Annotated in this window: 45 protein-coding genes (2 of these 45 cut by a window edge); 33 read left to right on the top strand and 12 right to left on the bottom strand. The window is 51.3% G+C overall.

All coding sequences use genetic code 11. From position 1 onward, the window contains the following. A protein-coding gene (locus AC4G46_RS27400) for a methyl-accepting chemotaxis protein (protein ID WP_491125486.1) crosses the window boundary here: on the bottom strand, positions 1 to 1617 show its 5' portion. Its footprint begins 120 nt before the window's first position; 1617 of the gene's 1737 nt are visible here — the first part of the coding sequence; it begins with the start codon at positions 1615 to 1617; the stop codon falls past the left edge of the window. A gap of 188 nt (positions 1618 to 1805) precedes the next feature. Here AC4G46_RS27400 and AC4G46_RS27395 point away from each other — a divergent pair, with 188 nt between their 5' ends. The 6 genes from AC4G46_RS27395 (at position 1806) to AC4G46_RS27370 (ending at position 10369) form a co-directional block, all read left to right on the top strand. Next, positions 1806 to 3623 carry a cache domain-containing sensor histidine kinase gene (locus tag AC4G46_RS27395; RefSeq protein WP_491125485.1) on the top strand — a complete coding sequence of 606 codons (1818 nt, stop codon included), beginning with the start codon at positions 1806 to 1808 and terminating at the stop codon, positions 3621 to 3623. Next, positions 3620 to 5119: a response regulator transcription factor gene (locus AC4G46_RS27390; RefSeq protein WP_491125484.1), complete on the top strand. Its 1500-nt coding sequence runs from the start codon at positions 3620 to 3622 to the stop codon at positions 5117 to 5119. The genes AC4G46_RS27395 and AC4G46_RS27390 overlap by 4 nt, the downstream gene beginning before the upstream one ends. Before the next feature lie 175 nt (positions 5120 to 5294). Then, entirely contained in the window at positions 5295 to 6260 is a 966-nt protein-coding gene (locus AC4G46_RS27385) for an ABC transporter permease (RefSeq protein ID WP_491125483.1), read from the top strand. Positions 6261 to 6272: 12 nt separating this feature from the next. Next, entirely contained in the window at positions 6273 to 7142 is an 870-nt protein-coding gene (locus AC4G46_RS27380; RefSeq protein ID WP_491125482.1) for a carbohydrate ABC transporter permease, read from the top strand. A gap of 48 nt (positions 7143 to 7190) precedes the next feature. After that, positions 7191 to 8864 (top strand): extracellular solute-binding protein, encoded by a 1674-nt coding sequence (locus AC4G46_RS27375; RefSeq protein WP_491125481.1) that lies wholly within the window; start codon positions 7191 to 7193, stop codon positions 8862 to 8864. Between the two features lie 167 nt (positions 8865 to 9031). Then, positions 9032 to 10369 carry a glycoside hydrolase family 28 protein gene (locus AC4G46_RS27370; RefSeq protein ID WP_491125480.1) on the top strand — a complete coding sequence of 446 codons (1338 nt, stop codon included), beginning with the start codon at positions 9032 to 9034 and terminating at the stop codon, positions 10367 to 10369. 112 nt (positions 10370 to 10481) lie between these two features. Here the strand turns inward: AC4G46_RS27370 and AC4G46_RS27365 are convergent, their stop codons facing one another. Further along, positions 10482 to 12074 carry a bifunctional metallophosphatase/5'-nucleotidase gene (locus AC4G46_RS27365; protein WP_491125479.1) on the bottom strand — a complete coding sequence of 531 codons (1593 nt, stop codon included), beginning with the start codon at positions 12072 to 12074 and terminating at the stop codon, positions 10482 to 10484. A 194-nt stretch (positions 12075 to 12268) separates the two neighbouring features. Here AC4G46_RS27365 and AC4G46_RS27360 point away from each other — a divergent pair, with 194 nt between their 5' ends. The 7 genes from AC4G46_RS27360 to AC4G46_RS27330 all read left to right on the top strand — a co-directional run bounded on the left by AC4G46_RS27360 (position 12269) and on the right by AC4G46_RS27330 (position 18513). Next, positions 12269 to 13363 (top strand): phosphate/phosphite/phosphonate ABC transporter substrate-binding protein, encoded by a 1095-nt coding sequence (locus tag AC4G46_RS27360; protein WP_491125478.1) that lies wholly within the window; start codon positions 12269 to 12271, stop codon positions 13361 to 13363. Between the two features lie 102 nt (positions 13364 to 13465). Next, positions 13466 to 14251, top strand: a complete 786-nt coding sequence (gene phnC, locus AC4G46_RS27355) for a phosphonate ABC transporter ATP-binding protein (RefSeq protein WP_068726794.1) — start codon at positions 13466 to 13468, stop codon at positions 14249 to 14251. Continuing rightward, positions 14241 to 15056, top strand: coding sequence for a phosphonate ABC transporter, permease protein PhnE (phnE, locus tag AC4G46_RS27350; RefSeq protein ID WP_491125477.1), 816 nt, complete (start codon positions 14241 to 14243; stop codon positions 15054 to 15056). Before phnC ends, phnE (AC4G46_RS27350) begins: the two co-directional genes overlap by 11 nt. 15 nt (positions 15057 to 15071) lie before the next feature. After that, on the top strand, positions 15072 to 15878 hold the full coding sequence (phnE, locus tag AC4G46_RS27345; RefSeq protein WP_491125476.1) for a phosphonate ABC transporter, permease protein PhnE: 807 nt from the start codon (positions 15072 to 15074) through the stop codon (positions 15876 to 15878). Between the two features lie 299 nt (positions 15879 to 16177). After that, positions 16178 to 17209: a sensor histidine kinase gene (locus AC4G46_RS27340; protein WP_491125475.1), complete on the top strand. Its 1032-nt coding sequence runs from the start codon at positions 16178 to 16180 to the stop codon at positions 17207 to 17209. Positions 17210 to 17211: 2 nt separating this feature from the next. Continuing rightward, the gene (locus AC4G46_RS27335) at positions 17212 to 17880 is read left to right on the top strand and encodes a response regulator (RefSeq protein ID WP_491125474.1); all 669 of its coding nucleotides are present in this window, start codon (positions 17212 to 17214) and stop codon (positions 17878 to 17880) included. A 129-nt stretch (positions 17881 to 18009) separates the two neighbouring features. Then, a complete protein-coding gene (locus AC4G46_RS27330; RefSeq protein WP_491125473.1) occupies positions 18010 to 18513 on the top strand; it encodes a hypothetical protein in 504 nt (167 codons plus the stop codon). A 13-nt stretch (positions 18514 to 18526) separates the two neighbouring features. Here AC4G46_RS27330 and AC4G46_RS27325 read toward each other — a convergent pair whose 3' ends face one another. Together AC4G46_RS27325 and AC4G46_RS27320 are read right to left on the bottom strand one after the other, a co-directional pair. After that, positions 18527 to 20479, bottom strand: coding sequence for an ATP-dependent DNA helicase (locus AC4G46_RS27325; protein ID WP_491125472.1), 1953 nt, complete (start codon positions 20477 to 20479; stop codon positions 18527 to 18529). Positions 20480 to 20735: 256 nt separating this feature from the next. Then, positions 20736 to 21896 carry an epoxide hydrolase family protein gene (locus tag AC4G46_RS27320; RefSeq protein ID WP_491125471.1) on the bottom strand — a complete coding sequence of 387 codons (1161 nt, stop codon included), beginning with the start codon at positions 21894 to 21896 and terminating at the stop codon, positions 20736 to 20738. 126 nt (positions 21897 to 22022) lie between these two features. Here AC4G46_RS27320 and AC4G46_RS27315 point away from each other — a divergent pair, with 126 nt between their 5' ends. From AC4G46_RS27315 to AC4G46_RS27300, 4 genes are all read left to right on the top strand, one after another. Beyond that, positions 22023 to 22997: a phosphotransferase enzyme family protein gene (locus AC4G46_RS27315; RefSeq protein ID WP_491125470.1), complete on the top strand. Its 975-nt coding sequence runs from the start codon at positions 22023 to 22025 to the stop codon at positions 22995 to 22997. 82 nt (positions 22998 to 23079) lie between these two features. Next, positions 23080 to 23688: a DUF421 domain-containing protein gene (locus AC4G46_RS27310; RefSeq protein ID WP_491125469.1), complete on the top strand. Its 609-nt coding sequence runs from the start codon at positions 23080 to 23082 to the stop codon at positions 23686 to 23688. A gap of 143 nt (positions 23689 to 23831) precedes the next feature. Then, on the top strand, positions 23832 to 24023 hold the full coding sequence (locus AC4G46_RS27305; RefSeq protein ID WP_491125468.1) for a hypothetical protein: 192 nt from the start codon (positions 23832 to 23834) through the stop codon (positions 24021 to 24023). 124 nt (positions 24024 to 24147) lie between these two features. Then, complete coding sequence (locus AC4G46_RS27300) at positions 24148 to 24855, top strand: SDR family oxidoreductase (RefSeq protein ID WP_491125467.1); 708 nt, start codon at positions 24148 to 24150, stop codon at positions 24853 to 24855. Positions 24856 to 24870: 15 nt separating this feature from the next. Here the strand turns inward: AC4G46_RS27300 and AC4G46_RS27295 are convergent, their stop codons facing one another. After that, a complete protein-coding gene (locus AC4G46_RS27295; protein WP_491125466.1) occupies positions 24871 to 25665 on the bottom strand; it encodes a sulfite exporter TauE/SafE family protein in 795 nt (264 codons plus the stop codon). Between the two features lie 211 nt (positions 25666 to 25876). On the opposite strand from AC4G46_RS27295, the gene AC4G46_RS27290 reads away from it, so the two are divergent. From AC4G46_RS27290 to AC4G46_RS27270, 5 genes are all read left to right on the top strand, one after another. Beyond that, entirely contained in the window at positions 25877 to 26653 is a 777-nt protein-coding gene (locus AC4G46_RS27290) for an NAD-dependent epimerase/dehydratase family protein (RefSeq protein ID WP_491125465.1), read from the top strand. 313 nt (positions 26654 to 26966) lie between these two features. Then, positions 26967 to 27677, top strand: coding sequence for a glycosyltransferase family 2 protein (locus tag AC4G46_RS27285; RefSeq protein ID WP_491125464.1), 711 nt, complete (start codon positions 26967 to 26969; stop codon positions 27675 to 27677). A gap of 66 nt (positions 27678 to 27743) precedes the next feature. After that, positions 27744 to 28265, top strand: a complete 522-nt coding sequence (locus AC4G46_RS27280) for a GNAT family N-acetyltransferase (RefSeq protein WP_491125463.1) — start codon at positions 27744 to 27746, stop codon at positions 28263 to 28265. A gap of 169 nt (positions 28266 to 28434) precedes the next feature. After that, positions 28435 to 29385, top strand: a complete 951-nt coding sequence (locus AC4G46_RS27275; protein ID WP_491125462.1) for a ring-cleaving dioxygenase — start codon at positions 28435 to 28437, stop codon at positions 29383 to 29385. A gap of 26 nt (positions 29386 to 29411) precedes the next feature. Beyond that, entirely contained in the window at positions 29412 to 30005 is a 594-nt protein-coding gene (locus AC4G46_RS27270) for a flavin reductase family protein (protein ID WP_491128988.1), read from the top strand. Positions 30006 to 30083: 78 nt separating this feature from the next. Here AC4G46_RS27270 and AC4G46_RS27265 read toward each other — a convergent pair whose 3' ends face one another. From AC4G46_RS27265 to AC4G46_RS27255, 3 genes are read right to left on the bottom strand one after another with little or no spacing between them, the layout of a single operon-like run. Further along, positions 30084 to 31481, bottom strand: a complete 1398-nt coding sequence (locus tag AC4G46_RS27265; protein WP_491125461.1) for a sensor histidine kinase — start codon at positions 31479 to 31481, stop codon at positions 30084 to 30086. Beyond that, positions 31475 to 32170: a response regulator transcription factor gene (locus AC4G46_RS27260; RefSeq protein ID WP_491125460.1), complete on the bottom strand. Its 696-nt coding sequence runs from the start codon at positions 32168 to 32170 to the stop codon at positions 31475 to 31477. The genes AC4G46_RS27265 and AC4G46_RS27260 overlap by 7 nt, the downstream gene beginning before the upstream one ends. Before the next feature lie 14 nt (positions 32171 to 32184). Continuing rightward, complete coding sequence (locus tag AC4G46_RS27255; RefSeq protein WP_491125459.1) at positions 32185 to 33660, bottom strand: FG-GAP repeat domain-containing protein; 1476 nt, start codon at positions 33658 to 33660, stop codon at positions 32185 to 32187. Positions 33661 to 33824: 164 nt separating this feature from the next. On the opposite strand from AC4G46_RS27255, the gene AC4G46_RS27250 reads away from it, so the two are divergent. Next, a complete protein-coding gene (locus AC4G46_RS27250; protein ID WP_491125458.1) occupies positions 33825 to 34526 on the top strand; it encodes a metallophosphoesterase family protein in 702 nt (233 codons plus the stop codon). Positions 34527 to 34539: 13 nt separating this feature from the next. Here AC4G46_RS27250 and AC4G46_RS27245 read toward each other — a convergent pair whose 3' ends face one another. After that, a complete protein-coding gene (locus AC4G46_RS27245; protein ID WP_491125457.1) occupies positions 34540 to 35580 on the bottom strand; it encodes a LacI family DNA-binding transcriptional regulator in 1041 nt (346 codons plus the stop codon). 513 nt (positions 35581 to 36093) lie between these two features. Between AC4G46_RS27245 and AC4G46_RS27240 the strand changes: the two genes are divergently transcribed. The 6 genes from AC4G46_RS27240 (at position 36094) to AC4G46_RS27215 (ending at position 46242) form a co-directional block, all read left to right on the top strand. Continuing rightward, a complete protein-coding gene (locus tag AC4G46_RS27240; RefSeq protein WP_342566523.1) occupies positions 36094 to 36951 on the top strand; it encodes an ABC transporter permease in 858 nt (285 codons plus the stop codon). A 17-nt stretch (positions 36952 to 36968) separates the two neighbouring features. Beyond that, positions 36969 to 37850: a carbohydrate ABC transporter permease gene (locus AC4G46_RS27235; protein WP_342562926.1), complete on the top strand. Its 882-nt coding sequence runs from the start codon at positions 36969 to 36971 to the stop codon at positions 37848 to 37850. Positions 37851 to 37910: 60 nt separating this feature from the next. Continuing rightward, positions 37911 to 39527 carry an ABC transporter substrate-binding protein gene (locus tag AC4G46_RS27230; RefSeq protein ID WP_491125456.1) on the top strand — a complete coding sequence of 539 codons (1617 nt, stop codon included), beginning with the start codon at positions 37911 to 37913 and terminating at the stop codon, positions 39525 to 39527. Positions 39528 to 39942: 415 nt separating this feature from the next. Continuing rightward, entirely contained in the window at positions 39943 to 41427 is a 1485-nt protein-coding gene (locus AC4G46_RS27225) for a glycoside hydrolase family 32 protein (RefSeq protein WP_491125455.1), read from the top strand. 17 nt (positions 41428 to 41444) lie between these two features. Next, on the top strand, positions 41445 to 42329 hold the full coding sequence (locus AC4G46_RS27220) for an ROK family protein (RefSeq protein ID WP_491125454.1): 885 nt from the start codon (positions 41445 to 41447) through the stop codon (positions 42327 to 42329). 109 nt (positions 42330 to 42438) lie between these two features. Then, positions 42439 to 46242, top strand: coding sequence for a GH32 C-terminal domain-containing protein (locus tag AC4G46_RS27215; RefSeq protein ID WP_491125453.1), 3804 nt, complete (start codon positions 42439 to 42441; stop codon positions 46240 to 46242). 124 nt (positions 46243 to 46366) lie between these two features. Here the strand turns inward: AC4G46_RS27215 and AC4G46_RS27210 are convergent, their stop codons facing one another. Further along, positions 46367 to 46735, bottom strand: coding sequence for a hypothetical protein (locus AC4G46_RS27210; RefSeq protein ID WP_491125452.1), 369 nt, complete (start codon positions 46733 to 46735; stop codon positions 46367 to 46369). Positions 46736 to 46803: 68 nt separating this feature from the next. After that, positions 46804 to 47277 (bottom strand): DUF2798 domain-containing protein, encoded by a 474-nt coding sequence (locus AC4G46_RS27205; protein ID WP_491125451.1) that lies wholly within the window; start codon positions 47275 to 47277, stop codon positions 46804 to 46806. 138 nt (positions 47278 to 47415) lie between these two features. Here AC4G46_RS27205 and AC4G46_RS27200 point away from each other — a divergent pair, with 138 nt between their 5' ends. The 3 genes from AC4G46_RS27200 (at position 47416) to AC4G46_RS27190 (ending at position 49184) form a co-directional block, all read left to right on the top strand. Further along, a complete protein-coding gene (locus AC4G46_RS27200; protein ID WP_491125450.1) occupies positions 47416 to 47832 on the top strand; it encodes a MarR family winged helix-turn-helix transcriptional regulator in 417 nt (138 codons plus the stop codon). 367 nt (positions 47833 to 48199) lie between these two features. After that, positions 48200 to 48442: a DUF7336 domain-containing protein gene (locus AC4G46_RS27195; protein WP_491125449.1), complete on the top strand. Its 243-nt coding sequence runs from the start codon at positions 48200 to 48202 to the stop codon at positions 48440 to 48442. Between the two features lie 436 nt (positions 48443 to 48878). Beyond that, entirely contained in the window at positions 48879 to 49184 is a 306-nt protein-coding gene (locus AC4G46_RS27190) for a hypothetical protein (protein ID WP_491125448.1), read from the top strand. Positions 49185 to 49419: 235 nt separating this feature from the next. Here the strand turns inward: AC4G46_RS27190 and AC4G46_RS27185 are convergent, their stop codons facing one another. Then, positions 49420 to 50271 (bottom strand): aldo/keto reductase, encoded by an 852-nt coding sequence (locus AC4G46_RS27185; protein WP_491125447.1) that lies wholly within the window; start codon positions 50269 to 50271, stop codon positions 49420 to 49422. A gap of 164 nt (positions 50272 to 50435) precedes the next feature. On the opposite strand from AC4G46_RS27185, the gene AC4G46_RS27180 reads away from it, so the two are divergent. Further along, a protein-coding gene (locus tag AC4G46_RS27180) for a MerR family transcriptional regulator (protein ID WP_491125446.1) crosses the window boundary here: on the top strand, positions 50436 to 50799 show its 5' portion. The gene runs 98 nt beyond the window's last position; 364 of the gene's 462 nt are visible here — the first part of the coding sequence; its start codon is at positions 50436 to 50438; its stop codon lies beyond the right edge, outside the window.

The raw sequence follows: 50799 nt of genomic DNA, 5'->3' as shown, positions 1-50799 counted from the left end.
GTGTACTCCGCTTGATGATTCCTCAGCAATCATGGAGATCTCACTCATGTACCGGACCGATTCATCCGTAGAAGCTGACATTTCTTCCGAGCCGGCGGATACCTCTTGAATTTCACCAGCGACTTTGTTTACGACTTCTGAGATTTGCTCGAAGGCTTGACCTGCTGCAGTTACAATCTCAATTCCCGCTTCCGTTTCACTGCTGTTCACTTTTACAGCCTCTACAGCCTGGTCCGTGTCACTTTGAATGAGTTGCACCAGATCAGTGATTTTCTGTGCAGACAATGAGGACTCCTCGGCCAGCTTACGTACTTCTCCGGCCACAACCGCGAATCCCCGGCCATGCTCACCCGCTCGTGCAGCTTCAATGGCCGCATTCAAGGCAAGCAGATTGGTCTGACGGGCAATATTATTAATGACCCCGGTGATACTGCCAATCTCTGCAGACCGTTCTCCAAGCCCCGTTACCAGCTCTGTCAGTGATGCTATGGATGTACGGATAGATCCCATTTGTTCTACAGCCTGGCGGACAATCCGGTTGCCCTCCGCCGATTGGTTCGCTGCATCTACAGCAGAGACAGATACGCTTTGGGCCAGCTGGGCAATTTGTTCAGAACCAAGGGACATCTCGTTCATCGCCTGGGAGGAGCGTTTCACTATGTTCACCTGCTCCGTTGTACCGGCCGCCAGCAGCTCGACGGTTTCAGAGATTTGCTCGGATGCTTTGGTATTCTGCTCTGCACTCGCGAGCAGCTCTTCCGAGGAAGCGGCTACCTGTTCGGAAGTCGTGGAAACAGACTGTATCATCGCACGCAGGTTGCCGGTCATGGTATTGAAGGAGGCCGCGAGTGTGCCGAGCTCATCCTTATTTTTAAGTGTAATGGTTTCACCGGTCAAATCCCCGTTTGCAATCAGCATCGCCGATGCATTCAGCTTCTGGATAGGTTTGGAGATGATACCTGCTATGAAGAAGGCGATAAATACAGCAAGCAGCAAGGAAATAACCGTTACTGCCAATATAATATTAAAAGCTTGTTCTGCGGATTCCAATGAATCATTAGTCGCCTGCTTGGATAGCTCATCGACCAATGTGATCAGCTGGGCAATGGTATCGTTGGCGGTAAACCATAACGGGTAAGACTCCGAATGCAGCTTGCTGGCTCCCGTGAAATCATTAGCCATACCGCGTTCGATAAACACAGGCATCTTAGCCAGGTAGCCATCATAATTCGTGCTGAAGGTATCATATAAGGCCAACGCTTCAGTGTTGCCCTCAAGAAGCGAAATCAGCTCTTTGCGTTCCCCTTCAATTTTGACCTGAAGCTGCTGTAAGGCCTCATTCATCTTTGTAATCTCATTAGTATCTGTCTCGACAATAATGCCAAGTGCCAGACGTTCTATATCCGAAACATCACCGTTCATCATCCCCAGCAGGCTGACACTGGGCATCTTGCTTTGGTCAATTTCCTCTGCATTTTTGGACATACCCTGAATCTGGGATAAGGCAAATATGCTTACGAAGGCAAGCAGTGCTCCTACGATCAGAAACCCGGCCAATAATTTCATCCGGATGGTAAGCTTTAATCTTCCCCTTACATTTCCCCATCTGTCTCTCATTTCCCCACTCCTCAACTTTGTGCAAAATATAAATGTCTGTATAGTATATCGACACTTTTCTGTGTGAATTGTAGCTATCTAAAATTGATAAATTTAAATTTATTTAAGATAGAATGATTTGACATTCCATCAGGCTATCAGGCATTGTATAAAAGGACATCTATACAAGCTAAGCCGGAGGATGAGAAATGACGAATAACAGGCGGTGGCCGTTTGGCACAACCTCTAAATTCAGCACCAAGCTGATTATAGCCCTGTCGGCGGCCAATATTCTGATTTCCAGCATTACAGGCATCATCACTTACCGTATCCATCTGTCGCTGTTCAATGAGGAAATCAGCCGCCAGTATTCTATGACAACAGAACAAATACTGGCCCAACTGGATTCAAGAGTTAATGATATGTACAGGGTTACCGATTATATCACCCTGAATCCTTCGGTAAGTGAGGCAGTCATTGAGCAGACGGAAGGGGCAGGTTCCTTTGAACGGATGAAGCTGGAACAGCTGCTGGATAAAGAAGTCTATCAGATCCGTCTGGATGCGCCGGAAATTATGGGAATCCGCATATATGATTTAAAGGGCAATATTCTCAACCTGGGTTCCTTTTCAGGCCGGTTCAATAACTTTACCAGCCCCTTTCTGGAGGATATGCTGGCGAGACTGGAGCCGACCGGCGGGGAGTACGTATGGAACCGATCTGTTGAAAGCGATTTCGTTCAGGGAGCGGCCACCAATGTGCTGCTGGCCGGCCGGCTCATGCGTACCATTGATCTGGAGACCTACGGAATGATGCTGATTTTATTCAACAATTCGTTATTTGAATCTCACATTAAGGATCTGCGCATACATGAGGATACGGAAGCTTATTTATTCGATGAGGAGGGCCGGCTGGTTTACTCGCTCAATGGATCGGATAATCCGCAGGCACCCGCTCTGACGGACATGCCGGCGGCTGGCAGCATGGTGCGCAAAGAGCATGGAGTCTCCTATATGTATACCAGACAGGTGTCAGAGAAGGTTGGCTTCACACTGGTGAGCAAGGTGTCTCTGGCGCAGATACAGAGCGGCAGCAGTGTGATTCTGCAGGTGGCGGTTGCTTCGGCACTGGCCAGCTTTGTCAGTCTATGCATCATTATTTCAGTGATCAGCCGCATGCTGCTGCGTCCTCTGGGTAATCTGGTACGGGGAATGCGGCATGTGCGGGAAGGTAAGTTCGAGACCCGGATTCAAATCCGCAGCAGAGATGAGCTGGGCTTTCTCGGAGAAAGCTTTAACAATATGACGGCTCATATCGAAAATCTGATCTATGAAATATATGAACGCAAAATTAATGAAAAGGAGGCGGAGCTGAAGGCGATACAGGCGCAGCTTAACCCTCATTTTCTGTATAACACGCTGGGGATGTTCTTCTGGAAGTTTTATATGCTGGGGGATGAGCGCTCTGCCCGTCTGATTAACGGCTTGTCGGAAATGCTGCAGTATACGCTCGAGCCGGTCAGCCAGATGACCACGCTGCGGGATGAGCTCAGGCAGATTAACAACTATCTGGAGATTCAAAAGGAACGCTACCCGGGTTCACTCTCCGCTGAAATCAATATTCCGGAAGAGATGATGGACTGCCACGTATTCCGCCTGCTGATTCAGCCCATCGTTGAGAATGCATTCGTTCATGCCTTCAACAACAAAAAGTCGGACCGCCGTCTGCTGATTACCGGCCGTGTCCAGTCTGACGGGGGAGTAGAAGAGCCGGTGCTTGTTCTGGAAATCAGCGACAACGGAAGCGGAATGAGTGCGGACATGATTGAACGGATTCTGCATCCTTCGTCGGGGCATGTAAACGATAAGAACGATAAAAGAAAACGTATAGGTACGGGAAGTGTCATCCGGCGGATTGAACTGGCTTACGGGGCTCCATATGGAGTCGAATTCGAGTCGGTGCCCGGTGAAGGAACACTGGTGCGGATGAAGCTGCCATACCGGCTGGGGGAGAGTGAGGAAGCTTGATAGGTAAACTGCTTGTCGTAGATGACGAAATCTGGTTCCGTGAAGGTCTGGTGCAGCTGATCTCCAGCAACCAGCTCGGCTGGGAGGTTGTCGGAGAGGCGTCCGACGGGGAAGAGGCCATGCAGGCCGTTGCGCTCTGCAAGCCGGACCTGATTATAACGGATATTAATATGCCGGTAATGGACGGGCTGCAGTTCATGGAATGGCTATCGCGCGCTCATCCCGATATTAAGGTGATTATACTGACCGGCTACCGTGATTTCGAGTATGCCCAGCGCGCGCTGCGGTACGGGGCGGTGGAGTTCCTGCTTAAGCCCTTCTCGCTGGATGAGGCTTATACTGTTTTCCGCAAAGCTTATGAGGATCTGCGGCTGAAACAGCTGAAGGCAAGGGTCGCCAGACAGGAGCAGCAGACTGAGCTATTCCGGGCTGCGTTATTCGGCCTGCCCTTCGAGCGTATGCAGAGAGAGAGCTGGGAACGCCAATGGCAGGAGGCCGGCTTTTGCATTCTGCAGGTCCATGGCTATGAGCAGCCGGGTAAAACCTATTCCGCAGGTGATACCGATCTGCTCCATTATGCGGTAACAAATATTTTACAGGAGCTGCTTCAGCGGGAGCCTGTAGAAGGGCTATATTTTCCTTTGCGCAAGGACGCTTTCGCTTTCCTGTTGAAGCCCGGCTCTATGGGGGAGACGTATCGTATACGTGTGCAGGAGGCCTTGCAGAGCTTCATTGAGCTCAAGACAAGCTGGCTGGAGCTTGGTGCCGTGCAGCAGTTTGCAGATCTTGCACTGCTGTACAGGAGCTACTCAGGAGAAGCAAACAGCAGTGTAACGGATCTGGCTGTCGTGGACGGCTTTGCCCTGCTTAAGGAGGAGCTGCTGGCTCTGCTGGTCACCAGTAATTTGCCGGCGGCGGAACGCAGGCTGAAGGAATACGTAGACCAGGCGGCTTCTCTTGGACTGCAGGCATGCAAGACCAAAATGTACACGCTGATCACTGTATTTTCCAGCATCCTGCTGACCGAGTTCAAGCATGTCAAAGCAGCTATAGCCGGTGAGGAGCTCAATCCTGCCCGTATCCTCAGATTTCAGTCCGTACAGGAGCTGGAGAATTGGGCCAATGAGAAATGCGCTGAGTTTACAGGCATTTTCAGTGTTTGGCTGAACAGGCAACAGGACAATGTCGTGCTCCAGGCCAAGCAATACATTGAAAGCCGCTATCAGGAGGATTGTTCCTTGCAGACTGTTGCTGCGCATGTGCATGTAACGCCCAATTATCTCAGCAATCTGTTCAAAAAAGAGACCGGAACCGGTCTTACAAATTACGTTGCCCAGCTGCGGATTGAGGAAGCAAAGCTGCTGCTGCAGCGGAGCCGCCTGCGGATGACGGAGATTGCGGAGCGGGTCGGATTCGATAATTCCAGCTACTTTACGGTAGTTTTCAAGCAAATGACCGGGGAATCGCCGCGTGAGTTCCGGAAGCGGTTTGAGTAATATAAAGTTTCATACCGGGCTTTGCAGCCATCTGGCCTTTACATGCGGATGGCTCTTTTGTGTGTAGAATTTTAAAAAAACATCGTAGGATTTTAAATGTTCTTGCAGTGCCCGCCCGTTACAATCAATGTATAACCAATAAACAAAGAGCAACACGATAGGAGAGGAGTACTTGATGGAGATTACGAATACAGCCCCGGCTGCCAAACCGGCGGGTCCTGAAGCTAAGGGGCGATTGAGCGGGCCGAAATGGAAACGCTTCAAAACGAATCTGCCCTTGCTGCTGATGTTTACACCGGTCATCCTGTTTTATCTGATATTCCGGTATGCCCCGATTGGCGGGCTGGTCATTGCCTTTAAGGATTACAACTTTTATGACGGGATTCTTAACAGTCCCTGGGTCGGGTTTCACTATTTTGAGGTATTGTTTCAGGACCCCCGGACCCTGGAGATCATCCGTAATACACTGATGCTCAGCCTGCTGAGTCTGGCCGTGGGCTTTCCGATTCCGATCATCCTTGCGATCATGCTTAATGAAGTGCGCAGCATGACTTTTAAACGGACGGTCCAGACCATTGTGTATATGCCGCACTTCTTGTCATGGGTCATTATTGCCATGCTGGTATCGACAGCCTTTGCCATGGAGAACGGACTGGTCAACCGGGTCGTTGAGCAGCTCACCGGTGCAGCTTATCCGTTTATGTATGAGAAGCTTTCCTGGGTTTCCATTTTTATAGGGTCAGGCATCTGGAAGGACATGGGCTTTAACGCGATTATCTTTTTGGCGGCGCTGTCCGGTATTGATCCGAGCCTGTATGAAGCGTCGGCAATGGATGGCGGAGGGAAGATGCGGCAGATCTGGCATATTACACTTCCCGGCATCCGCCCCACGATTATCCTGCTGCTGATTTTATCGATGGGCCGGGTGATGGAGGTAGGCTTTGATCAGGTGTTCATGCTCCAGAATGCGAATGTGAACCAGATTGCCGATGTAATCAGCACCTACATCTACAGGATCGGTCTGCAGGGTGCGCAGTTCAGTCTGACTACGGCAATGGGATTATTCGAATCATTAGTGGCGTTTATTCTGGTATTCACAGCCAATACGATCGCCCGCAAATTTGATCAAGGGTTATGGTAAGGGGGAACTACTGTGCGGGACAGCAGAAGTGAGAAACTTTTTTATTCATTGAATTATGTATTTCTGACCATTATAGCCTTGAGCTGCATTGCTCCGCTTCTGAATGTAATAGCCTTATCGCTGAGCGGGGCGGATGCGGTGGCCAGCGGCAGAGTGACACTCTGGCCGGTGGAGTTTAGCTTGTCCTCGTTTAACAGCCTGTTTACAGGGACGCCAATCATGCGATCCTTCTGGAACAGCGTGCAAATTACATTAGTCGGGACCGGACTTAGCATGCTGGTTACCATCTTGGCTGCCTATCCTTTATCCCGTAAGCAATTTTACAGCCGACGCTTCTTTACGCTGGCGATGGTGTTCACCATGATCTTTAACGGCGGGCTGATTCCCAGCTATCTGGTCGTGTCTAATCTTGGCCTTGTGAACAGCTACGCAGCACTGTGGCTGCCCGGTCTGGTCAGCACTTACAATATGCTGCTGATGCGTTCGGCTTTTGAACAGCTGCCGGGCGAGGTGGACGAAGCGGCCAAAATAGACGGCTGCGGTGAAACCGGCATTCTGCTGCGGATTGTTCTTCCGCTGTCCAAGCCGATGCTGGCTACGCTGGCGCTGTTTTACGGAGTCGGTTACTGGAATGCCTTCATGAGCGTCATGATTTATATCAACGATACAGCCAAATACAATATGACCGTGCTGGTTCAGAATATGATCAAATCCACATCCATGATCCAGGATTTCGCCGATCCGACCATGCTGGCCACGATGACACCGGAAGGGATACGCTCTGCCGCCGTCATTGTCATGATTGTCCCGATTCTGGCGGTATATCCGCTGCTGCAGAAGTATTTCGTAAAGGGTGTTATGCTTGGCTCTATCAAAGGGTAAAGGGCAGGCGTTCTCCATATTTATACTACAAGAAAGTGGGGTTTCATCATGAGTTTAATTAATAAACTGCCTAAGCTCCTGTTCGTTGCAGGCCTGGGGGCCAGCTTGCTGGCAGGATGTTCAAACAACAGCGCCGATAAAGAACCGGCAGCCGGAAACACAGGGAACAATGCACCTAAGGAACGGGGGAATATTTCCTCCACCATTTATGACCGCGGATCGGTTCCGAACGGGATGGGAACGATTGAAGACAATATGTGGACCAAGTGGATCAATGAAAACGGACCGGCCAATGTAAAATATGTGGCGATTCCGCGCTGGGAGTCACAGTCCAAACTGAACGTACTCCTTGCTTCAGGCAGTGCGCCGGATCTTATTTTTGAATTTGGCACCAGCATCCGCAACCAGATGTTTGACCAGAAGCAGCTGATGCCGCTGGATGATCTGATCGATCAGCACAGTGTGGAGTATAAGGCGCTGCTAGAGAAATATCCTCAGCTGAGGCAGGCCGGAATCAAATCGGACGGCAAGCTGTATGAATTCGGCCGTATGAATGAGGTATATCCGCTGGTAAGCGTGTTCATCCGCCAGGACTGGCTGGATAAGCTGGGGCTCAAGATGCCGACTACAGAGGAAGAATTCCTGGCTGTAGCCAAAGCCTTCACCGAGCAGGACCCGGATGGTAACGGGGTAGATGATACTTACGGGATCGGCGGCTTTGAATTCGGGGATAATGCGGGGCTGTTCCGCTATATCTTCAATGCCAACTGGGTCAATCTGGGTGAGAACGGTGAAATTGAAGTCGGGCCTGAACGCCTGAAGGCTGAGGCAGAGTTTAAGCGGGAACTGTACGAAGCAGGGGTTGTCGATAAGGATTTCCTGAGCGATAAGGACGGTTCCAAATCGAAGCAGGACTTCCTGAACGGCAAAATCGGAATCTATGCTTTTATGACCAACGATTACATGGGCTTCGCCTCGCGCGAGCTGGATACGCTGATGAAAAATGTGCCGGAATCCAAGCTGAAGATTATGCCTCTTCCTAAGACTTCTGCAGGGCAGTTCACTACAGTCTGGAACAATCCGGTGCAGATGACCGCCGTTGTCAATGCCCGGGCCAAGAACCCGGAAGCCATTATGGAATATATTGATTTCCTGGTTAAACCGGAGACCGGACGCACCTTCCGCTACGGTATTGAAGGTGAGCACTATAAAGTAGAAGCTGACGGCAAACCGGTTATTCTGGATCAGGAGAAATACAAAAATGAAGTAAGCTGGGCCAGCGATTTCGGTATGGTGTACAGCCGTCTGGAGGAAGGCAAATACGGTTACGCCGAAACCCAGTTCGATGAAGCCATTCCAGCCCAGAAAGAAGCTCTGCGCTTGTTCAGGGAAGCAGTGGATACGTACATGACTGATCTGCCGGTAGGCGAAGGCCTGACCCATTCCGAGCATATGCCGCAATTGCCGAAGGAGCTGCAGGTTAAATTCAGCAATGTCACAGCCGCTGTACATGATATCTACACAAGAGCCATTATCAGCGGAGGCAAATATACAGTGGAACAAGCTGCACAGGACGCGCAAAAGCAATGGGAAACCGGCGGCGGTGCAGAGATTGTGGACTGGTACAAACAATGGTGGGATAAGGAAAAGGATAATGTGCTGATCTGGAGTGACTTCTACGAGATTTTTGAACAGCAGCAAGCCGCGTTAAAAGCTGAATAGTTTGGGGAAAGAGCAGTCTGCTTGATGCAGGCTGCTTTTTTTCTTTCATTAGGGGATGCTCGATTTTTACAAATAGAAAGCTCTTTTATCTATTCATGGCTGAAGTCTGGCGTGATACTATTTTTTTGTTCCGCAATTCTGAAGCGATGCGAGGGAGAGCTAAAACCATGCTGAAAACCAATTTCTACGGAACCCCTTTTGAGCTGGAGAAAATCCCGGAGCCGCATTTTCCCGAGCGGTCTATCCGGGCAGAGGATTACCGGCTTCCTGAGACGGAAATGCCTAGGGATATTCACGCGATACAGCGGGCTGTGGATGACTGTTCCGCACAAGGAGGCGGTACAGTCATCGTATCCCCGGGAGAGTGGTTTTCAGGCCCTATCCATTTAAGAAGCCATGTGCACCTGTCTGTTGAGAAGGGGGCAGTCATTACGTTCAGCGATACCTTCGCCGATTATCTCCCGCCGGTTTTTACAAGATGGGAGGGGATGGAATGCTATAACTACTCCCCGCTGATCTACGCCATTGACTGCGAGAATATTGCGGTTACCGGTGAGGGGACGCTGAACGGAAACGGGGAAGCGTGGTGGCACTGGAAGCAGCTGCAGCAGACCGCAGCCGATAAGCTCTGCTATGCCGAGAGAGACGGCATCCCGGTGGAGGAGCGGATCTTTGGTACAGAGGAGGCAGCCCTGCGGCCCTCATTCATCCAGCCGGTCCGCTGCCGGAATGTACTGATTGAAGGAGTGGCCATTCATAACGGCCCCCAGTGGACAGTGCATCCGGTCTATTGCGAGAATGTCATCATCCGCGGCATTGATATTGTCAGCTGCGGCCCCAACACCGACGGGCTGAACCCGGACTCTTGCCGCAATGTGCTGATTGAGGACAGCAGCTTTGAGACCGGGGATGACTGCATCGCAATCAATTCCGGCATGAATGAGGACGGCTGGCGGGTCAACAGGCCCTGTGAGAATATCGTCATCCGCAATTGTGTGATGAAGGAAGGACACGGCGGGCTTGTAATCGGCAGCGGAATGTCCGGCGGAGTCCGGAATGTATATGCCCATAACTGCACCATAACCGGCGGAGACCGGGGCATCCGGCTGAAGTCGATGCGCGGCAGAGGCGGCTACGTGGATAATATCCGTTTTGAACAGATTAAGATTAATAATGTCAGGGAAGAGGCCGTACAGATCAATATGTTCTACGGGTACAGTACCGTGGTTCCGAAGACCAGCACGCCTTCCGATTTCCGCAATATCAGCATCAAGGACATCAGCGGTGAAGGGGCTGCAATTGCAGTAGAGATCAAAGGGCTGCCTGAGCACCGTCTGAACAACATCAGTCTGGAAAATATCAATCTCAGCGCAGACCATGCCTTGATCTGCAGTGATGTGGAGAATATCACCCTGAAGGATTTTCATGTCAAGGCAGCGGTGAGCAAGGAGATTGAATTTGTAAAGGTGGAGTGCTTGCGGGTGGAAGGATTTAGCGTAAATTAACGGGCTTAATAATAAATTGGTTTAAACGTGGTTTCAAAGAGAGAGCCGTTCTAAACACTTAGTGTGTGTTTGGAACGGCTTTTTATGATCGTAATATCGTCTGCTCCTGCAGTTACTCCGTATATCCGCCCACAACTCGCCAGTTATGGTTTACCCCGGCCGTAATCCGGCCCCGTGTGCTAATATAATCGGCAATCAGCTCAACCATATCGGTCGGGATGTCCTTAACGACAGGCTTGTCCTGGAACATCGCAAAATTGCCGCCTCCGGCTGCCCGGTAGTTGTTCATAACGACGTCATATTCCGTGTCTGCATCAAGCGGCTGGCCGTTCCGATGCAGCATCGTCACCCGCTGGCCGGCTGGCTTGGAGATGTCGAGCTCATATTCTATCCCTTCCCACATGTCATAGTTGAAATGCTGCGGCTTGGGCGACAGGAAAGACGGGTTTACGGTGATATAGCCTTCTGCGTTTAGTGTGAAATATTCAGCTGATTGTTCGAGTGCAGCTCTAATATCAGCCCCCGAGACGCGGAGCACCTTTAAGGTATTGGGATAAATATAGTTTGAAACAATTTCGCGCATCGTAATGACTTCGCCAAATCCGGGAGACACATTGTCGAACAGGGCCGCAGCGGATAGCTCTGCTCCGGAGCTGTCCATTTGTACACGGTGAATAAATTCAATCAGCGGATGCTCCTTCAGCCGGGCAGCGGCGTGGGAGCGAATCGTCATATCCCCGTCCACAAACCCAAACGGCTGATCAAGCCAGGTTTGGGTCAGCTCCTCGATTTCGCCCACAAGCTGCTGCAGAGTCTGATCCGGCTCATACTCTGCAGTGGAGATTAACTCGGACTTGCTGCGGGTCACACTCCAGCCCTCCGGATGCCGCTCCAGCTGCAGCGTGATTTTGCCTAAATACCTGCCCTCATTGCCGGGCTGCACTACACATACGCCGTTGATGCTGCAGTTCTCTATGGCACGGTGCTGGTGGCCTGTGAGCAATACGTCAATACCCTCCACCTGCTCGCAGAGAGCATATCCAACGTTCTCGCCGGTTAACGGCTCAGTCGGCAGACCGGTTTCGGGATCACGCTCAAAGCCCCCGTGGTAAGACACCACAATTACATCCGCTTTTTCCGCTGTCTTCATGACGTGAATCCATTTCTGCGCCGTACTCACCGGATCTTCAAACTGCAGCCCGTCGATATGCTGCGGCTGCTCCCAGGCCGGGATATAGGAGGTGGTCAGCCCCAGAACACCAATCCGTACCCCATTCTCCATTTCGTATACACGATAAGGCTTACCGAACGCGGGCTGTCCGGTGGCTGCGTCCACGATATTGGCCGATAACCACGGGAAGTCCGAAGACTCCACGGCATTACGCAGATAAGGCAGACCGTAATTAAACTCGTGATTGCCCGGGACAGCGGCGTCATAATGCAGCTCATTCAAGCAGGCGATTACCGGATTCGGCAGCCGGCTGTTCACCTTGGCGTGGTAGTACGTCAGCGGAGTACCCTGAAGACAATCCCCGTTATCAATCAGCAGGGTATGACAATATGAACGGCGGATCTCCTTGATAATACTTGCTGTACGTGCCAGTCCATACGGTACTCCGCAGCGCGTAGCATAGCTGCCCGGCAGTATAAATCCGTGCAGGTCACTGGTTTCCATAAGAACCACTTCACATTGCTCAGAAGACATCGTTACGCTCCTTTACCGCTTATCTCAAAAGATTGGACTATTCTATCACACGATTTTACGGATTTACTAGTCCCTGTGAGTTTTATCCTGGCGATTACATTTCTATGTCAGCTATTTAACAATTAAATTATATAGTGGTTAAGCATTCAAAAAATACAGTCTTATTCCAAGACGAAAAAGCGGAGGTTCTCTAAGTGAAGAAAAGAATGAAGCACTTGTTTGCAGGGGTACTGGCAATCGGACTGCTGGCAGGATGCAGCGCAAATAACAATGCGGCTAATAACGGAAATGTTAACAACTCGGCAGCAGCCAATAGTGCTGCGGCAACAGAGCAGCCTGCTGCGAGCACAGCTATTGATGTTTTGAAAGTAAGCTTTGTCCCTTCCAAAGATCCAGATCAGATTATAACAGCTACCGAGCCGTTAAAAGAGCTGCTGAAGAAACAGCTGGATACAAAAGGCTTTACAGTGGGCGATGTGCAGATTGATGTAGGCACCACTTACGAAGCAGTAGGCGAGGCGCTCAGCGCAGGAACAACAGATGTCGGATTGATTCCGGGCGGTACATATACGCTGTACGATGACGGTGCAGAAGTGATTTTGACGGCAACACGCAAAGCGCTGTCCAACGATTCCGACAATCCGAAGGACTGGAACGACAACAAGCCGACTACCGGTCTGGATACGGAGCAGGCATCCTATTACCGCTCACTGCTCATCGCAGGTCCTTCCGCAAAGGGACAAGAGCTGGCTGCAAAAGTGAACAAAGGTGAAGAGCTGACCTGGGAAGACCTGAACAGTGCCACCTGGGCTGTAATGTCCACTTCATCCTCCGCAGGCTACATCTACCCGACACTGTGGCTGCAGGAGAAATACGGCAAGAGCCTGACAGACCTGGCTAAGGTGACACAGTCCGATTCTTACGGAAGCTCCTTTGCCCGCCTGGCTGCCGGACAGGCTGATATTGTTGTCGCATTTGCAGATGCCCGCCGTGACAATGAAGAAAAGTGGACCACCGAGTACGGCGGCACTGGCCCGATCTGGGATCAGACGAACGTAATCGGTGTAACGCAGCCGATTTACAACGACACTGTCAGCGTAAGCAAGAACTCGCCGATTATGAATGACGGACTGAAAAAAGCGCTGCAGGAATCGTTCATGGAAATTGCTGAAACCCCTGAAGGCAAAGAAGTTATCGCGATCTACTCTCATGAAGGTTACAAGATTGCCCAGTCTTCCAACTACGACGGTGAACGTCAGGCACAGGAACTGATCCGGAGCATGAAATAACAGCTTCACCATAGGCGTGAACACCTGAATGAGAACATCATGATTTCATGATGCTCTCATTTTTGTTACTTTCCAAAAATTCACTAAAGGATTGAGTGCCCCATGATTCAATTTGTCGATGTAACCAAAACCTATACGAACGGCACTACAGCCCTTAATCATGTTAATCTGACAATCGAGCAGGGAGAATTTGTAGCGGTTATCGGCCTGTCAGGTGCCGGAAAATCGACTTTAATCCGCTGCATTAATCGTATACATGACATTACAAGCGGCAAAATCATCGTTGATAAGGTGGATGTAGCGGGTCTCAGAGGACAGCATATCCGTAAATTCCGCCGCAGAATCGGCATGATTTTTCAGTCGTTTAATCTCGTAACCCGCACAACAGTAATTAACAATGTCCTGGTATCCTTCGTTCCCGGGCTTCCAATGTGGCGGAAGGTGACGGGAATTTTCCGGAAGGAGCACAAGATCAAAGCACTGGAGGCGCTGGACAAGGTCGGTATTCTGGACAAAGCATTCGTCAGGGTGGATCAGCTGTCCGGCGGTCAGCAGCAGCGTGTTGCCCTGGCGCGTACCCTCGCCCAGAATCCGGACATTATTCTCGCAGATGAGCCGATTGCCTCGCTTGATCCGGTTACGGCGCGTGTTGTGATGGATGACTTCAAAAGGATCAATAAGGAGATGAACATCTCCGTGATTATGAATATCCACCATGTGGAGATTGCCCTTGAATACGCAGACCGGATCATCGGCATCCGCAAGGGTGAGGTTGTTTTTGACGGCGTGACCTCGCAGGTGACCCAGGAGATTCTGCAGGATATTTACGGCGGAAAATGGGAAGCGGAGAAAGCAGCGATAGAGGAGCAGTCGGCCTATGTACGATAAACTTTTTCCCCCGAAGAAAATCGTGCTCCCCTCCGGGAAAATTGTATTGCAGAAACGGTCGCGTACACCGCTGATATTCCTCATTCTGGTGGGGTGTACGGTGTTGTCTGCGGATTTCACAGGCTTCAGCTTCAAGGTGCTGTTTACGCGGATCCATCAGTTTTTTACGATCGTACTGGCGATGATTCCGCCGGACTGGAGCAGTCTGTCTGACATCTGGACGCCGCTGCTGGACACCATCAAGATGTCGCTCCTCGGCTCCATCATCGGTGCAGTGATTGCGCTGCCCGTTGCGGTGGCTGCCTCCTCTAATATCATCCAGTCGAAGGTCATTATCTTCATCAGCAAGCTGGTGCTCAGCCTGCTCCGCACACTGCCGACCCTGGTATCCGCGTTAATCGCTACCTTTGTGTTCGGCCTGGGGACAATGGCGGGCACAGTTGCGATTATGCTGTTTACCATTTCTTATGTCGGCAAGCTGCTGTACGAGCAGATTGAGAATGTCGATATGGGACCTTTTGAGGCGATGGAGTCACTCGGGATGACCCGGCTGCAGGCCTTCCGGTTTGCCGTAATGCCGCAGGTGCTTCCCGGTTACATCTCCACCTCCCTGTATTGCTTTGAAGGAAATGTGCGGTATGCGGCCATTCTGGGCTTTGTCGGGGCCGGCGGCATCGGGCTGATTCTGAATGAAGGCATCGGCTGGCGCGATTATCCCGCAGTCGGAATGATCATTCTGGTGCTGATTGTAACGGTAACCCTGATCGAGAGCATCAGTGAGCATTTCCGTAAGAAGCTTATTTAAGGAGACGTTGCAGGAATGAATATCATTGAGAAGCAGCTGGCAGCTGCTCCCCGCAATCAGCGGTATCTATGGACAATCGCAGCCATCGTCGCTGTACTGTTCGTGTGGTCCCTGACGGCGGTTAACTTTAATCAAATCGAACAAAGCGGTCTGAAGATTGCCAAAAATATCGTTTACGGGCTTACTCACCCGGATACGGAGCTGTTATTCAACGTATCGAAGCAAAGTGTGCTGTATCTGCTGCTTCAGACGGTGGCCATTGCCTTTCTCGGGACCATTGTGGGTGCAGTACTGGCTGTACCGCTTGCCTTTCTCGCAGCCTCCAACATTGTACCGAAGCCGGTATCGTGGGTTACCCGGCTGGTGCTGATTGTTATCCGCACCGTGCCGGCGCTTGTGTATGGACTCATGTTCATCCGGGTTACCGGGCCGGGGGCGTTCGCCGGGGTGCTGACTGTCGGATTAACCTCCATCGGGATGCTGGCCAAGCTGTATGTCGATGCAATCGAGGAGCTGGATACGCGTGTCCTGGAGTCTATGACCTCTGTGGGCTGTACCACCTTTGAAAAAATCCGCTTCGGTATCGTGCCGCAGCTCCTGTCCGTATTCATGTCGGTCATGATATACCGCTTCGACATGAATATGCGTGAGGCTTCGATTCTGGGGATGGTTAGCGCCGGAGGCATTGGCGCACCGCTGATTTTCGCGATGCGCAGCTACAAGTGGGATCAGGTCGGCTCGATCCTCATCGGACTGGTTGTCTTTATTCTTATCATTGAATATTTCTCTAACCAGGTACGTGCGAAGCTGGTTAAGGGATAATGCCTTTACAATAATTAAGAATGGCCCTGATGATCAAGAGTACCTTGATGAATCGGGGCTTTTTTGATGCGGTTATATTATGATAATCGTTGGCATGTTAAGATTAAGTCCGATCAGCCGAGGCTCAAATAAGGCGCATGCGGGGTGAACGTATGGTTCTGCAAGAGCAAAAAATATATAAATTACTGGCACGTATACTAGGCACCATTCTGTTAACAGTTACTTATTATCACAATTATGAGTACGTAGGCAAGCTTAACCTTGCTGGCGGGGGACTTGTGCTTATATTGTACGGTTTATTGATCTGGGCACCGAAGTCCTGGCGGACGGAAGCCGCATACTTCACGGCTGCCATACTGATTATTTCAGCTGATATTATGCTGTATTCTGTATACGGTTCACTGCATCCGAGCCTGATCTGGCCGCTGTTTTTCATGATCGTATTCATGACTCAGGATTACCGCCGGATTAACATTGCGGTCGGCTTAATCATCTTAGCGGTAATCTTTGTCATTTACTCCCTGTCCTTCACGACCGCAGTAAGCTTGCTTGGCGCATTTTTGCTTGCCAGGAACGCAAAGATCAGACGCGACACCCATCAGCTGACCAGGCAGCACCTGGAGGAGCTGAACAAGGTTCATCAGGAGCTTGAAGCAGCCCATAATGAGCTGCATGAAGCGAATTTGTATTCGGTGCGTTATGCCGCATTGGAGGAGCGGACCCGGCTGGCCGGGGAGATTCATGATGGGCTCGGCCATCAGCTGACTTCGCTGATTATCCAGCTGCAGGCGCTCAAAATAATGCAGGCTACAGACCCGGCAAGAGCAGCTGAGGCAATAGACCTGCTGACTGATATTGCCCGCCAGGCGATGAAAGAGGTGCGGATTGCCGTCAAGGAATGGTCCAATGATGAGATGGGGCTGGGAAGCGTTGCGCTTAAGGGGCTTATCTCACAGACCCGGGGCAGAACACCGGTAGAGATCCACTTTAAACAGCATTCTGAAGAATCAGAGTGGTCGATTGAAACGAGCATCATTCTTTACCGCGTGCTTCAGGAGTCATTGACCAATGTGCTGAGGCATGCGGATGCAACAATAGTCGAGGTTGAGCTTGAGGAAATGAACGATACCGTCTGCCTGACAGTCACGGATAACGGGACAACAGCCGGAGGAGAACAGGTAAACATCGGGTTTGGGCTTAGAGGGATAGCCGAGCGCTGCAGGGCAGGGGGAGGCAGCTGTACATTTTCGCCGGTAAAACCGCATGGTTTCCGGGTGCAGGCAATCCTTCCGGTTGAAGCAGCAGCTCAAAAAGAAAAGCAGGAGGAGTAGCGATGGGGAAAATAATCAGAGTGATCATTGCTGATGATCAGCCGTTTGTCCGCCAGGGATTGAGATACATCATCGATGCGCAGCCTGATATGGAGTGTGCGGGAGAGGCGGGGGACGGGGAAGCTGCCTGCCGGTTAGCGGCTGCCGTCCGGCCGGATATTATTCTGATGGATATTCAGATGCCGGGTTTGTCGGGGCTTGAAGCGACCCAGCGCATCCTGTGCGAACATCCAGAGATCAGGATCGTGCTGTTGACGACATTCGATGTTGAGACTTATGTTATCGAAGGCATACGTGCAGGTGCCGCCGGATATTTATTAAAAGACACGGATATGCAGGACATCCTCGATGGAATCCGCTGGGCTGATCAGGGAAATGCCATTTACAGAACCCCTACAGCGAGTAAGGCGCTGGCCAAAGCAATTGCCGATTATGGAAAAAGAACCGGACTGGAGCAGTCGGCAGACCGTCTGGTAGAAGAACTGACCGAACGCGAGCTGGATGTACTGCAGCAAATGGCTTACGGCCGCAATAATGCGGAAATCGCCGGTATACTGAATATTTCACAGGGCACGGTCAAAACGCATATACACCGTATCCTGCAAAAGCTTGCAGTTGAAGACCGCACCAAGGCCGTCGTGCTGGCGATCCGGACGGGACTGGTAGAGTGAAGGGAAAGCAGCTGTATATCTCCAGATAGAGACGGGGCGGCTGAAGATCAACCGCTGTGCAGATGTACCGGTTACTGAAATTTCTTATGATAGGTAACGAGCAGACAACATGATGTAGGAGGATGTACAATGCACGTTACCGTTCAGCAAGTCATTTCAGGCACCCCGGCCTGGGTATGGGGTCTATTCGCTGCCTTAATTATAATGGGACTCAGAAACTCCCAGGAAAAACCCGTTAATTTCATCAGAATGCTTATTGCGCCGCTGATCTTTATGATCTGGGGACTTACGACTTTAACAACGAAGTTCGACCAGGTGGGCTATACATTGATGAGCTATATTCTCTTCATTATCCCCGGGTTTCTGATCGGTTATTTGTTAAACAAAACCTTTCAGTCTTTTGCCGCACAAGGCGGAATTATCTACAAAAAGCAGAGCTATCTGCCTCTAGCTGTAGTCCTCATCAATTTTGTAGCCAAATATGTGCTGAATGTGATGCTGGTTTTTTACCATTCCACACTGTTCCATATCATTTACTCGGCGGCAAACGGGCTGACGGTCGGATTATTTTTTGGAGGCATCCTTTATACTCTGAAGATGCAGACACAGCTTAGAAGTGCTGCAGCCAGATAAACAAAGCCCGGCGTTAATCCGCCGGGCTTGTCTTTTTTTGCACGCTGCGCGTGATTCCCTTCGCCTTCACAAACCGCTCCAGCACCCGGAAATCCTCGGTCACCTGCTTGAACGGCAAAGCCTCAAGTACTTTGGAACGGTAGTCCTTCCGGGCAGCAGCGGACAGGCGGGAGTCAAGGATGCTGAGCACACCCAAATCGGTTTCGCTGCGGATCAGCCGGCCGGTTCCTTGCCTCAGGCGGAGCAGCATGTCCGGTACGAAGACCTCTTTTAACGGATTATGGGCCTTGGATGCCTTGTATTCGTAGACGGGATCGGCCGGAACAGGGAAGGGCAGGCGGAACACGATCACCTGCGACAGGTCGGAGCCCTCGATATTGATTCCTTCCCAGAAGACGCCGGTGCTGAGCAGCACGCCTTTGCTGGACCGGAAGTTAGCGATGATCTCATCCTGGGAGGAGCCTTCCTTCTGCATATGCAGCGCCCAGTTCAGCTTCTCCGACCGCAGCTTCTCATGCACGTACTTCATGTCCTCTTTGGCCGAAAAGAGCACCAGGGTCCGCCCTTCCGTTACATTGCATAGCCGGAGCATTTCCTTGTACGCCGCTTCAAGATACTCTTTGCGGTTCTCGTGGTTGTAGTAGGGAACACTGCACGAAATGTACATCATCGAGTGGCTGCCGTAATCAAAAGGGGAGGGCTGGCGCTCCATATAATCTCCACGGTAGCCAAGGGATTGAGTCAGATAAGCGTATTGCTCCTCCAGCGTATCGCCGCCCTGGCACATGGTTGCTGATGTCAGGATCACGGAGGCTTTACCATTAAATAAGGTGTGCTTGAGGAACTGGCTGATGTTCTTGGGGCAGATGCTGACCGTGGCTTCCCGCTTGTTTTTGCTGGCCCAGATCAGGTAGTTATCCTCCGCGCCGGACAGGACATCCAAAAGAGCAATGAGCCCGTTCACTGCTTCAAAAGCATTATCAATCTCCCGCTCATGCCGTGAGGTTAACACTGAAAGGCTTAGACTGAATTCCTTCAGCACCTGCACTGCCCGGTTAAACGGAATCCCTTGGGTCTGTGATACCTTTACCCGGTCCGTATCCTGTTTGGCGGTATGCAGCAAATCCGTTTCAACCTGCTTGAAAATGCTGCTCAGGCAGCCTTTGATAAATTTCAGTTGCGTCATCAGGCTCTTATCCCTGGATTGCTTAAAAAGAATCTGCAGCGCATCATCCAGCACACGGCAGGCTCCCCGGAAGGTAAATTCGAGCGTCCGTGCATCCCGCACCTTGGCCTCCAGGTTATGCGCCTCGTCGATGATGATCAAGGCCGGACGTTCGGTGATTAAGCCCTTGGTGCCTTCCTTTTTCTTGATCAGATCGCGGATCAGCAGGTCCTGGTTAACGATGATGAAGTCCATATCGCCGGCTCTGGCGTTAATTTTGGCTCTCATCTCATAGAAGGTGCATGTGCTTTTGTAGCGGCATTGTTCAAATTTGCAGTCGTTCACGCAGACCTCAGACCATACAGCATCGCTGATGCCGCCCTGAATATCTGCCCGTTCATCTATTTCATAGTTTAGAATCTGCTCTACCAGCTTCGGCAGAGGGGAATCCGCATCATCGGGTCTGGACAGACCCCCGGCCCTGTAGCGGCAGGCGTATTGCCCCATGCCTTTGCCGACTACGGAACGCACCGTGGTAAATCCGAGCCGGCTCCCGATCACCCGCAGATCCTTATGAATCTGTTCGGAGAGCTGGATGGAGGAGGTGGCGATAATGACCGGCTGCTGCGAGATATGGTTAATCAGCAGACCGGGTATAAGGTAGGCAAAAGATTTGCCGATGCCGACCCCGGCCTCGATCATCGCATTGCGTCCGCCCATATAAGCCTCCGCAATATCCAGCGACATATCCTGCTGCCCGGTCCGTTCCCTCAGGCCGATTCTGGGAAACCGGTCATACATCCGGAAAATGGCATTGACCAGAGCGGGCTCGATGTCCTTCTTCTGCTCCCGTTTCTGTAATTTATAAAGATCACTTAACCAGCTGATGATAATCGCCCCTTCTCTGTTTCAATGCGCCTTTGCCGGCAGATTGATTTTTTGGGTCAAATTGTAATTATCTCTGATAGGGGCTTGGGAGTCAAGGCTTGTTCAGGAATGAGAAGACCATTTACCGCCGCTGATGATAGAGTTAGACCTATTCTCAACTCAGCCCAATCTATTGCTGCGCTGCCTGCCTAAGCGGCCTGAAAAAGGCGCGGATATCTTCGGCGAGCGGTCCGGGTGCCTCCCAGGCAGTAAAATGCCCGCCGCGCGGCATCTCGGACCAGCGGGTAATGTTCAAATTGCGCTGCGCCCATTCCTTGGGCGGGAGCAGAATATCGGACGGGAACATAGCCAATCCGGTCGGCACTCCGATGGGGCCCAGCGGCGGTAAAGAGCTGGAGTTTTCGTGATAGATCTGCGTAGCCGACCCTATCGTATTAGTCACCCAATAGATCATGATGTTCGTGAGCAGCTCATCCTCGCTGAAGCTCTTCCGGAGATCCCCATTGCAGTCGCTCCAGGCGTGGAATTTCTCGATCAGCCAGCCTGCCAGACCTGCCGGTGAATCGGAAAGTCCGTAAGCAAGCGTGCGGGGCTTGGTGGACTGAATGGACATGTACGCTCCCTCACAGGCAATCCAGTCCCGGGCGTTCTGCTGATACTGCCGTTCTTCGGCAGTCAGCTCCGTCCCAGCACCCGGATTCAACAGGCTGCGGATAATACCGATATCGGTCAGATGGATTCCAACCAGAAGCTCGGGACGGCTGACAGCCAGATATCTTGTAACGCCCGAGCCGATATCTCCGCCGGCAGCTGCGAATGCACTGTAGCCCAGCTCTTCTGTCATCAGCTTCGCCCAGAGAGCGGCAATGTGTGAATTGTTGATGCCAGCGTTCTCCGGATAGCCCGAGAAGCCAAAGCCCGGCAGTGAAGGTACAATAACGTCAAATGAATCCTCAGGATTGCCGCCGTAGCTGGCCGGATCGGTGAGCATGGGAATAATTTTATGATAGCGGAAAAAGCTGTCCGGCCATCCATGCGTCAAAACGATAGGCAGAGGATCAGGCCCTTTACCCCGCTCGTGGATAAAATGGATATCTGTTCCGTCAATGTTACTGCGGTAATGTGCGAACCGGTTCAGCTTGGCTTCCTGTGCCCGCCAGTCGAAATGGTCCCGCCAATACGCAATGAGAGATTGCAGATAAGCGGGATCTGTACCGTTTTCCCAGCCTGAGCCCTCAATGGGAACCGGCCAGCGTACAGCTTTAAGCCTGTAATCCAAATCGGCAAGCACTTCATCGGATACCCGGATTTGAAAACGTTCAGCTGTCATGATCATTCCTCCATCCTTCTAGTTGTATTTTACGAATATAGTAAACTTTTCCGCCTTAATATGTATTATTATGGAATAAACGAAGAAAAAATCATACCTTAATATCTAACCTGGGAGGAAGCGGCCTTGATTAAGCATGCAGAGAGAGTGATTGTATCCTATCCGATTGCGGAGCCGGTAATGGAGTTCATCAGACATAACGAGAATATGACCTTTAAGGTAACCGATGCATCCAGCGGCAAAAATTATCTGCTACGGATTCACTGGCCAAGGACAGTCGGGCTGTCCGGCACCCAGCATACGCTGGAAGGCCTGGAATCTGAGGTGTTCCTGCTTCAGGAGCTGAACCGGAGAAAGGTGATTCAGGTGCAGGAGCCGGTTGCCAACCATGCAGGCGAGTATGTAACAGTGTACCGCTCAGAGGAATTTGGCTCATGTTTTGCAACAGTGCTGGAGTGGTTAGAAGGCTCGGTACTGACTGGTAAAGAAGAAAATATCGGGTTGATCGCGTATGCGCTGGGCGAGACTTTTGCTGAGCTTCATAACGCTTCAAGCGGAAGGCAGATGGCCGGATTAACAAGACCGGTATACGGTGCGGCGAATATTGACTCCACTCTTGAAGAGCTTAAATGTGGTATTACAGGCGGTATCTATAGTCAAGAGCAGTATAACACCATTGTAGAAGTGCTTGATGTAGTCAAAGAACAGCTGGCCGAGCTGGATTCAAGGCAGGACAGCTGGGGAATCATTCACGCCGATGTACAGCCGGGGAATGTGATTGTTAAGGAGGCCACGCCGCATCTGATCGATTTCTGCTTATCCGGCTACGGCTATTATTTGTTTGATGTGGGAAGCGCCTCCACAGCGCTGAAAAGCGAGTTCAGACCCGCCTTTTTGGAGGGCTACAGTTCACGGAGAGACTTTACCTATGATGATATCAGATATATTGAGGGGCAGATACTAATGGATATCTTCATCAGCTACGCGCTGTTCGTCCGTGATCCCGGGAGCAACGGCTGGATTAAGGAGCACGCGGTAAAGGTATGCGGAACGTTGGGCAAGGATTTTCTGGAGGGAAAAGAAGTGTTCCATTTGCTGTAATCGACAATGCATAATTGCGTCCTGATGAGTAAAAAATACCCATATCTATGCTGTAACCCGTATTGCCAAAGGAGATATGGATATGGATATGAATGAAATCTGGAATGAGGTCTGGAAGGCGCTGGTGCTGATTATCTTTGGCATGCTGCTGCTCAGGCTGGCGGGGCGGAAGTCCATTTCACAGATGACCATTCCGACGACGATTGCCATGATTTCGATCGGGACCATTATTGTGGAGCCGATTGCGGACCATCATATCCTGATTACGATGACTGCTGCAGCTGTATTTATTGCCGTACTGATCGGGGTGGAGTGGCTGCAGCTGCGCTGGAGTCTTTTTCAGAGGCTGGTCAAGGGGCGGGCGGTTATTGTCATTCAGGACGGCCGGGTGCAGGTGCAAAATCTGAAGAAGCTGAGACTTACCATGGAGGCGCTGGAGATGAATCTGCGGGAGGAGGGCATTTCCAGCATCAGCGATGTGAAGACGGCAACCTTTGAGCCTAACGGTATGATAGGTTATGAGCTTTCAGAGGCTGCCAAGCCGGTGACACTGGCACAGGTGGAGGAGCTGCTGGCCAAGTATTTGAGCGGAACAGGGGCGGGGAAGGCCGCGGCAGCATCGAAAGGGCAGGAACAGGAACAGCCGGATGGCAATTTGTTTGAGAAGATCAAAGAAACGGAGCAGACATAAAGTTAAGTCTGTGTGGGATGCCGTTATATATTGAGAACGATTAGTAAAAATAATTCTTTACCAATCGTTCTCGTTATGCTAAGATAGCTCCATAGCAAGGGAACATGATATACATAGCACTATTATTAGAATGATCGTTCCCAATGCGGAAAATAGTAGAACTTGGACAGCTTGAAGGGGAGTTCAGCACCCGATTCAGTGTAGAGGAGCTGGCCCGATATTTGTATAACGGACTGGTCGGGCTCCGTGTGCTGGCAAGAACCTCCATTCCAAAGGAACAGCTGCAAGAGATTGCACGGTTATCCATAGAGCTTCTGAAAATGCAGGAAGATTAAGGTGAAATTTTTTTGAATATACTAGAATGATCATTCCCGTAAAGTGACGGTATAGCATGTCCATTCTTCACGTCAAATTCAAGCTGCTATCAGCTTCATACACAATAATAAGGAGGAAATTATAATGAACAATAAAATTGCACTGATCACAGGGGCAAGCAAGGGAATCGGGTATGAGGTAGCCAGACAGCTGGGCCAGCAGGGAATAACGGTGCTTCTGTCTGCGCGCACCATCGCTGCGGCCGAGGAAGCGGCTGCTCAGCTTAAGGAGCAGGGCATTGAAGCGGTGGGCGTAGAGCTCGAAGTGACGGACAGCGCACATATTGCTGCACTTGCCAAGTGGATCGCTAAGCGGTACGGCAAGCTGGATGTGCTGGTGAACAATGCGGGAATCTGGGCAGAAACAGCCGGAGCGGAGGATGCCTTTGAGACCACCTTTACGGTCAACACGTTTGCGCCGTACCACATTACCGAGGCTCTGCTGCCGCTGCTGCTGAAAAGTGAGGCAGGCAGAATTGTGAACCAGAGCAGCGCCCTGGGCTCCATCCAGTTCCAGCTGAGCAATGAGCTGGCCCAGCGGATTGCTACGCCTGCTTACGCTGCCTCCAAAGCCGCGCTCAACATGCTCACTGTGTACTGGGCCAATAAATACAAGGATACCCCGCTGAAAGTTAACACGGTGCATCCCGGACTGGTTAAAACCCGGATGGGCGGGGACAAGGCCGAGCTGACGCCGGAGGAAGGTGCCAAGACAGCCGTCCGTTATGCCACACTGCCGGCGGATGGGCCAACCGGAGGTTTCTTTTACATGGAAGACCGGCTGCCTTGGTAAGCCGGGGGCCGGATATTATTTCATTATAAGCCGGGCAGCTACAATAATCAGAAAGACCGACAGCAGCCGCAGCAGCAGCTTGGCCGGCAGGCGTTTGGCAAGCCGGGCCCCGAGCTGGCCGCCGATAATGGCGCCGGGAGCCAGGCACAGCACCATGATCCACTCGATGTTTTGCAGATAGGCATGAGTAGAGGTGCTGACGATTGCCGACAGAAAGATCTGCAGCATCGAGGTGGCGACGGCAATATGCGTGGAGAAGCCGAGCAGCAGCGTCATTGTCGGCACCATCAGGCTGCCGCCTCCTACACCAAACAGGCTGGCCAGGAACCCGACAAAAAAGCTGATTGTAACGCCGGTAGGCATATGATAAGCATACTCAAACCGGCTGCCTCCGGCATCCGTAAAGCTCCGCTTGACCGTTGAATGAAACGGCAGGGTCAGGGGCTTTTTGGGCTTGAACAGAAGCAGCAGCGCAATCAGAATCAGAAAAATGCCGAAGCTGACAAAAAAGGCTCTGCCCTCCACCTGTTCAGAGAGCAGTGCCCCGATTACCGAACCCGGGATGGAAGCGGCTGCGAACCAGAGCGCTGCCTGATAATCGATTCTTTTTTGCCTGGCGTATACGTAAGTGCTGGAAATGGAATTGAACAGCAGCATGGCCATTGAAGTCCCGGCCAAATGGGCGGTTGGCATATCCGGATACATAAAGGCTAATGCAGGCACGACGATAAATCCGCCGCCAAGCCCGACCAGCGAGCCGGAAATGCCGGCAGCAAGTCCTAGAAGGAATAGAAGCAGGTAAGTTAGCACGCGGCAGTTCCCTTTCTTTTGTGAAGATAATCATTATTCTATTTCCCGGATTTCCGCGAAAGTAATGAATATTCTATTGTACCCGTTTTGGGGCAGGCAGAATACCCGCCTGCATATCTGAGTACCTGATTATTTGTATAGTTTTCTGTTCCTGCGGGTAATAACTAACAGCGCAACTATCCATGAACGGCGGGAAAGGAGCTGGTTCACCATGAAACGAAAACTGCTTGTAACAGGAGCATCAGGCAGGATAGGCAATACCATTTATCAGGGGCTCAGGGCAGACGGCCGGTATGACGTTATTGGAGCGGATATTGAGGAGGATGCTGAACAGGGAATTGTTCAGTTGGATATTGCCGATGAGGAACGGATGGCGGAGCTGACGCGGGGTGTCGATACGGTGCTCCATTTTGCCTGGATCAAGGATGAGGAGGATTTCCTCGGCAAGGTGCTGCAGGGGAATGTGGCCGGAGCGTATAAGCTGTTTGAGGCTGCGGTGCAAAGCGGCGTAAAGCGGATCATCTTCGCCAGCTCCAATCATGCGACCGGGTTCTATAAGACGGACGAGCAGGTTGACCCGTCCGACCCTTACCGTCCGGACAGCTTCTATGGCCTGAGCAAATGCTATATTGAGCTGCTCGGCCGGCTGTACGCCGATCAGGGTAAAATCTCCTCCTTCAACATCCGAATCGGCAACTTTCCGGGTGATGACCGACCTCATTCGGAGCGTGCGGGCCATATCTGGATTTCGGAACGCGATATGCTCCAGCTTGTTATGTGCTGCATTGAGGCCAAGGATGAAATGCAGTATCTGAACCTGTACGGCACGTCTGCCAATAGCGATAACTATTATGACATCGCTTACCTGGAGGGGCTGATCGGGTACAAGCCGCAGGATGACGGAGCCGAGCTGCTCAGGCAGGCCAGGGAGCAGGGCCGGGAAATACGCCAGGACGAAACCGTCTACCAGGGAGGACAAAAGGAATAAAGCAGGCATAAAGGGAAGAGGCTCTGCATGGCGGGGCCTCTTTTTTGCTGTACCCGGCGGGCTGCCCGAAAGGGCAGGCAGACTCCGCCCCTTTGGACGATGGCGGCAGGCTGCCTGTTATATAGGATAAGGGAATAGAGAATGATTTAGCAAAGAGGAGACAATACTGATGGCAAATTAAAACCAAGCTTAAGGAATTGACCGCTGATGCAGAGGTTGCTTCGGTTATTAGCAAGGAAGTGGAATTAAAGCGGCTGGAGGCAGCGGGGAATACCCGGATTAGGCGTCTTGGCTGAAAATGGAGGTGTTGCCGGTGGTCCGTCTGTCAGTTGTCGTGCCGGTCTATAACGAAGAGAGAAACATACAGGATCTCTACTTGAACGTTACTGAAGCGTTGCGGGAAAAAGTCGATAGCTATGAGCTGGTGCTGGTGAATGACGGCAGCAAGGACCGGAGCTCCTTATTGCTGAATGAGCTGGCCCGGCTGGACCCGGCGGTAAAGGTCGTTCATTTCAAGCGGAATTACGGGCAGACTGCCGCAATCTCAGCGGGAATCAAACATTCACAGGGCGAATTAATCGCCCTGCTGGATGCCGGCCTGCAGACAGATCCCCGGGATATTTTCAGGCTGATGCCTTTTATCGGAAAAATTGATTTTGTAAACGGAAGACGCACGGGCCGTACGGGTCCAAGACTGAAAAGAATATCTTCACGGATCGAAAACAGAATTTGCAACTGGATTACCGGCGAAGCGATTGCGGATACAGGCTGCCCCCTGAAGCTGTTTACCCGGGAGGTGGCCGACAGTCTGCATTTATACAACGGGATGCACCGTTTTTTGCCGGCTCTGGCCAGAATGAACGGATTCTCGGTCGTTGAAGTCACAGTAACGCATCAGAAAAGAAAACATGGAATCTCTGTATACAGTATCCTAAGAAAATGCTTCAACGGTCTTATGGATGCCATGCTCATCGGCTGGCTCAAGAAAAAAGGAATCATGAATCATATCAAAGAAGGACATTGAGCAGGAGACCGGCAACCCGGGAGGAATATAGTATAGATACATTAGAGGGAACGGGGCGCTGAGAAGTTGATTGTTAAAATGACACATGCAACCATGGAGGACTACAACAAGCCGAATGAAGAATTTCCCGTTACAGAACGGATTCTTCTAAGGTATGAAAGCGGTGTGTGGACGTACACGGAAGAGACGCTGGAAGAACCTCATATGAAGCGTTATGCAGATGAGGAGCTTGATGCAGCATATATTGAAGAAGACGGTAAGGCCGTATTTTTATATTATGACGGTGCGGATTGTTCCGGGCGGATCAGACTGCGTACCAACTGGAACGGATATGCGATGGTTGAAGAGATCGGCGTAGCCGGCAGCCGGAGGCAGCAGGGAATCGGGACCCGGCTTATGGACCGGGCCGTGGAGTGGGCACAGCAGCATAAGCTTGCCGGACTGATGCTGGAAACGCAGGATGTCAATGCGGCTGCTTGCCGCTTTTATGCCCGTTATGGTTTTAGCATCGGGGGAGTGGATACTATGCTTTACTCCAATTTCCCGGCTGCCGCTGAGCGGGCGATTTTTTGGTATTATAAATTTTAAGAAAAAAGTCTTGACTTTAAGATAAAAAGAGAGTAAATTGAAATCAAGGAATTATCTTAACTTAAAGATAATTTTCCGGACTATATCTTAAAGTTAAGAATCTTTAAATCATAATATCGTATGAAAATGAACCTCTGAAATCACACTATCCTAAAAGGAGTCGGTTATAATGACTAATGTAACAGCAAAGCAAACAATGGGGATTCACCATATTACAGCGATTGTCGGTCATCCGCAGGAGAACATGGACTTTTATGCAGGCGTGCTGGGCTTGCGTCTGGTCAAGCAGACAGTCAACTTTGATGATCCGGGCACGTATCATTTCTACTTCGGTAATAACGGCGGGAAGCCGGGGACGATCATTACCTTCTTCCCTTGGCCTGGAGCTTACAAAGGTAAAATCGGCGGCGGACAGGTTGGGGTAACCACGTATATTATCCCGGCCGGGGCGATGAGCTTCTGGAAAGAGAGACTGGCAAAGTTCAAGGTTGCTTTTACGGAGCTGGAACGGTTCGGGGAGCAGGTGCTTGAATTCGATGATCCGCACGGGCTGCATCTGGAGCTGGTGGAGCGGGAAGCCGGGGAGCAGAATAGCTGGACCTTCGGAGGCGTTACACCTGAAGTTGCAATCAAAGGCTTCGGCGGGGCCACACTGCTGTCCACGGATCCGGAAGCAACGGCTGAACTGCTGGAGCAGGTGCTGGGTCTTACCTTTATCGGCCGGGAAAATGATATCGCACGCTACCGTTCTTTGGCTGACCTCGGCAATGTCATTGATCTCAAAATGACCGCTGTACAGCGCGGTGAAATGGGTGTCGGCACAGTGCATCATATCGCCTGGAGAGCAAAGGATGACCAGGATCAGCTGGATTGGCAGAGCTATGTGCATGATCACGGATATGGTGTAACGCCTGTGCAGGACCGGAATTATTTTAACGCGATTTATTTCAGGGAGCATGGGGAAATTCTGTTTGAGATTGCCACAGATCCTCCGGGCTTTGCTCATGATGAAACACCTGAAACTATGGGCACGGAGCTGAAGCTGCCTGCGCAGTATGAGCCGCACAGAGGACAGATTGAGCAGGTTCTGCTGCCGTTCCAGATCAGAGAGCTCGACTAAATTTATTTACGAAAGGGATGAGCGGTGTGCTGAATATAGACCCGGCAGACAACACGGAGAGGGACAATTATAAGCTGCTCGTTGGCAGCATCATTCCGCGGCCGATTGCTTTTGTAACGACATTGTCCGGAGACGGGGTGCTGAACGGTGCGCCATTCAGCTATTTCAATATCGTATCGTCGAATCCGCCGATGATCTCCTTATCCATTCAGCATGCGGCAGGCAAGCCGAAGGATACGGCACGGAACATCATGGAACGTCAGGAATTTGTCGTGCATATTGTGGACCGGGACAATGTGGAGCAGGTTAATATGACCGCAGCTCCCCTTGCGCCGGATCAGAGCGAGGTTTCGCTCGCCGGACTCACGCCTGTGCCAAGCTCGGTGGTCTCCGTGCCGGGTGTCAGGGAAGCGAAGGTAAGAATGGAATGCGTGCTGGAACGCACGGTAGAATTCCCGGGCTTCGAGCTGCTGATCGGCAGAGTCGTCCAGTTTCATATTGCCGAAGACATCTATGAGCAGGGCAGAATTGATCCGCTCAAGCTTGGGGCAGTCAGCCGTCTGGCCGGTAACCATTATGCCGGAATCGGGGAGATTTTTGAGATCGAACGGCCGGTCTGAATTATAGGTTAAACAGGAAAAAGCCGGTTGATTCCCGGCTTTTTTTCGTTTGCGAGCGGATCATTATTGTGGATTCAGCTACTCCATAATATATCGCGGCAGCTCAACGATCACTGAGGTTCCTATCTTGAACTCACTCTCTATCTTTATACGGCCGCCGTGCAGCCCGATGATTTCCTTGCAGATGGCCAGCCCCAGACCGCTGCCGGACTGGCGTGAGCGTCCCTTGAAGAATTTGGTGCCAAGCTTCTCCAGGTCAGCCGCTTCAATGCCTTCGCCGGTGTCCGTTACCGTGACAATGATCAGCTCCTCCTGCGGAGCGGCGGTAATGCTTACCGCCCCCTCGGCCGGAGTGAACTTGAAGGCATTGTCCAGCAGATTGACGAACACCTGCTTCAATCGGTTGAAGTCCCCGTTGACCGGCAGCGGCTGATCGGGAATATCGGCGTAAAGCCGGATTTGCTTCGTCTGACCGCGGTACCGGAACTGCAGCAGCAGGTCCTCCAGCAGCCCCCTGAGATCATACGGCTGCAGATCAACCGTAATCTCCCCGGCCTGAAACTTGGAGAAATCAAGCAGGTCCTCAACCAGCCCGATCAGCCGGTCCGTTTCGCCGGTCATCACCTCGAGACCCTGCAGGGTCTCTTTTTTATCGGACAAATCACCCATAAGCAGCGTCTCGCCCCAGCCTTTAATGGAGGTCAGGGGAGTTCGCAGCTCATGCGTGACGGATGAGATGAAGTCGTATTTGATTTTTTCACTCTTGAGGATTTCCTCGGACATATAATTGAGCGTAACGGCAAGCGTTCCGATCTCGTCGTTATGCTGCTTCGCCGCCTTCGCCGAGAAATTTCCCGTCGCCATCTCTTTGGCAACCGAGGTCAGCTGCTGAATCGGGCCGACAATCCGTTTGGCAATAATCAGGCTGAGCACAAAGCCGAACAGGATGACGAGCAGCCCGACCCACACCGCATTCAGCACAATCGTGATGATAACATCGTACAGCGGCTCTGCCGATACGGAATACCGCAGCACACCGATATTGGCGCCGGCCTCCTTGATCGGAACGGAGACAGCCATAATCCGTTCCCCGCCCACCGGGGTAAGACTCTGGTAGACCCCCTTGCCGCTGCTGAGCGCAGTCCTCACATCCGGTGTATCAATTCTCTCCGAGCTGGAGAAGCCGAACGAGTTGATAATGACATTCCCTTCAGTGTTAAGAACTTCGACCTTACTGCTCTCTTCCGTTGAGAGGTTCTCCAGAATGTATCTTGCCCGCTCATTGATCGAATAGCCCTCCAGATACTTGTTGAAAAAGGTAGCGGAGGTCGTGGCCCGTGAAGACAGGGTCTCCATTGCACTGCCCAGGTAATAATAGTGGACAGCTACAATAAACACCCCTTCCAGCAGCAGGACGATCAGGAGCAGGACAAGCGTTATATAGGTAATGAGCCGTGCCCTGATCCCTCTCAGCAATGTTGTACCCTCCATAAATAGCCGAATCCCCACACCGTTTCCAGATATTGCGGCCCCGTGGCGTCCTGGCCGATTTTTTGGCGGATCCGGCTAATATTGACATCAACGATTTTGAGCTCCCCCATAAAATACTGTCCCCAGACCGAAGTGAGTATGTCATCGCGGTTAACCGCCTTATTGGGCTGCTCCATCAGCAGCTTAACAATAGAAAACTCAGTGGGGGTGAGCGCAATCTCCACCCCGTCCTTCAGCAGCTTCCTTTCATCGGGCATCAGGGTAAAAGGGGGCAGCTGGATGCTGTTTTCCTGCAGCACCGCCTCCCCGGGATACATGCGACGGAACAGCGAGCGGACTCTGGCCAGCAGCTCAACCGGGCTGAAGGGCTTGATTACGTAGTCGTCAGCCCCTGAATCCAGGCCCATCACCTTATCGACTTCCTGGCTTTTGGCGGTCAGCATAATGATGCCCAGCCGGGGGAACTCTCTGCGCAGCAATGCGCATACCTCAAACCCGCTGATTCCGGGAAGCATCAGGTCGAGAATGGCGATATCGAAATCCCGCTGCTCCCGCGCGGCGGCAAGCGCCGCTTCACCCGTGGCGGCTTCGGTAACCTCAAAGCCGGCCCGCCTCAGATTCACCTGTAAAAAATCGCGGATCGGCTTCTCGTCTTCCAGTACCAGCACTTTCATGGACAACCTCCTAGTCAGTACATCGGCGGCTGCGGTGTGCCGGCCAGCCGCCGGACCTCCTCCAGCGTCAGCTTGAGCTGGTTATACTCCTGCAGCCCGGTGCCGCTCAGCTTGCCGGCTGCATCTGCCGGAGGCAGCACAGCAACCAGCACGGTGGGGGCCGCAGCATCCTCTGTATTTTGCAGCTCATAGAGCACAGTATAAATGCTGTTATCCGCCTTCAGCTTCGCTTCTGCGTTCTGCCATTCCTGCCTGGTCAACAGCCGCAGCTCAAGCAGCGCTGCCTGGGAGCCTGAGCCGGCTTCCTTATAGCTGAACCGGATGTTCTTCCAGGGCTCGGGAGATTCCTCTGCAAGGTCAAGCGCATATTTACCCTTCCAGCTCTGCGGAATATGGAAGTTGAAGCCCCATCGGTCGAACTGCTCTGCCGTAAATTTCAGGCCGGACTGTCCGTCCCATTGATAATATTTGGTAATGAACGGAGTGGCCAGCGGGGCCATACTCTCCGTGCCTGCAGGAGGCACCAGGAAGCCGATCTCCACTATACCGTCGCCGTTCACATCTGTGCTGTACAGCGGATAATCCTTAATTGCCATATTGCTCCCGCCAAGCTTGCTGTCAGCTTGGGGATTCAGGGGCGTGAGCGTAATGTCCCGGCTGTCCGCAAGCTCCCCGTGATGATAATCATCTGTTGCAAGTATATCAATAAATTGGTCATTTTCCCAAGTCAGAAGGGAGGTATAGGGAGAATGTGCGCCGATTGCCACATCTACGAACAGAGCACTGGCGCCCGGAGCCGCCTTGGCGAACTGGGCCTGAATGATGGCCCCGTCAAAAGCCTGGTCGGTCAGGCTCTGCTGCTGCCCGCCCGCCAGCCGGAATAACTGCAGCCTTGCACTTGGCTGCATATCGGTGGTAAAGGTAGTCTGGAACAGGGCGACATCCGTTTGCCCGCTGCCGGTCAGGTCGCCTACCGCCAGATGATCATAAGGCTGCTTGAGGATCTCGGACATGGCGCCGTCCTTTAGACTATAGACCGCCAGCTCTTTGCTGAGGCCTTTGCCGCCGCTGAAGCCCAGCAGCACATCCAGCTGCCCGTCTGCTGTGACGTCAACGAACTGCACGTAATCGAGCTCGCTGCCGACACCGGTAATGGCAGTCAGCTTGTTCCATTCGCCGCTGGACTGCGACAGGACAAGGGTGTTGACTTCAAAATCGGTTTTGTCCGTTTTATAGAAGGCGAGAATTTCATCCTTGCCGTCCTCGTCCAGATCCTGCAGCTGAATAGCGCTTCCCGACTCGGAATGAACGGGAACGGTCAGATGGGAGCCAGCCGGAAGGAAGGATTTTACGATGCTGGTGATGGTTCCGTCCGCATTGCCCTGTGAAGGGGCGCGGAGCAGATCACTGGGCGTCTTGGGCGCGCCGCAGCCTGAAGTTATGAAGGTTAATAATAAAATGGCCCCGAGGCCTAAAGCTGATTTATTCATAAAGATATAATCTCCTTTGCGGTATCTGTGGCTAGTATATCCCAACCGTCAGGCAAAGTAGTTGCAAAATGGTAAAGGTTACGCTGTCTGATGCGCGGCCGGCTTGTTATGATTAAGTAATAAAGCAGGGAAAGCCTGGTTAAGCAGGATGGAGGAGATCAGGGATGAGAAAATTTTTTATGACCGATATTCATGGGGACCTGGAGGGACTGAAGCTGCTGCTGTCACAAGCAGAGGTGGAGCCGGGGCGTGACCAGCTGGTGTTCGGAGGCGATATGATTAACCGGGGAGCGGCTTCCGCCGGTGTGGTTAAGCTGATTAAACATCTGATGGAGCAGTACCCGGACAATGTCCATGCGGTTATGGGCAATCATGAGGAGATGATGGCTGATTATCTGGTGCAGGGGGACAAGCTGTGGCTGAGCCACGGGGGGCGGGAGACGCTGAAAAGCTTCGCTGCCGAATTTCCCGATGAAGGGGTCCGGCAGGAGCAGATGGTGTGGGCCTGTTCTTTGCCTTTGTATTATGAGGACGACGAATATGTATATACCCATGCCGGACTGAATCCCGGTCAGCCGCTGGATCAGCAGGACCGGGATATCCTGTGGATGAATGAGCATGATTTCTATCATCAGCCGCGGGCGGAGCTGCTTGCCTTAACAGGCGGAAAGCCCGTCATTCACGGGCATACGCCGGTAGAGCGGATTTATTCGGACGGAGCCAGAATGAATTGCGATCTGGGCTCGAATACATACTCCGTACTGGATGAACGGGCGCTCGGGCTGGTAAATCTGACGGAGATGACGTATCTCGTCTACAAGCAGGCCGGGAAGAAGCTGGAGGAGCGGCGGATCGGACGGTACTAGTAGCGGCAATTATTTAATTGAATTCCGGCGTCGATTCTCTAATAACCGGCCTCGTGCTGATATGGCTGACCTGATAGGGCTGCTGCGGACTTTCGATCCGGGAGAGCAGCATTTCGGCGGCCTTGATCCCCATTTCACTGCTGTAAATATGGACGGTGGTCAGATGAGGCTCGATGATGCACGCCTCGGGACCGTCATCGAATCCGCAGACGGCGATATCGCCCGGGATGGAATAGTTCGACTGCTTCAGGGCCTTCATCATATTGACGGCGATATAGTCATTGGCACAGATAAAGGCCGAGGGGAGCTCCGGCATAGCCTGTAATTTCCCGGCTGCCCATTCAGGTGTTGCGAAGAACAGGCGGTCCTCCTCCAGGATGCATTGCTCCGTTCGTAGAGGGATTCCCGCTGCCGAAAGGGCGCGGTTGAAGCCTGACCACCGTTCATTAAAGCTCATGCAATGATTGTAGTCCCCGATAAACCCGAGGGTTGTGTAACCGCCATCAATTAGCTTTTTGGTAAGATGATAAGTGCTGTGCTCGTTCTCCATCAGCAGAATATCCGCCTGGAATTCCGGGTAGCATACATGTGCGGAGCAGTCGATAAAGATCGTTGGAACGCCGAGGTCTGTGATCAGCCTGCTGTATTCCAGATTGAACAGCTCGATACAGATGATACCATCTACATTATCCACATCAAAATTATTAGGGAGCGTCAGCGATTTCTGTTCGATTTCCCGTATGATGTGAATGGACAAATTGTAGCCTTCCGCACTGATGTGCTTCTCCAGGCCGCTGATCAGGGTTGAACCGAAGTGGGAGGTATTAGGCAGATTCTCGGTTAAGAGCGCTATGTTCCGGGAACTCTTGGGCAGGACATTCTCCGGCTCTATTAATGAAAACTGCTTATACTTTAACTCAATCGCCTTCTTGATGACCTTGTTTCTGGTTTCCTCAGGCAGGCCTTCTGTGCCGTTCAAGGCTTTGGAGGCCGTATTTCTGGAGATGCCCAGCGCATCTGCGATATCCTGGATCGTTACTTTTCCCCGTGCCATATATGTAAGTTCACCTCTATATTAATGTTTCTCTTCGTCTACTCCCTTAAATGTATAATAGTTTTCGCAAAATAGCAAATAAAACTTTACAAATGCACAAATTAGTTTACAAAATATCATTTCCTATTTGCACAACTTTAAGGGCTGTACTGTGAAACAGCCGCTTTTCAGGTTGAAAGAGGAGTTATTTTAAACAAAAGTTAGCTTTTCTCGCTTTTTGTCAAAAGAAACGGGAGGATTAAGAACAAAATTATGTTCAAATGAACAAATTTATTTTTACAAAATGTATTGACTGATGGATGTTGTTTTGATAAATTGTAAAGGAACCAGAGGGCATTTGCACTGAAATGTAAGCCTTTCAACGATGTCCCCCGAGCTTTGAACTATAAATCATGTACATGAACGGAGGTAAAGGCATTGCAAAATTCAATAGAAGCGGATTCCCGGCGCGTGACGGCGGTGAGGAAGAGCTCCTTGCCGGAATATTTGAAGAAGCATTATTTCCTGTATCTCATGCTGGCCCCGGCGCTGATCCTGACCCTGATTTTTAAATACGGTCCTATGTATGGTGCGGTTATCGCCTTTAAGGATTTCAGCCCGATCAAAGGGATTCTGGGCAGCGAATGGGTGGGACTCTACAACTTTGAGAAATTCCTGTCTTCCCCTAACTTCGAGGTTATTTTTATGAATACGCTTAAATTGAGCTTTTTCGGCCTGATTCTAAGCTTTCCTGTGCCGATTCTGCTTGCCCTGATGCTCAATCAGATCCGCCGCGCCGGGGTCAAAAAGAACATCCAGCTGTTCCTCTATGCCCCTAACTTTATTTCGGTAGTGGTGGTTGTAGGGATGCTGTTCATCTTCCTGTCTCCGACAGGGCCGATTAACCAGCTGTTCAGCTGGATAAACGGGGAACCGGTAATGTTCATGTCGCGTCCGGAGTATTTCCGCTGGATCTACATCCTTTCCGACATCTGGACGGGTGCGGGCTGGGCTTCCATCATCTATGTAGCCGCGCTTGCCAATGTGGACCCTGAGTTACATAACGCGGCCAATCTGGACGGTGCCAATCTGCTGCAAAGAATCCGGCATATTGACCTGCCGACCATCAGGCCGATTATGGCGATTGTCTTCATTCTTGCCGCAGGCGGCATCATGTCCATCGGCTTTGAGAAGGCTTATCTGATGCAGACCGCCACGAACCTGCCGACCTCCGAGATTATTCCGACCTATGTGTACAAAATCGGCCTGCAATCGGGCGACTACGCTTACTCAGCCGCAGTGGGGCTGTTCAACTCGGTTATCAATGTCATTTTGCTGATTACAGTGAACTTTACCGTGAAGAAGCTGAATGAGGGCGAAGGCCTTTATTAGGAAAGGAGCAACCAATCATGTTCGTTAAACATTCGCGGCTGGATCGCTTCATGCTCGCGCTGAACGCAGCCTTTTTGACACTGGCCGTGCTGGTGGTCATTCTTCCGCTAATCTATGTAGTGATCGCCTCCTTCATGGACCCTTCGGTCCTGCTGAGCCGGGGCATTTCATTTAAGATTTCCGACTGGTCTGTTGAAGGCTATAAGATGATCCTTACCAATCCTGCAATGCTGCGGGGATTTGCAAACGCTGTTTTTTATGCCTCCGCCTTTGCGCTGCTGACCGTCACGGTCTCTGTATGCGCAGGCTATGCCTTGTCGGACGACCGCCTGAAGGGGAAGGGCTTGTTTATGACGCTGTTCCTGTTCACGATGTTCTTCGGCGGCGGCCTTGTCCCGACTTATCTGCTGGTTAAAAATCTGGGCCTGCTGGATACGGTCTGGGCTGTCATCATCCCCGGAGCGGTCAATGTATGGAACATTATTTTGTCCAGAACCTTCTTCAAAGGGGTGCCGAAGGAGCTGAAGGAGGCGTCCAATGTGGACGGGGCCTCGGAGATGAGGATTTTCTTCAGCATCGTATTGCCGCTCTCCAAGCCGATTATTTTCGTGCTGGCGCTGTATGCCTTTGTCGGCCAGTGGAATTCGTACTTCGATGCGATGATCTATCTCGATAATCCCGCTCTTCACCCGCTGCAGCTCGTGCTGCGCTCGATCCTGATCCAGAACCAGGTGGACCCGGGCATGATCAGTGACCAGCTGGCGGCGGCGGAAATGAAGCGTTTGTCAGAAATCATCAAATACGCTGCGATCGTGATTTCAAGCCTCCCGCTGATCATTATGTATCCGTTTTTCCAGAAGTATTTTGAAAAAGGTGTCATGGTCGGCTCCATTAAATAGGAAGCAGACTGCACATAGATAAGTTCTTTTCATTCATTTTTACTTTGGAGGTCATATCCGATGAAAAGCTCAACACGTTCAAAAGGTTTGTCAAAAGCAGCATCAGCCTCTGTCCTAGCTTCCTTCATGTTCCTTGCTGCCTGCAGCAGCGGTGGCGGGGGAGGCAGTGCGGCCAGTGAACAGCAGGACCCAAGCGGCAAGGTTACCTTGAACTTCATTACGCAAAGCTCTGCACTGGCCCCGGCCGATCCGAACGACAAGCTGATCAATAAACGGCTTGAAGAAAAAACAAATGTGCATATCAACTGGAAGAACTTTACGAATGATGTGTTTGTAGAAAAAAGAAATCTGGCCGTAGCCAGCGGCGATCTTCCGGATGCTATTTTTAACGCGGATTACAGTGACTATGAGCTGCTGAAGCTGGCTAAGGACGGTACGATCATTCCCCTGAATGATCTGATCGAGCAGAACATGCCCAACTTTAAAAAAGTGCTGGAGGAAGCTCCCGAGTACAAAAGTATGATCACAGCGCCTGACGGTAACATCTACGCCTTCCCCTGGATTGAAGAGCTGGGGAACGGCAAGGAAAGAATCCAGGCAGTGGACAGTATGCCGTGGATCAATGTGGAATGGCTGAAAAATCTGGGCCTCGACATGCCGACGACTACCGAAGAATTGAAGCAGGTGCTGATTGCCTTCAAGACCCAGGACCCGAATGGTAACGGCCAGGCTGATGAAATTCCGCTTTCCTTCATTAATAAGCCTGGAGCGGAGGATTTGGTGTTTCTGTTCGGAGCATTCGGGCTCGGCGAGAACCCCGACCATGCGGTGGTAAGCAATGACGGCAAAGTGGTCTTTACCGCTGCCGAAGAAGGCTATAAAGCTGCTGTGAAATTTATTAATGAGCTGTACAAAGAAAAGCTGATCGATATCGAAGCCTACACCCAGGACTGGAGCACTTATCTGGCCAAGGGGAAGGATCAGAAGTACGGCCTTTATTTCTCCTGGGATAAGGCGAATATTTCCGGTGCGAACGATGCCTATGAGGTGATGCCGCCGCTGGCCGGACCGGACGGTGAAGTAAACGTAACCCGGACGAACGCCCTGGGACTGGGCCGCGGAAAAATGGTCGTCACCAGTGCCAACAAAAACCTGGAAACCACGGCGAAATGGGTCGATCAGCTGTACGATCCGATCCAGTCTGTACAGAACAACTGGGGAACCTACGGGGATGACACCCAGCAGAACATCTTTGAATTTGATGAAGCTGCAGGAATGCTGAAGCATCTGCCGCTGGAAGGCACCGCTCCGGTTGAGCTCCGTGAGAAAACAAGCATCGGCGGACCGCTGGCGATTCTGGATTCCTACTATGGCAAGTACACCACTATGCCGGATGATGCCAAGGGCAGAATGGATATCGTCAAGAACATCATGGCTCCGAAAATGAAAGCGGAGAACGTCATGCCAAGCGTGTTCCATTCCATCGACGAGCTGGACCGGCTGACGACCATCGAAACCGACCTGTTCGCCTATGTGCTCAGAATGCGTACCGAATGGTACCAGAACGGCAAGATTGATGCCGATTGGAATGACTATCTCAAGGAGCTGGACCGCCTTGGCCTGCAGGAATGGCTGACGATCAAGCAGGGCGGCTACGACAGAGCAACGGGGAAGTAAGTAATCATAAAAATAAAGATTGAACGGGAATCTTGAGAAAAGGGAGAAGAACAGCTGAGGATGATGCTGGAACTGAAGACTAGCATCGGAAGGATAGGCTATTTGGATTGAACTTGGAGATATAGTTACAGGGGGGAGTGGCGGAGGAGAAGTTTGGAGCTGTAGGAACGATAGTGTCCGCCTTTGTGTCCGGATTTCAACCGCGATCAGCGGACTAAATTCAAGAAATCTGGACACAACAGCGGCCGGAAGCCCAAACATTCTCTGCAGCTACGGCTAATCCCCGAAACAAATCACTAGTACAGTCTAAATCCAATCCTTACAGCTGGCGAAATCCAGCCTAGCCCGCAGCTGAGCCAGACCTTTTCTCTGAATTCCCGGTTCAATCTATCCGGGAGAAAAGGAGAAATCATATATGTCAGCAATCACAGAGCAAAACTACCGGGGTGCCTATCACTTTTCACCCCAGAAGAATTGGATGAACGATCCGAACGGGCTCGTATACTTCGAGGGGGAATACCACTTGTTCTTCCAGCATCACCCGGACGGTATGAGCATGGGGGAGATGCACTGGGGCCATGCCGTGAGCAAGGATCTCATTAACTGGGAAGAGCTGCCGGCTGCGCTGGTGCCGGATGAACTGGGCATGATTTTCTCGGGGAGCGCCGTTGTGGACTGGAAGAATACGACGGGCTTTTTCGAGGATAAGCCGGGGCTTGTAGCGATCTTTACCCATCACCTGAATATGCCGGAAGGACAGCCACCCGTTCAGTATCAAAGCATTGCGTACAGTAAGGATAACGGGAGAACCTGGATCAAATATGCCGGAAATCCGGTGCTGACCCATGACAGCTTCATCGATTTCCGTGATCCCAAAGTGTTCTGGGATCATGACGCCAGCCGCTGGATGATGATCGTGGCCTGCGGCCAGACGGTATGCCTGTACCACTCGCCTGATCTGATTCACTGGACCTTCGCCAGCGAATTCGGTGCCGGGATCGGCTCGCATGATGGAGTGTGGGAGTGCCCGGATCTCTTCCCGCTGCCGGTTGATGGAGACGAGGACAACGTTAAATGGGTGATGCTAGTGAGCATTGGTGCCGATCCGGCCTTTGAGGAAGGCTCCAGAACGCAGTATTTCACAGGCAGCTTCGACGGGACTGTATTCACGCCTGACGAAGCCTCGCAGCGCGTCCGCTGGGTGGATTACGGCAGGGATAATTATGCCGGGGTTAGCTGGTCCGATCTTCCCGAGGAAGACGGGAGACGCCTGTTTATCGGCTGGATGAGTAACTGGATGTATGCTCCGCAGACACCGACAGATGGCTTCCGCGGAGCGATGACGATTCCCCGTGAGCTTTCACTGGAAACGAGAAACGGGGAAGCGGCGCTCATCCAGAAGCCTGCTAAAGAGCTGGAAGCAGCGCGTATCCCGGTCCTGTCCCTTAAGAATGCTTCGGTGCATGAAATTAATGCGGCCTGCGCAGGGCTTGAACTGGACGCCTACCTTATAGAGGCGAAGCTTCCGCGCGGTACGTCTGCCGGATTCCGCCTAAAAGCAGGTGCGGGGGAGCATACCGTTGCCGGAATTCATGCGCAGACGGAAGAAGTGTACGTGGACCGCAGCGCTTCCGGGCAGGCTGATTTCCACAGCCTGTTCGCGGGGGTTCATGCCGCGAAGCTTGCGGCACCGGCTGAAGTCTATGATCTGAGTATTTATGTAGACCGTTCCTCGGTGGAGGTATTCGCGGGCGGCGGCCAGGCGGTTATTACGGATCTTATTTACCCTGGCCCTGCTTCCGCCGGTCTGGCTGCCTTTGCAGAACAGGAAGAAATGGTGTTCTTGTCGCTGGAGCTTTATGAGCTGGCCTCATCTGCCGCAGCCGGCGGCAGGAAGTAAGCGGAGGTGGAGCTAACATGCGTATAGGAGCTATTGAAGCAGGCGGAACGAAATTTATCTGCGGCATCGGGGATGAGCACGGACGGATTGAGGATCAGATCAGCTTCCCGACCGGTCATCCGGATCAGACGATGCCTCAAGTAATTGACTATTTCCGGGACAAAGGGGCAGAAGCCATCGGGATCGGATCGTTTGGCCCGATTGATATCCGCCCGGATAGCCCGGCCTATGGTTACATTACCACCACGCCCAAGCCGGGATGGGCCAATTATGATCTGCTTGGGACCTTGAAGCGAGCTTTTCCGGTTCCGCTGGGCTGGGATACCGATGTTAATGCTGCAGCCTATGGCGAGGTGAAATGGGGGGCGGCCCAGGGGCTGTCCAGCTGCCTCTACATTACAGTGGGTACGGGAATCGGTGTCGGTGTCTATGCCGAGGGCCGGCTGGTTCATGGTCTTGTGCATCCTGAGGGCGGGCATGTTCCGACGAGACGGCATCCGGAGGATCATTATTCCGGAAGATGCCCCTATCACGGGGACTGTCTCGAAGGAATGGCCGCAGGACCAGCTATTGAAGCCAGATGGGGGGCAAAGGGGCATGAGCTTCCTGCCGGCCACAAGGCATGGGAGATTGAAGCCTTCTACATTGCCGAGTCCGTAACCCAGGCTGTCCTGCTGCTCTCCCCGGAGAAAATCATACTCGGCGGCGGCGTTATGCAGCAGTCCCAGCTGTTCCCGCTGGTCCGGGAGGCTGTGAGCCGGAATCTTAACGGATATGACAGTGCGGATGCTATTCTCACGCAAATGGATGAGTATATTGTGGCTCCGGGTCTTGGTCAGCAGGCCGGATTATGCGGTGCGCTGGCTCTGGGTCTAACAGCAATGGACAAAGCCCGGAAGTAGTTCAATCTATTATTGATATAACAGCAGACAAGGCCGGAGTGATGCAGATGCAGCAAACCGGCCTTGTGTTTCAATATGAACTATCATTCACAGGAAAAGAGGTAGAAGGATGAACCGTAAAGCGAAATTAGTGCTGAAAATTCTGCTGAGTGCGGGACTCATGTTCACTTCAGCAGGGATAACACCATTCCATTCTGAGGCAGACAGGGCTGAAGCGGCAGAGCCGGCAGCAGGCCAAGGACCCGAGGGGGAGATGAATATTTTTGAAACCGCTACCAAACTAAACAGCAATTTGACGGGATGGTACACAGCCGGAAAAGGCAGACAAGAGAACACAGCGGACGGACTTTTGCTGACCTCGGACCAGCGGGAAAATGTGGCGGCTTTATCGCGGGCTTCCGCAGATGATTTTATTTATGAAGCGGATGTGATGATCAAGGAGGGGCAGCCCGATGCCTCGCTGCTGTTCCGCGCAAGCGGTGACGGAAAACAGGCCTATATGCTGCAGATTGTGCCGCAAGCCGGTGTGATCCGTCTAAGGGATGCGGCAAATGGAGCCGGCAGCCTGCAGGAGGAACGCCAGATTCCTCTGGCTCAAGGCGAAATCTATCATCTGAAGGTGAAGGCCCAGGGCTCCTCTCTGAAGGTATACTGGGGGAATCAATACAAGCCGGTAATTGATATTGAGGACCGTACCTATACCTCCGGCCGACTCGGGCTTCACGTCTGGGATGGGGCTGCATTGTTCCAGAACATCCTGGTGAGCGATCTGCAGGGGAATCTCGGAACTGTGCTGACCAGTGAAGGTCATTGGCAGCCGGATCTGAACGGTAAAAAAGGCTCCTCCGGTAATCAGGGCAAAGCGCTGCTGCTCTATGACAGGCCTGCCGCCGATTTCGTGTATGAAGGGCAGATATCCCTTCCTTCGGACGGCACTGCGGGTCTTGCTTTTCGGTCCACTGCTGACGGCACCGGGGGATATGAAGCGGCTCTGATCAAGACGGGCAGTCAGCTTCGTGTCCGTTTAACCAAAGCAGACGGTACGGTCATAGCAACCTCAAGTCGTACTTATCCTGGTCAAGCGGGTGCGAAGCATGCGCTGGAGGTGCAGGCGAAGGGGAGCCAAATTCAGATTTTTGTGGATGGCTATACTCCGGCGGCTATTGATGTCACTGACCGCTCTTATGTGTCCGGGAGTACAGGGCTCGTCGTAAACAGCGGAACCGCCTATTTTCAGAATACTTATGTTACGGATGCAGCCAGCTATAATAATGAAAAATACCGGCCGCAGTACCATTACACCCCGATGCGCGGTTCCGTCAGTGATCCGAACGGGCTGGTCTATTTTAACGGAGAATATCATCTGTTCCATCAGGACGGCGGTACATGGGCACATGCAGTTAGCACAGACATGCTGAGCTGGAAGCGGCTCCCGATTGCCCTCCCGTGGAATGATTACGGGCATGTCTGGTCCGGGTCTGCCGTAGCCGATCTGAATAACACCTCGGGTTTGTTCGGGGATTCAGGCGGACAGGGGCTGCTCGCCTACTATACGTCCTACAATCCGGATGCCGCCAACGGCAACCAGCGGATTGGTCTGGCTTACAGCAAGGATAAGGGACGCACCTGGGAGTATGCCAAAGAACGTCCAATCGTGATAGAGAATCCCGGAAAGAACGGGGAGGACCCCGGGGGCTGGGATTTCCGCGATCCAAAGGTAGTGCGCGATGAGGCCAATAACCGCTGGGTGATGGTCGTATCGGGCGGGGACCATATCCGCTTTTTTACCTCAACCAATCTGCTCGACTGGACGTTAACCGATAATTGGGGTTATGGCAGCTATATCCGCGGCGGGGTATGGGAATGCCCGGATCTGTTCCCGCTTACGGTGCAGGGAACCTCAGAGAAGAAGTGGGTGCTGATGATCAGCACAGGAGCGAATCCGGCAACGGGCGGATCGGATGCGGAATATTTTGTCGGAAATCTGACCGCAGGAGGGAAATTCGTGAACGATAATCCGGCGGGAACGGTGCTGAGAACCGATTTTGGCAAGGAGTTCTATGCGTCCATGTCCTTTTCGGATATGCAGGATGGACGGAGAGTGATGCTGGCGTGGATGTCGAACTGGGATTATCCGTTTGCCTTTCCGACAACGGGCTGGAAGGGGGAGCTGACGGTTCCGAGAGAAGTTACGCTGATCCAAACAGGTGACGGGTTCCGGCTGGCCCAGAGCCCGGTTAAAGAGCTGGAATCGCTGCGCAGCCCGCTTTATTCGGCATCCGGGAAGATCGTATCCCCTTCTTCGCAGAATCTGCTGAAGGGCATTACTGCCGGAGCGTATGAGCTGGAAGCCGAAGTGGAGATTCCCGCCGGCAGCGGTGTGTCGGAATTCGGATTTAATGTGCGTGAGGGGAATAGCGAAAAGACGGTTGTTGGTTATAAGCCGGCTGCGGGCACAGTGTTTGTGGACCGTTCCCTTTCCGGGGAGACGGATTTCTCCAGCCTGTTCAGCGCCAGACATGAGGCGCAGGCGACAGCGGAGAACGGCAGGATCAAGCTGCGCATTCTGGTGGATGAAGCCTCGGTCGAGGTATTTGTGAACGGCGGGAAGGCTGTGTTCTCGGATGTCATTTTCCCGGACCCGGCCAGCCGGGGAATGAGCTTTTATACCAAGGGCGGCAATGTAAAGGTGGTCTCATTAAAGGCTTACAAGCTGGCTTCGGTATGGAATACCGGGGCGGATCTCTCCACCCGGATCATGATGGATACCAGCGAACGTGAGCTGAGTGCCGGTCAAAGTGCGACTCTGCAGGCCGCGGTAGAAAACGGACCCGGCAACGGCGCAAATCCGCTGAAATGGGCAACAAGCAATCCCGGGGTTATAGCTATACAGCAGGCCGGTAATTCCGGGGCGGTGATTAAGGCGGTAAAAGCAGGCACAGCTGTTATCACGGCAGCTACACCGAATGGAAAAGCAACTGCAAGTGTCCGTGTGCAGGTCTTTGGAGGGGAATTCCGGACCAGCCTCAGCGGCTGGACGAAGGATCTGTCCATGGCCTCGTGGCTGGCTGGTGAAGACGGCATCCGCGGAAGCTACTCCGGCGATGCCCAGTATATTGCCGAAGAACAGGCGGGGAATTTCACCTATGAAGCTGACATGAAGCTTGGCACTGCCGGAGGAGCAGGCTCTCTTCTGTTTAGGGCAAGCGCGGACGGTCGCAGCGGTTATTATCTGAATCTGGACCCCAATATGAAGTCGTTCCGCTTATTTTACAAGATCGGCGGGCACTTTGAAGAACGGCAGGTGCTGGTCAAGGTGCCCGCTTTCATTCAGCCGGACCGGGTATACCGTCTGAAGATACAAGCGGACGGCCCTCATATTACAGTATACCTGGACGGGCAGAAGCTAATGGATGTGCAGGACGGTACTTTTGCCGAGGGGCATTTCGGCCTGCATGTATTCGGGGGAACGGCTTCGTATCAGAACGTAAATGTGAGCGGGGCTGTACCGGCGAAGCTGCAGGCTTCAAGCCTGGTAAACGAGGCCTCACGGAAATCGCTGTATACGGTTAGTCTGACGAACGGTGAACCCGTAACGGTTAAAGCGGCGGATGAAGCGTCAGACCAGAAATGGATATTTGTGCCGACCGGCGATGAAGCAGGCTCTTATTCCATCCGTACAGCCTCCGGTCAGGCTCTTGACTTGAACACAGGGAAGAATGTCATCCAGCTCTACTCATACCTGGGCTACGATAATCAGCGCTGGCTCATCCAAAGAAATGAGGACGGTTCAGCAGCGATCCTCTCGGTTCATAATCATCTGGCGCTGACGGTTTCGGCAGACGGATTAAGTGTGAGCCTTGCAGCTCCGCAGGCTGGTGCAGCAGGCCAGAAATGGCAGCTGAGCTTCTGAACCGCTAATAGGAGGTCTTTAGGCCAAACCCTTTTATAGAAAAAAGCAGTCCCGGTGCAGATACATTGCACCGGGACTGCTTGTATGTTGAGGCTATCTGATAATAACGAAGTCGGCAGTTCCTTTAGATCTGCCGTCCGTTCTCTCCTTTAAGCTCCTTGCGCAGCAGGTAAGCTTCGGCATAGGTAATCATAGCCTGGATAAAAATAAACAGCAGCTGATTCATCAGCGTCGTCTCGGCTGTGATAATAAGGACAACGGTGATAAATCCTGTCAGCAGAGCCAGTAAAATCAGTCCTAAGGAAGGATTACGGTTGGCGCTTGGTCTAAACACATTCAACAGCGTAATGAATACACCCTGAGCCAAAAAACAGTTCGCAATCAAAGTGAAATTATCCCACATTCTTGATTCAAGCTCTGTGCCGAAAATATTAATAAGGATAAGGGCTACGATTAGCGCGAAGAGTGAGATACCATCCTTTTTGGCAAGCATGGCACAACATCCTTTCATAGCAGTTTGTTATCCATTATTACCCAAGGCTCTACTGAATCAAGCAAGCACTAAGCGCTTTGCACCGCTGCCTTCACCGGATAGATTTTTGTAAATAAGAAGCGGGCGAGCGGACCGACAATCAGCAGTTGCAGCGGCAGGGCGCAGATGAAATTAAGACCAAGGATGGTCAGATAGTGACGCAGAAAGTTGTCTCCGAAACCGTAGTGTGCTAGTGTGCCATATAGGGACATGCAGATAACCATGCCGCAGACCATAAAAGACGAGATGGTTAATACTTTTTTGATCACGGGATCGGTTGGCTTAAGCAGCTTGAACGCCAGCCCTTTGGCGATTTTGCTGACGACGAAGATGTCCAGCACGAGTGCGACTGCGAGCGCCGGCAGCAAGCCTGCTGCAACCAGCATAAACACTTCGCTTGTTGCGCCGGCCGATATGATTACATTATAAAAGCTCATTCCCAAGACCATCAGGAAGCACGTCATGCTGGTGAAGACCAGTGCTTCTTTTTTGTTTCTGCCCATTGTTCAAACTCCCTTAGCTTTAGGTTTTTATGCTTCACTCATATTAGCAGTGGGTCGGATTATTGTCAACCGAGTTGACAATAATCCCGAAGAATGTTCAAACTGAAATAGTATTCTGATAACTGGAGGCCTTTTGTGATGAAGGAATATATCCGCGGCTTAAATCTGATTGATCTGGTCAGTGAAAAACATAAAGTATTGCGTGAACAGGTAAGTGCAGGCAGCGGTGATCCGCTTAACCATACAGAGACGCATATTCTGGCCAAGCTAGAGCTGCACGGCAGGCTGTCCATCTCGGACATTAGCCGTAGGATCAGCATATCCCGCCAGGGGGCGCAGAAAGTGGTCAATTCCCTGCTGGAGCAGGGCTACGTCGAAACCGTCCAGGTGGAGGGAAACAGCCGTGACAAATACATCTCCCTGACCGCCAGCGGGCTGGAGGTGTGCCGTAGAATGCTGGAGATCAAGCAAAGGATCGAGCAGGAGATTGCCGCCAAAATCGGCACGGAACAGGTGAAGCTGCTGAAGCAGCTTCTGGCAGAGGACTGGCTGTAGGGGGGCCTGAAAGGCACAGGTGTCAAAAGAAAATAAAGTGTGGGACTGACGAGGTTTTCATAAAGACCCAAGGAAAGAGAAACATAAAGAGTTTCGTAAAGGAATTAAAGCTGTTCATTATGACATAGAATGCAGGGCGGCAAGAAAAGAAGATTACCGCAAATACAGAGCACAGATGAAACAATTGATGAACAATGAACGGTATGAACTTCTAGTGATTATCAACGGACAGGCGGATGGATTACTGGTGAGCAAACAATAGACATTTCGAAAAAAGGGAGCCCGTTATTCAATGGGCTTCCATTTTTAGGATACAGGGCAGGATAATGCAAAGTTTCAACGAATTCAACTTTTGAGGTGAGGAATTGTGAAAACCGTATTTATTGTTCAGCATTCTTATGAAGTCGGAGAAGACGGATTATATGATGAGACAAAACTAATAGGAGTTTATTCCTCTAAAGAAAAAGCAGAATCAGTAGTAGAAAGATACAAAGAACTTTCAGGTTTTAAAGATCGGGCAGATGCTTTTTACATTAGTGAATATGAAATGGATAAGGATAATTGGACAGAGGGATTCATTAAATGGTCAGAGGCGAATGAACGGAGATGATAAATCTGAAGTTGTTTATTGAATGGCTAAACCGCAATCGGATCATTCGATGCGGAGCCTGTAACACTGAGGTTAATATTTATGCGTATTGCTCTAATAAATCGCAGATTTTGTACTGCTGTGCATGTAATGAATATTATATTAGAGCGGACGATAGCTCACTCATATTTAAGTATGAAGTTCCCGAGGGACTTTTAAAGATATGGGAGATGGACCCTTATAATAGTTATTATAAAGGTGTTCCTATTAGTGAAGCATACGAGCCCAAATGGATTAAATTTCTCCGTAGATTATTCTGACGGGCAGGATAGTCTAAACGTTTAGTAAATTACTTATTGATAAGGAATATGTACGAATATCATGAATATCACGTTATATGAAATTACTGCGAGGTATTAAACGGCTAAATAATATACAACTGTGGGAGAGGTATAATATGTTTGAAAACCTTGATTTCAGACCAGGAGTTGTTAAATGGAACTCATATAATTTAAGTCCGCAAGATATGACTGATATTAAATGGTTAAGTGAAGATATGTTTATGGTCGAATATCCCAAGGGATACTTAATTGATGTCGGGTGGTATGGCAGATTTTCAACTCTTAACGGCGTTTTCATTATATATATTATCAAGAACACAGAATGGAGCAACCCAGTATTCAAAGAAGAATATCGGTCAGTAACAGAATTGTATGAAGGAATGAATATAGCAATCCATAAAATAAACCAGTTAATAAAGTGAAAGTTGATTGAAAGTAAATTGAATATAGCAGTAACAACATATAACACTATATTCAAATACTGGGCATTCACTCCTCGGTCCAGCAATGATTTGGGATTTTACAAACGGGAAACGATAGCTCAATACAGACAAAAGCAGCCGGTCTTTAGGACCGGCTGCTTTTGTTTGCGTTAACGGGCAGATTAATTTATTTATGGAAAGTCTCGATTGTACTTTGTTACGGTCTGATCGAGGTTTACAGATCGACTTTCCAGTTGCCCATCATTTTGGCGACGTTCGGATCCAGGTAAGAGCCGAAGAGGCTAGACCCCGTATCAAGAGCAGCAATTTGTTCCATATCCTCTGAACGGAGCTCAAAATCAAAAATATTAATGTTCTCGGCAATGCGCTCTTTTCTGACTGATTTTGGAATAACGACGATCCCGCGCTGAACAAGCCAGCGCAATACAACTTGGGCAACAGATTTGTTGTGTTTTTCTGCCAGCGAGGCCAATACTTCGTTACCGAATAAGTTGTTGAGACCTTCAGCAAACGGGGCCCACGATTGGTGCTGTACTCCCTGTTCTTTCATAAAAGCTGCACTCTCTGCCTGCTGGTAGAACGGATGCGTTTCGATCTGGTTGACGGCGGGTGCTATTTCGTTATGGACAATCAGGTCCATTAGACGGTCAGGCAGGAAATTGCTGACCCCGATTGCCTTGCTTTTGCCTTCGCGGTACAGTTCTTCCATCGCCCGCCAAGCGCCATAGTAATCGCCGAATGGCTGGTGAATCAGGTACAGATCGAGATAGTCAAGCTTAAGCTTCTTAAGGGATTTATTAAACGCCAGCTTAGCACTCTCGTAGCCGGCATCCTGAACCCAGAGCTTGGTTGTGATGAACAGCTCCTCACGCGGTATACCGCTGCGCTTAATCGCGCGGCCTACCGCTTCCTCATTTAGATAACCGGCGGCGGTATCGATTAAGCGGTAACCGGCCATCAGCGCTTCATAGACGGCGTTCTCGCATTCCTGAGCATCAGGAATCTGGTAAACTCCGAAGCCGATGAGCGGCATTTTTACACCATTGTTTAAAATAACGTTGTGCATTGTCATTCCTCCCGGTTAAATGTTTAACAGCAATTGCGCGTAGCCCCTGAACCGGACATTTCAGCAGGGATATCACCTGCGGCTCATTTGCGTTACACTAACCTTAGGTCCTTCGTGTTACACGAAGTCAAGCTGATCTCAAAAAAATAAAAGGAGGAGTTCATATGCATACAGTCAAAGAAGCCGCCTTAATTACGGGACTCACTGAGCACGCAATACGCTTTTACACGGACAAAGGTCTGGTGCCAAGCATACAGCGCAATCAGAACAATATTCGGATATTTGACGAAGAATCGATTAACTGGCTGCATGGCATCAAATGCCTCAAACAATCCGGGATGCCGATTGAAGTCATCAAAATGTATGTGGATCTCTGTCTTGAAGGAGATTCCACCGTCTCGCAGCGCTACGCACTCATGATGGAGCATAAAGAGGATGCAATCGCCAAGCTTGAGGAAGCCAAACAGCACATTGCCCATTTGGAACAAAAAACCGCCCTCTATCAGGCTATTTTGGAGCAACGCTCTC

Source organism: Paenibacillus sp. fava2, from assembly GCF_058313675.1.
The sequence above is the reverse complement of the archived record's forward strand: the minus strand, read 5'-3'. Positions and strand labels throughout refer to the sequence as shown.

What these genes read in the sequence shown, in the direction of transcription:
- AC4G46_RS27395 (WP_491125485.1), top strand. Translation starts at nt 1,806, where the DNA reads ATGACGAATAACAGGCGGTGGCCGTTTGGCACAACCTCTAAATTCAGC.
- AC4G46_RS27385 (WP_491125483.1), top strand. Translation starts at nt 5,295, where the DNA reads ATGGAGATTACGAATACAGCCCCGGCTGCCAAACCGGCGGGTCCTGAA.
- AC4G46_RS27375 (WP_491125481.1), top strand. Translation starts at nt 7,191, where the DNA reads ATGAGTTTAATTAATAAACTGCCTAAGCTCCTGTTCGTTGCAGGCCTG.
- AC4G46_RS27370 (WP_491125480.1), top strand. Translation starts at nt 9,032, where the DNA reads ATGCTGAAAACCAATTTCTACGGAACCCCTTTTGAGCTGGAGAAAATC.
- AC4G46_RS27365 (WP_491125479.1), bottom strand. Translation starts at nt 12,074, where the DNA reads ATGTCTTCTGAGCAATGTGAAGTGGTTCTTATGGAAACCAGTGACCTG.
- phnC (WP_068726794.1), top strand. Translation starts at nt 13,466, where the DNA reads ATGATTCAATTTGTCGATGTAACCAAAACCTATACGAACGGCACTACA.
- phnE (WP_491125477.1), top strand. Translation starts at nt 14,241, where the DNA reads ATGTACGATAAACTTTTTCCCCCGAAGAAAATCGTGCTCCCCTCCGGG.
- phnE (WP_491125476.1), top strand. Translation starts at nt 15,072, where the DNA reads ATGAATATCATTGAGAAGCAGCTGGCAGCTGCTCCCCGCAATCAGCGG.
- AC4G46_RS27335 (WP_491125474.1), top strand. Translation starts at nt 17,212, where the DNA reads ATGGGGAAAATAATCAGAGTGATCATTGCTGATGATCAGCCGTTTGTC.
- AC4G46_RS27330 (WP_491125473.1), top strand. Translation starts at nt 18,010, where the DNA reads ATGCACGTTACCGTTCAGCAAGTCATTTCAGGCACCCCGGCCTGGGTA.
- AC4G46_RS27325 (WP_491125472.1), bottom strand. Translation starts at nt 20,479, where the DNA reads ATGTATGACCGGTTTCCCAGAATCGGCCTGAGGGAACGGACCGGGCAG.
- AC4G46_RS27320 (WP_491125471.1), bottom strand. Translation starts at nt 21,896, where the DNA reads ATGACAGCTGAACGTTTTCAAATCCGGGTATCCGATGAAGTGCTTGCC.
- AC4G46_RS27310 (WP_491125469.1), top strand. Translation starts at nt 23,080, where the DNA reads ATGGATATGAATGAAATCTGGAATGAGGTCTGGAAGGCGCTGGTGCTG.
- AC4G46_RS27305 (WP_491125468.1), top strand. Translation starts at nt 23,832, where the DNA reads ATGCGGAAAATAGTAGAACTTGGACAGCTTGAAGGGGAGTTCAGCACC.
- AC4G46_RS27300 (WP_491125467.1), top strand. Translation starts at nt 24,148, where the DNA reads ATGAACAATAAAATTGCACTGATCACAGGGGCAAGCAAGGGAATCGGG.
- AC4G46_RS27290 (WP_491125465.1), top strand. Translation starts at nt 25,877, where the DNA reads ATGAAACGAAAACTGCTTGTAACAGGAGCATCAGGCAGGATAGGCAAT.
- AC4G46_RS27275 (WP_491125462.1), top strand. Translation starts at nt 28,435, where the DNA reads ATGACTAATGTAACAGCAAAGCAAACAATGGGGATTCACCATATTACA.
- AC4G46_RS27260 (WP_491125460.1), bottom strand. Translation starts at nt 32,170, where the DNA reads ATGAAAGTGCTGGTACTGGAAGACGAGAAGCCGATCCGCGATTTTTTA.
- AC4G46_RS27255 (WP_491125459.1), bottom strand. Translation starts at nt 33,660, where the DNA reads ATGAATAAATCAGCTTTAGGCCTCGGGGCCATTTTATTATTAACCTTC.
- AC4G46_RS27250 (WP_491125458.1), top strand. Translation starts at nt 33,825, where the DNA reads ATGAGAAAATTTTTTATGACCGATATTCATGGGGACCTGGAGGGACTG.
- AC4G46_RS27245 (WP_491125457.1), bottom strand. Translation starts at nt 35,580, where the DNA reads ATGGCACGGGGAAAAGTAACGATCCAGGATATCGCAGATGCGCTGGGC.
- AC4G46_RS27240 (WP_342566523.1), top strand. Translation starts at nt 36,094, where the DNA reads ATGCTGGCCCCGGCGCTGATCCTGACCCTGATTTTTAAATACGGTCCT.
- AC4G46_RS27235 (WP_342562926.1), top strand. Translation starts at nt 36,969, where the DNA reads ATGTTCGTTAAACATTCGCGGCTGGATCGCTTCATGCTCGCGCTGAAC.
- AC4G46_RS27230 (WP_491125456.1), top strand. Translation starts at nt 37,911, where the DNA reads ATGAAAAGCTCAACACGTTCAAAAGGTTTGTCAAAAGCAGCATCAGCC.
- AC4G46_RS27225 (WP_491125455.1), top strand. Translation starts at nt 39,943, where the DNA reads ATGTCAGCAATCACAGAGCAAAACTACCGGGGTGCCTATCACTTTTCA.
- AC4G46_RS27220 (WP_491125454.1), top strand. Translation starts at nt 41,445, where the DNA reads ATGCGTATAGGAGCTATTGAAGCAGGCGGAACGAAATTTATCTGCGGC.
- AC4G46_RS27215 (WP_491125453.1), top strand. Translation starts at nt 42,439, where the DNA reads ATGAACCGTAAAGCGAAATTAGTGCTGAAAATTCTGCTGAGTGCGGGA.
- AC4G46_RS27210 (WP_491125452.1), bottom strand. Translation starts at nt 46,735, where the DNA reads ATGCTTGCCAAAAAGGATGGTATCTCACTCTTCGCGCTAATCGTAGCC.
- AC4G46_RS27205 (WP_491125451.1), bottom strand. Translation starts at nt 47,277, where the DNA reads ATGGGCAGAAACAAAAAAGAAGCACTGGTCTTCACCAGCATGACGTGC.
- AC4G46_RS27200 (WP_491125450.1), top strand. Translation starts at nt 47,416, where the DNA reads ATGAAGGAATATATCCGCGGCTTAAATCTGATTGATCTGGTCAGTGAA.
- AC4G46_RS27190 (WP_491125448.1), top strand. Translation starts at nt 48,879, where the DNA reads ATGTTTGAAAACCTTGATTTCAGACCAGGAGTTGTTAAATGGAACTCA.
- AC4G46_RS27185 (WP_491125447.1), bottom strand. Translation starts at nt 50,271, where the DNA reads ATGCACAACGTTATTTTAAACAATGGTGTAAAAATGCCGCTCATCGGC.